This window comes from Micromonospora sp. NPDC050495 (assembly GCF_040655175.1).
GTDB lineage: Bacteria > Actinomycetota > Actinomycetes > Mycobacteriales > Micromonosporaceae > Micromonospora.
Genome location: NZ_JBFAJK010000002.1, coordinates 345,460 through 403,130, shown reverse-complemented (window position 1 = coordinate 403,130; position 57,671 = coordinate 345,460). Strand labels below are relative to the sequence as shown.

Below are 57,671 nucleotides of genomic sequence, written 5' to 3'. Positions count from 1 at the left end.
GGGCGCGGCCGGATCGGTCCGGCCCATCACCACGAAGATCGCGCAGTTCGGGTTCAACGCGCCGGTGACGAACCACTTGCGGCCGTTGACCACGTACTCGTCGCCGGCCCGCTCGATCCGGGTGGCGATGTTGGTGGCGTCCGACGAGGCGACCGCCGGCTCGGTCATCGCGAACGCCGAGCGGATCCGGCCCTCCAGCAGCGGGACCAGCCAGCGCTCCCGCTGCTCCGGGCTGCCGAACTGGGCCAGCAGCTCCATGTTGCCGGTGTCCGGCGCGGCGCAGTTGAGCGCGACCGGGGCGAGCCCGGGCGACCGGCCGGTGATCTCGGCCAGCGGCGCGTACTGCAGGTTGGTCAGTCCGGCGCCGTGGGCGCCGGGGAGGAAGAGGTTCCACAGGCCGCGGCGGCGCGCCTCGGCCTGCAACTCGGCCACCACCGGCGGGGTGGACCACGGGTCGACCCGCTCGCGCGCCTGCTCCTCGAACACGGGCTCGGCCGGGTGGATCCGCTCGGCCATGAAGGCGAGCAACCGCTCCCGCAGCCGCTCGGTGGTCTCGTCGTGGCGGAAGTCCATCAGCTGCTCCGTCTCCACTGCGGCGGCACCGGCGCGACGCCGGCGCCCGCGGTCCACTCCGGCCTGGGCCGGTCCGGCCCGCCCGGTGCTGGCCGCGCCAGGCGGCCGGCGAGTCGGTCGAGGTCGAGCCCGGGCAGCTCAGCCATGCCGGTGCCGCTCGGCGTCGCGCTGGGTCCGGTTCATCGCGGCCAGCCAGCGGTCCGGGTCGGCGGCGCGGTGGGCGTACCAGGTGGCGACCTCCGGGTGCGGCAGCACCAGGAACCGGTCGTCGGCCAGCGCCGCGCTGACGCACTCGGCGACCGCGTCGGCGCTGACCGCGGTGGCCTCGAGCAGGGTGGCGCTCAGCTCGTCGGCGGCGGCCAGCATGGGGGTCCGGACGCCCTGCGGGCAGAGCGCCTGCACGGTGATCCCCCGGTGCGCGTAGCTGGCCCGCAGCCACTCGGCGAAGCCCAGCGCGGCGTGCTTGGTGACCGTGTAGGGCGCCTTGCCGAGCAGGGTGAGCAGGCCCGCCGCCGAGACGGTCACCAGCAGCCGGCCCCGCCCCACGGCGAGCCAGTGCGGCAGCAGCTCGCGCGCGGCGATCACATGTGCCAGCACGTTCACCCGCCAGGACCGCGCCCAGGCCTCGTCGGGGGCGTCCAGGCCGCCGGCCAGGGCCACGCCGGCGTTGGCGCAGAACAGGTCGATCGCGCCGAGCCGGTCCCGGGCGAAGCCGACCAGCTCGGCCACCGCGACCGGGTCGGCGGCGTCGCCGGGGCAGGCGTACCCGCCGATCCGGGCCGCCACCGCCCGCGCGGCCGCCGGGTCGAGGTCGTTGACCACCACCCGGGCGCCGTCGGCGGCGAGCCGGGCGGCCAGCGCGGCGCCGATGCCGGAGCCGGCCCCGGTCACCACCACGCCCGCACCGGCCACGGTCAGCCCGCGGGGCGTGCCCGGGGCGGTCATCCGGTGGCCCGGCCGGCGCGGGTGATCCCGCCGTCGATCACGAGCGTCCGCCCGGTGATCCAGGCCGCGTCGGCGGAGGCGAGGAAGGCGACCGCGCCGGCCACGTCGTCGGGTACGCCGAGGCGGCCCAGCGGGTACGCCCGGGCGACCTCCTCCTCCCGGCCCTCGTGCAGCGCGGCGGCGAACCGGGTCTTCACCACGCCGGGGGCGACCGCGTTCACCCGGATCGCCGGGGCGAGTTCCACCGCGAGGCAGGCGGTGAGGTGGTCGAGGGCCGCCTTGCTCACGCCGTAGAAGGAGATCCCCGGCGACGGGGTCAGGCCGGCGATCGAGGTGACGTTGACGACGCAGCCGCCCCGGTCGGTCATGCCGGCCGCGCAGACCTCCTGCACCCAGCCGAGCGCGCCGACCAGGTTGACGTCGAGGATCTTGCGGGCCGCGGCCGGGTCGAGGTCGAGCAGCGGCCCGTACACCGGGTTGGTGCCGGCGTTGTTGACCAGGATGTCCACCGGGCCGAACGCCTCGGTGACCCGGTGCACCGCCGCGTGGCGGTGCGCGGCGTCGTCGGCCCGGCCGGGCACCGCGACGGCGTGGTCGGGACCGCCCAGCTCGGCGACCGCCGCGGCGAGCGCCTCCGGCCGGCGGGCGGTCAACCCGACCCGCGCCCCGTCGGCGACCAGCCGGCGGGCCACCGCCAGCCCGATCCCGCGGCTGGCGCCGGTGACCAGGGCGACCCGGCCGGCCAGCCGGCCTGAATCTGCATTCACGATGCAAACACTAGGGGCGGCACCGACGGACGTCAACGAGGGAAGACGCTCGATATCTCACATTCCGTTGACACGGCCCGTCTGGTAATCGCACCGTCGGTGCACATTTCATCCGTTGCCCCGGGAAGGACACCCGACATGCCCGAAGCCGTCATCGTCGCCGCCGCCCGCTCACCGATCGGCCGCGCCAACAAGGGCTCCCTGCGCGAGCTGCGCGCCGACGACCTCGCCGCCACCATCGTGCGGGCCGCCCTCGACCAGGTGCCGCAGCTCGACCCCGGCGAGCTCGACGACCTGATGCTCGGCTGCGGCCAGCCCGCCGGCGAGCAGGGCCACAACCTCGCCCGGGTGGTCGCCGTCCTGCTCGGACTGGACCAGCTGCCCGGGACCACCGTGAACCGCTACTGCTCGTCGTCGCTGCAGACCACCCGGATGGCGCTGCACGCCATCCGGGCCGGCGAGGGCCACGCCTTCGTCTCGGCCGGGGTCGAGTGCGTGTCCCGGTACGACCGGGGCCGCAGCGACGGCCACCCGGGCAGCGCCAACCCGCGGTTCGCCGACGCGGTGACCCGGACCGCGGACCGGGCCGCCGGCGGCGCGCCCCGCTGGCACGACCCGCGCGAGGACGGCGAGCTGCCCGACGTCTACGTCGCCATGGGACAGACCGCGGAGAACGTGGCCCAGCTGCGCGGGATCTCCCGCGGCAGCCAGGACGAGTTCGCCGTACGGTCACAGAACCTCGCCGAGCAGGCGATCGCCGACGGCTTCTGGGCCCGGGAGATCACCCCGGTCACCCTGCCCGACGGCACGGTGGTCGCCGCCGACGACGGGCCGCGCCCCGGGGTGACCCTGGCCGCGGTGAGCGCCCTCGCGCCGGTGTTCCGGCCGGACGGCACGGTGACCGCCGGCAACTGCTGCCCGCTCAACGACGGCGCCGCCGCGCTGGTCGTGCTCTCCGACGTGCGGGCCCGGGAGCTGGGGGTGACCCCGCTGGCCCGGATCGTCGCCACCGGGCTGAGCGCGCTCTCCCCCGAGATGATGGGGCTGGGGCCGGTCGAGGCGTCCCGGCGGGCGCTGCGGCACGCCGGCATGTCGATCGCCGACGTCGACCTCGTCGAGATCAACGAGGCGTTCGCCGCGCAGGTCCTCCCGAGCGCGCACGAGCTGGGCGTCGACGCGGACCGGCTGAACGTCAACGGCGGCGCGATCGCGATCGGGCACCCGTTCGGGATGACCGGCGCCCGGATCACCACCACCCTGCTCAACTCGCTGCGCTGGCACGACCGGCAGGTCGGGCTGGCGACCATGTGCGTGGGCGGCGGCCAGGGCATGGCGATGATCGTCGAACGGCTCAGCTGACCGGGTGACGCCGGCCGGGCGGGTCCGCTGACCACGCCCGGCCGGCGCGCCGGTCAGGACGCGGTCGGGATCCCGTTGGCCGGCGGGGTCACCGCCGGGGCGCTGTACTCGCGTACCGGGCCGTCGGCCTCGTCCGTCTCGTAGGCCGGCCCGAAGTAGGCCTGCGTGCCCCCGCTGACCCGGGTCAGCCGCTCCCCGCCGTAGCCGGAGTGGTCGGAGTCGGAGAAGCGCAGCGGCGTCAGCCCCGGACCCTGGAAGCCGCCCTTGGCGACCGCCTTGAGCAGGGACTCCCGGGTGAGGTCCTGGCCGGCGGCCTGCAACGCCTGCACGAACAGGTACCCGACCGCCATGCCGTAGACGATGTTGCCGTCGAAGGGCGCGTCGCCGTTGTGCTCCTTGTTCACCTTGGTGAAGAGCTGGATCCACGGGTTCGCGGCGTCGTTCTGCATCGGCAGGTAGTTGCCGCCGACCATGCCCTCCAGCAGCCCGGCGGCCGCGCCGAGCTGCTTGGCCAGCGTCGGGTGGTCGGCGCCCACGTTGGACACCAGCCACTGCGGCTTGAAGCCCAGCCGGGCGGCGGTGCCGATGGACAGCGCGGTGAAGCCGGGCACGGTGGCCAGGATGACCACCTGGCAGCTGGCCGACTTGAACGCGCCGATCTGCGGGGCCACGTTGGTGTTGCTGGTGACGTACGTCTGCTTGACCGCCACGGTGCCGGCGCCGAGCACCTGCTCCACCCCGGCCAGGCTGTCCCGGCCGAAGTCGTCGTCCTGGCCGAGGAAGCAGACCTTCTTGCCGGGCAGCGCGGTCTTCACGTGGTTGGCGAGGATCTTGCCCTCCACGGTGTAGTCCGGGTTGAAGCCGAACGTGCCGGGATACTTGTCCGGCTGGTCCCAGCTGCGGCTGCCGGAGGCGACGAAGAGGTCGGGGACGCGGTTGCTCTTGAGGAAGTCGAGCACCCCGGTGTGGGTGGGCGTGCCCAGCCCGTTGAGCACGGCGAAGACCTTGTCCTGCAGGACCAGTTGGCGGACCACCTGCTGGGTGTTGGCCGGGTTGTAGCCGTCGTCCATGATCTTGTAGGTGATCTTGCGGCCGTGCACGCCGCCGTTGGCGTTGACATAGTCGAAGTACGCCTTGGTGGCCGGCGCGATCTTCGAGTAGCCGGCCGAGGCCGGGCCGGTCAGCGGCATGTGGGTGCCGACCACGATCTCGGTGTCGGTGACGCCGGGCACCGCCCCGCGTCCGGCGCCCCCCGAGCCGTCGTCGTCGCTGCACGCGACGACGCTGGCGAGCAGGGCGATGGTGCTGGCGATCGCGAGACCGCCTCGTACCGTACGGTTCATCTGGAACACCGACCTTTCCTCGGTCCGGTTCTCCTCGAATCGGGTGGTGGTGGGTGGGATGGTGGTGGGTGGGGTTGCCGGCGGCGAGCCGCCGGGACTTGCTAGGACCGCCGCCCCGGCCACCGGGCCAGCAGCTCCCGGCCGAGCCGGGACAGCAGTCCCTGCACGCCGCCGGGCGCGGCGATCATGACGACGACCAGGGTGATCCCGAAGATCGCCAACGGCAGGTTGCCCTCCAGCCGCTGCGCCACCGCCGGCGAGACGGTGACCAGCTCGGTCACGGAGTGCGTCAGGTCGGGCAGCACGACCAGCAGGACGGCCCCCCACAGCGCCCCGGCGAGGCGGCCGAGGCCGCCGATCACCACGGCCATGAGCAGGAACAGCGACAGGGTCAGCGAGAACGCCCCGGGTGAGACGCTCTGCGCCAGCACCGCGAGCAGCGCGCCGCCGAGCCCGGCGCCGGCCGCGCTGACCACGAAGGCCAGCACCTGGGTACGGGCCACGTGGATGCCGGCGAGGCGGGCCGCCACCTCGTCGTCCCGGACCGCCCGGAAGGTGCGGCCGTACCGGCTGCGGACCAGGTTGGCCAGCAGCACCAGGGCGAGCAGGGTGGCCGCCGCGGCGATCCAGAGCTGCCACCGCTCGTACGGGAAGTAGGCGCCGAGCGCCAGCGGCGGCGGCTCGACCGGGACCGAGAGCCCCTGGTCGCCGTTGAAGACGCCGTCGAAGGTCACCGTCAGGGCCGGCACCACGACCGCGACCGCCAGCGTCACGCCGGCCAGGTACGGCCCGCGCAGCCGGGCCGCGGCCGCCCCGACCACCGCGCCGACGGCGACCGTGGCCAGGATCGCCGCGACCAGCGACACCGCCAGCAGCCAGCCGCCGGTGAGGCCGTGGTCGGCGAACGTACCCTGGCACAGCGCCACGGTGTAGGCGCCGGTCGCCATCAGCGCGCCGTGCCCGAGCGAGAGCTGACCGTTGAGGCCGGTGAGGACGGTCAGCCCGGCGGTCGCGCAGAGGTAGGCCGCCACCGTGGCGAGCTGGAAGTTGCGGAACGGCGCCAGGCCGTAGCTGGCCGCCAGCACCAGCAGCGCCACGGCGGCCGCGACGGCCAGGTGCCGCAGCAGGGTGCAGCCGCGCCGCCCGTCGGGACGGGTGCCGGCGCCGGTCGCCGCCCGCTCCGGCGGCGCCGCCGCCCGGGTGGCGCTCACACCCGCCTCGCGGTGACCGGGGCGAACAGCCCGCCGGGGCGGACCAGCAGCACCGCCAGCAGCAGGACCAGCACCGCGAGCGGGGTGAGGTCGCTGCCGGCGTACCCGCTGACGTAGGAGAGCACCAGGCCCACCACCAGCCCGCCGACCACCGCGCCCGGTGGGCTGTCCAGCCCGCCGACCACCGCCGCGGTGAACGCCGAGACGAAGACCAGGTCCATGGCGTTCGGGTGCAGGCCCAGCTCGGTGGGGATCACCAGCATGGCGGCCAGCGCGCCCACCCCGGAGGCGAGGGCCCAGCCCAGGGCGAGCATGCCGCCCACGTTGACCCCGAGCAGGCGGGACATCTCCGGGGCGAAGGCCGCGGCGCGCATCCGCAGGCCCACCGGGGTCCGGGCGAAGATCCAGGCGAGCGCGACCATCATCAGCCCCACCGTGGCGAAGACGAACAGGTCGTACGGGGACAGCACGGCGAACCCGCCGACGGTGAGCGCGGCGCGGTCGAACGGCGTGCCGGCGGGACGGAACTCGTTGCCGTAGATCATGCCGAGGACGGCCTGGATGAGCAGCACCAGCCCGAGCGCGACGATCACCGGATTGAGCGGCGAGGTGTGGTCGACGAAGCGCATCACGGCCCGGTCCACCACCGCGCCGAGCAGCAGCCCGGCGGCGAGCGCGGCCAGGAAGCCCAGCCAGTAGGAGCCGGTCGCGGCGGTCACGCTGTAGGCGACGTAGGCGGCCGCGACGGCCATCGCGCCCTGGGCGAAGTTGACGATTCTGGCGGCCCGCCAGATGAGCACCAGCGCCAGCGCGAACGCGGCGTAGACGGCACCCCGGGAGAGGCCGTCGAAGGTGAGGAAGACGAAGCGCTCCACAGTCCTCCTTCGGAGCAGACGAGGGTCAGAAACCGAGGTACGCGTGGCGCAGGTCGACGTCGTCGCGCAGCCGCTCCGCCGGGGCGGCGCGGACCACCCGACCGAGCGCCATCACGACCCCCTGGTCGGCGACCGAGAGCGCGCTGCGGACGTTCTGCTCGACCAGCAGCACGGTCAGCCCGGTGCTGTCGCGTAGCTGGCGGAGCAGGGCCATGATCTGGGCGACCACCCGGGGGGCCAGGCCGAGCGACGGTTCGTCGAGCAGCAGCAGTCGGGGCCGGCCGACCAGGGCCCGGCCGAGGGCGAGCATCTGCCGTTCGCCGCCGGAGAGCTGGTGGCCGAGGTGCTGGCGGCGCCGGGCCAGCGGCTCGAAGAGCTGGTAGACCTCGTCGCGGGCGCGGGCGGCGTCGGCCCGGTCGCGGCGCCACAGCCCGCCCAGCCGCAGGTTCTCGTCGACGGTCAGCTCGCCGATCACCCCCCGCCCCTCCGGGACGTGCGCCATGCCGCGGCGCACCAGTTGCTCCACCGGTACGCCGCGCAGGTCCTCCCCGGCGAGGAGAATCTGGCCGGCCAGCGGGCGCAGCATCCCGGACAGCGCCCGCAGCAGGGTGCTCTTGCCGGCGCCGTTGGCCCCGACCACGGCCGCGATGCTGCCGGCGGGCACCGCGAGGTCGACCTCGTGCAGCACCGGCGCGGCGCCGTAGCCGGCGACCAGCCCGCGCACGGTGAGCAGTTCCGCGCCGTCCGACCGCCCGCCCCCCTCGTTCATGCCGCCGCCTCGTCGACGGCGGCGCCCAGGTAGGCGTCGGCGACCGCGGGGTCGTCGCGCACCTGGTCCGGCGTGCCGGCGGCGATCACCCGGCCGAAGTCGAGCACCACGATGTCGTCGCAGACCGACATCACCAGGTCCATGTGGTGCTCGACCAGCAGCACCGCGCAGGGATCCGGGTCGCGGCGGGGCAGTTCGCGGATCAGCTCCGCGAGCTCGGCGATGTCCTCGGCCCCGAGGCCGCCGGCGGGCTCGTCGAGCAGGAGCAGCCGGGGCCGGGCCACCAGCGCGCGGGCCAGCGCGACCCGCTGGCGTACCGCGAAGGGCAGCGTGCCGGGCGCGGCGGCGGCGTGCCCGGCGATGCCCAGCCGGTCGAGCACGGCCAGCGCCTCACCGCGCAGCCGGCGCTCGTCGCGGTCGCTCTTCGGCAGGCCGAGCAGCGCCGGCAGAAAGCCGGCGCGGGCGGTGTGCGTGGCGCCGGCCATCACGTTCTCCAGCACGGTGAGCCCGGCGAAGAGCCCGGTGCCCTGCAGCGTGCGGGCGATGCCCAGCCGGGTCAGCCGGTGCGGGCGGGGCCGCAGCGGCCGGCCGTCCAGCGTGATCGTGCCGGTGTCCGGGGCGACGAAGCCGCAGACGACGTTGAACAGGGTGGTCTTGCCGGCGCCGTTGGGGCCGATCACGCCGACCACGCGGCCGGCGGGCACCCGCAGCGAGACGTCGTCGAGGGCGGTGAGGCCACCGAAGCGCACCCCGATGTGGTGCAGCGCGAGCCCTTGCTCCATTGACCCATCCCCCGCTCCGGCGCGGCGCGATATTTACACTGGGAGTGTACGTTTCTCGGGTCCGGCGTCAATAGCTCCGACCGCGTCCGCGCCCACCACCGCACGCGGCGACGGCGGGCGCGGACGCGACCGGCCCGCCGCCGCACGGGGCGACGGCGGGCCGGGCCCGGGGCGGTCACGGCCGCCCGACGGGCGTCAGGCGCTCGGGCAGGTGTTGCGGTACTCCTCGATCGCCAGGCCGCTCGGCCCCGGGCAGAGGAACTGCTCGTAGCGGGTGTCGTCGTCGACGAACCGCTTCAGCCAGGCCACCATCTGCCGGGCGGTGGGCGTGTTCACGGTCTGCGGGAAGAAGTGGCTGGCCCCGTTCAACTCCAGGTACGCCTTCTCCGACGAGGCCGGGATGCTGGCGTAGAACGGCTCCGAGTGGGTGGCCACCGGGGCGACGCTGTCGGCCTCACCACCGACGATCAGGGTCGGCACCCGGATCTCGGACCAGGTCTTGTCCAGGTTCCACGGCGCCAGCGGCACGGCGGCCTGCAGCGACGGGCGGGACGCGGCGGCCTCCAGGCTGCCGCCGCCACCCATCGAGTGGCCCGCGACCGCGAGCCGGCTGGCGTCGATCCGGCCGCGCACCGTGCTGCGCTGGGTGAGGTAGTCGAGCGCGGCCAGCAGTTGCCGGCCCCGGCTGTCCGGCTGGTCCAGGCGGGTGATCGTCTCGATGCCGATCACCACGAAGCCGTGCGAGGCGAGGCGCGGCCCGAGCCAGCTGATGCTGGACCAGGCGGCGGTGTAGCCGGGCGAGATCGCGATGGCGCCGAAGGTGCCCTCGCTCGTCGTGGTCGGGTAGTAGATGACTCCCCCACCGAAGCCGGTGACGCTCAGCGAGGAGACGTTCTGGGTGGAGACGCTGAACGGGCCGCGGCTGGCCTCCAGGATCGCCACGGAGGGGTCGGGGCCGCGCTCGTACGGGTTCTCCGCGGCCTGCGCGGCACCGGACGACGCGCCGAGCACGCCGCCGGCGACCAGGACGGCGGCCAGCGCCGCCCGGAGGGTACGGACAGCGACGGAACGGGGACGGGTGGTGGTTGGTGATGACACGTCGGGCACTCCCTACGGGTGGGGTCACATCGACATGTGTCATCCTTCGACGGCACGGCCGTCGTCCGCATCGGCAAAATCACCGGTACCGGCGCGGCGCGCCCACACTACGGACCCCTGATCGACAGGGCCGACGGCACAAGGGATGATCCATCGTCATGACCACCGGGTCCACCGACACCCCCACCAGCACCGGGCTCGCCGACGACGACGACCAGGCCCCCGTCGCCCCGACCCGGGACGGCCGGGGCCGGTGGCGGTGGCTACGCCACGAATGGACCTGGGCGGTGCTCGGCGGCCTGCTGCTCGCGGTCGTCCTGACCTGGCCGACGCTGCGGCACCCGGCGAGCACGATCCCCGGCGACCTCGGTGACCCCACCCTGCAGGCGTGGCAGCTGGCCTGGGCCGGGCACGGCCTGCTGACCGACCCGTCCAACCTGTGGGACTCGAACACGTTCTATCCGGAGAAGTACACCTACGCCTACAGCGACACCCTGCTCGGGTACGCCCCGATCGGGATGCTCGGCTCCGGGTTCGCGGCCGCCCTGGTCCGCTACAACGTGACGTACGTGCTGGTCTTCGCGTTGGCGTTCGTCGGGGCGTACGCGCTGGCCCGGCAGCTCGGCTCGGGCCGCTGGGGGGCGGCGGTGGCCGGGGTCGCCTGGGCGTACGCGCCGTGGCGGCTGGCCCACGCCGGGCACCTGAACATCCTGTCCACCGGCGGGATCGCGCTGTCCCTGGCGATGCTGGCCCGCGGCCACGGCTGGTCGCTGCGGCACGGCTACCGGCCGGAGCGGCGGCGGCCCGGGTGGGCGCTGGCCGGCTGGCTCGTCGCCGCCTGGCAGATCACCCTCGGCTTCGGCATCGGCCTGCCGCTGGTCTACTTCCTGCTGGCCGCGGTGCTGGTCGCCGCCGGCTGCTACGGCTGGTCCTGGTGGCGGCACCGGGAACGGCCCCCGTTCGGCCGGCGGCTGCTGGCCGCCGACCTGGCCGGCGGGGCGATCTTCGGCGCGGTCACCCTGCTACTCGGCCTGGTCTACCTGCACGTCGTCGACCTCAACCCGCAGGCCCAGCGCACGCTGGACTGGACGAAGCTGTTCTCGCCGCCGCTGCGGGGCTTCGTCACCGCACCGGCCGACTCGTGGCTGTGGGGTGAGCCGCACGCGGCGGCCCGGGAACAGCTCACCTGGCCGCCGGAGATGGCGCTGCTGCCCGGCATGACGCTGATCGGCCTGGCCGCCGCGGGGCTGCTCATCTCGGTCTACCCGGTCCGGCACCGGATCGCGCTGGGGCTCGGCGTGCTCGGCACGGTGCTGCTCGGCCTGGGCACCAACCTCGGCGGCGACGGGGACCCGGGATACCTGACCCTCTCCAAGCACCTGCCCGGCTGGGACGCGTTGCGGACGCCCGGCCGGATGATGATCTGGACCAGCCTGCTGCTGGCGCTGCTGGCGGCGGGGCTGGTCACCGTGCTGGCCGAGCCGGCGCGCAAGGCGTCACCCGGGCGCTGGGCCCGGATCCTGCTGCCGGCGGTCCTGCTGGTGCCGCTGGCCCTGGTCACCGTCGAAGGGCTGAACCGGACCCCGCACCCCGAGGTGCCTCGGCCGCCGGCCGCGCTGGGCCGGACGCAGGAGCCGCTGCTGGTGCTGCCCGCCGGCGGCATCAACGACCTCAACTACATGCTGTGGACGACCGACGGCTTCCCCCGGGTGACGAACGGGCTGGCCGGTTTCGAGCCGGTCAGCCAGGCGCAGACCCGGATGGCCATCGCCTCGTTCCCCGACGCGACCAGCGTCGCCTACCTGCGCGGGCTCGGGGTGCGGTCGGTGCTGGCGGTGCCGAGCCGGGCCGGCGGGACGCCGTGGGAGGGCATCGCGGACCGGCCGGTCGACGGACTGGGCATCACCCGGGAGGATGTCGATGGTGTGCTGGTCTACCACCTCTGACCAGCCCGCCGCCCGGCCTCCCGCGGCCGGCGGCGGTTCCCGGACGGGCTGGACGGAGTGACCACGGTGCGACTGTCGGTGGTGGTGCCCTGCTTCAACGAGGAAGCGTCGGTCGAACGGCTGCACACGGCGGTGACCGCCGCGCTGGCGGAGCTGACCGACGTCGAGATCGAGGTGGTGTACGTCGACGACGGCAGCGAGGACGGCACGCTCGTGGCGCTGCGCCGGCTCGCCGCCAGCGACCCGACGGTGCGGTACACGTCACTGAGCCGGAACTTCGGCAAGGAGGCGGCGATGCTGGCCGGCCTGGAGCGGGCCACCGGCGACGCGGTCGTGATCATGGACGCCGACCTGCAGCACCCACCGCGGTTGCTGCCCGAGATGGTGGCGCTGTACCGGCAGGGCTTCGACCAGGTGATCGCCCGGCGGGACCGGCGCGGCGACCGGTTCCTGCGGATGCTGGCCTCGCGCTCCTTCTACCGGATGGTCAACTGGTGGATCGACGTGCGGCTGCTGGACGGGGCCGGTGACTTCCGGCTGCTGTCCCGGCTCGCGGTGGACGCGGTGCTGGCGATGCCGGAATACAACCGCTTCTCCAAGGGGCTCTTCTCCTGGATCGGCTTCCGGACCGTGGTGGTGGCGCACCGCAACGAGACCCGGCAGGCGGGGCGGAGCCGGTGGAGCTTCGGCAAGCTCTTCAACTACGCGTTCGACGGCCTGCTGTCGTTCAACAACCGACCGCTACGGCTGGCCATCTACGGCGGCCTCTTCCTCACCCTGATCGCGGTAGCGTACATGGCCTGGGTGGTCGCGGACGCCGTCGAGAAGGGGATCGACGTCCCCGGCTACACCACCATCATCGTCAGCGTGATCGGCCTCGGCGGCATCCAGATGATGATCCTGGGGGTGATCGGGGAGTACATCGGCCGGATCTACTACGAGACCAAGCGCCGGCCGCACTACCTGGTCCAGGAGACCGAGGACCTGGTCACCGACATCGAGCAGGCGCCCCGGGTGCCGGCCCAGCCGGCGGTACGGCCGGCCGAGCGGACCCGGCCGGGCGCCCCGCCCCGGGAGGACCTGGCCCGGCACCGCTCCCTGCGCCGCGCCGCCCAGCAATCCGTGACCGGCGACCCGGACTGACGAAGCCCCCCGTATCCCGCATGAGCAGAGAGAGGCCCCGCTGATGCCACGCTCCCGTACCGGCCGGGCGGCCGTCGCGGCCGGTCTCGTCGCCGCCCTGCCCGCTCTCGGCACCGCCGTCCTGACGCGCGCGCCCGCCGCGCACGCCGCCGCGCCCGACCTCGCCGCCACCTTCGTGCAGACCTCCGTCTGGACCAGCGGCTACGGCGCGGACTTCCTCATCACCAACCGGGGCGACGCCGCCAGCACCAGCTGGGTCGTCGAGTTCGACCTGCCCAGCGGCACCACGATCGGCAACTCCTGGAGCTCGGTACGCACCCAGACCGGGCAGCACTACCGGTTCACCAACGCCGGCTTCAACGGCGACATCGCCCCCGGCGCGACCGAGGACTTCGGCTTCACCGCCTCCGGTGCCGGTACCCCGGTCAACTGCACCGTCAACGGCAGGCCCTGTGCCGGCTCGACCCCGGCGCCGCCCTCCCCGACCACCCCGCCGCCGACGACCACCCCGCCACCGACCACGCCGGCACCGACGAGCACGCCGCCGCCGGCCACGACGGTGGACGTCGCCACCGTGGCCCAGCTGCAGACCGCGCTGGCCACCGCCCAGCCCGGCCAGACCATCCGGCTCGCGGCCGGCACCTACCGCGGGGCGTTCCTCACCCAGCGGGCCGGCACCGCCGCGGCGCCGATCACCCTGACCGGCCCGAGGAACGCGGTCCTGGTCAACGACGGCCCCGCCGGTGCCGCGCCGGCCTGCCCGGTGCCGACCGCCGGCTGGGATTCCGGTTACGGCCTCTGGCTGTTCAACGCGCCGTACTGGACCCTGACCGGCTTCACCGTGGCCGAGTCGAAGAAGGGCATCGTGCTGGACAACTCCCCGCACGTCACGATCGACGGCGTGTCCGTGCACCACACGGACGAGGAGGCGGTGCACTTCCGGCGCTCCTCCGCGGACGGGGTGATCCGCGGCTCCACGATCACCGACACCGGTCTCGGGCAACCCGGCTACGGCGAGGCGATCTACATCGGCTCCGCCAACTCGAACTTCGACTGCCACGGCAACTCCGGCGGCGTGGACCGCTCCGATCGGGTGCAGGTGCTGGAGAACGAGATCGGCCCGAACGTCACCGCCGAGCACGTGGACGTCAAGGAGGGCACCACGGGCGGCGTCCTGCGCGGCAACCGGTTCACCGGCCAGGGCATCTCCGGCGTCAACTCCGCCGACTCATGGGTCGACGTCAAGGGCAACGGCTACCTCATCGAGGGCAACACCGGCACCTTCCGCACGCCCGGCACGTTCGCCAACGGCTACGAGACGCACAACCCCATCTCCGGGTACGGCTGCGGCAACACGTGGCGCGGCAACATGTCGGATCTCGGCGGCGTCGGCCGCTACGCGGTCTACGTCAGCTCGACGTCGAAGTGCGCGGGGAACCTGAACGTGGTGGATTCCTCCAACACCGTCACCAACGCGGTGACCGGCCTGACGAACGTCACCGTCACCCCCTGACCGTCGGGGCGGCCGTCGTACGACGGCGATCGGCCGGCTAACGGAGCGACCGGAACGCGGTGCGGAGTTCGTCGCAGAGCAGCTTCGGCTGCTCCCAGGCGGCGAAGTGCCCGCCCCGGTCGAGCTTGTTGTAGTGGATCAGGTTGGGATAGGCCCGCTCCGCCCAGCTCCGCGGAGCCTCGTACAGCTCGTCGGGGAAGACGCTCACCGCGGCCGGAACCGAGATGTCCTTCGCGCCGAAGAAGGAGAGCTTGTTCTCCCAGTAGAGGCGGGCCGCCGAGACGCCCGTGTTGGTCACCCAGAAGAGCGTGATGTTGTCGAGCAGGTCGTCGCGGGTGATGCCGACGGATTGACCGTCGACGGCCTTGCAGAACAGCTCCAGGCTGGCCGCGTCGTGGTCGAGCAGGAAGCTCGCCAGCGCCACGGGCGAATCCGCCAGGCCGGTCAGCGTCTCGGTCCGCGTCGCCATCATGAGCGCGTACGCGGAGTGCTTCCAGAAGAAGTCCAGCTGCTCGCAGGCCCGCTTCTCCTCGGCGGAGAGGCCGGCCGGCAGCGAGCCGAGCGCGTTGTTCGCCCCGGTGATGTCGGACTGGAACAGCGCGTCGAGGTCGGGCGGGACCGCGCTGGGCATGTTGGTGTGGATGCCGGCCAGTTGCGGCGGCTTCTGCACCCCCATGATGTTGGTGATCAGCGCCCCCCAGTCGCCGCCCTGCGCGACGAACCGGTCGTAGCCGAGGCGGGTCATCAGCTCCGTCCAGGCCCGGGCGATGCGTTCCGGGCCCCAGCCGGGCGCGCTCGGCTTGCCGGAGAAGCCGTAGCCGGGCATCGACGGGATCACCAGGTGGAAGGCGTCGGAGGCGGACCCGCCGTGCGCCGTCGGGTCGGTCAGCGGCCCGACGATCTTCAGCTGTTCGATCACCGAGCCGGGCCAGCCGTGCGTGACGACGAGCGGCAGCGCGTTGTCGTGCTGGGAGCGGACGTGGATGAAGTGGATGTCGAGCCCGTCGATCTCGGTGATGTAGTTCGGCAGGGCGTTCAACCGGGCCTCGACCTTGCGCCAGTCGTACTCCTTCTCCCAGTACCGGGCGAGCGCCTGGCTGGTCTCCAGCGGCACGCCCTGGGACTGGTCGCCGACGGTCTGCTTCTCCGGCCAGCGGGTCGCCGCGATCCGGGCCCGCAGCGCCTTGAGGTCCGCCTCGGGCACCTCGATCCGGAACGGGCGGAGGTCGGTGGTCGGGCGGGTCAGCGTCTTGACGGCCACGTGCGGTCTCCTTGTCGGTCGGGTTGCGGTCGGACGACGGCCGGGCCGGCCACTACGCGGCGTTCTCGCCGCGCCGCGGGAGCTTCCAGTCGGGTCGGACGAAGTGGCAGGTGTAGCCGCCGGGGTTGCGCTCCAGGTAGTCCTGGTGTTCCGGCTCGGCCTCCCAGAACGGGCCGGCGGGGCTGACCTCGGTGACCACCTTGCCGGGCCAGAGGCCGGAGGCGTCGACGTCGGCGATGGTGTCCTCGGCGACCCGCCGCTGCTGCTCGTCGGTGTAGAAGATGGCCGACCGGTAGCTGAGGCCCACGTCGCCGCCCTGGCGGTTCTTGGTGGTCGGGTCGTGGACCTGGAAGAAGAACTCCAGGAGATCCCGGTAGGAGAGCTGGTCCGGGTCGTAGTTGATCTCGATCGCCTCGGCGTGGGTGCCGTGGTTGCGGTAGGTGGCGTTCGGCACGTCGCCGCCGGTGTAGCCCACCCGGGTGGAGACCACCCCGGGGCGCTTGCGGATCAGGTCCTGCATGCCCCAGAAGCAGCCGCCCGCCAGAATCGCCTTCTCGGTCTTGTCGCTCATCGCTGCGTCCCCCGTCGGATGCTCAGCTGTCAGGACTCGCCCTCACGGGCCGAAGGTGAAGACGTACGCGCGGAAGCCGGGCCGGTCGACCGCGAGGGTCAGCCTGTGGTCGGTCCGGCTCGCTCCGGCGACGAGCCGGAACATGGCCGCCCGGTCGATCCGCGCCACCGCGTCCGGGCCGACGTCGGCCCCCCGCTCCACGCCGATCGGGTCGCCGTCGAGCAGCACCCGGAGCGCGGCCGGGCCGGCGGGTCCCGGATCGACGACGAGGTTCACCTCGCCGGCGTGGAAGGGCAGGGTGAGTTCACCGCTGCCGCCCGTCAGTTCGACGTACTCCCCGGCGCTGCGCCAGTCGCCGGCGACCGCGAACGTGCCCGGCACCCCCCGGTCGGCGCCGAGGTACGTCTCCGGCGTGATGCCCAGGTAGGAGGGCTCCCCGGTGGTGGCGTACCCGGTCACCTCGGCGCTGACCGGCGGCAGCCGGATGCCCGGCGTCCGGATCGCCAGCAGGCGGCGCAGCTCCGACTCCACCCGCTCGTAGCTGCCCTCGCCGACCCAGCGGTCGACCAGCCACCCGTCGCCGTCGAAGAGGTACTTCGCCGGCCAGGCGTCGTTGCCGAGGGCGCGCCAGAAGGTGAACCCGTTGTCCAGCGCGACGGGGTAGGTCAGGCCGTGGTCCCGGATCGCCCGGTCGATGTGCGCGGCGTCGCGGCCGAACCCGAACTCGGGCGCGTGCACGCCGATGACGGTCAGCCCCAGGTCCGCGTAGTCGCGGTGCCACGCCTTGACGTAGGGCGCCGTGCGGATCCAGTTGACGCAGGTGTACTCCCAGATGTCGATCAGGACCACCCGGCCGCGCAGGTCGTCGGGGGTCAGCGGCGGCGAGTTCACCCACCGCTCGACCGTCACGGGAGGCAACTGCCGCCCCGTCATGGTCATCTCGGTCGGCCCACCGGCTGCGTCATGACGCCTCCTCCCCGGGTCCGTTCGTCAGCGGCCCTGACCTTCCCGTTCCGCCGGCGACCATGCCCGGGCCGCGCCGACTTCGCGGCACCCGGGTGGGCGCCGGGCCGCGCGGCCCGGCGCCCGCCGTGCGTGACCGCTCAGAACCCGGTCCGACCGGCGCCGTACGGGTAGAGCGGGTTGCCGTAGCCGGTCGCCGGCGGCTGGCCGGCGTCGATGCTGGCCCGGATCTGGGCCCGCTCGGTGGCGCTGGCCCCCAGGTCGTACGGCAGGTCCCAGGCCTCAACCGCGTCGGCCGGCACGTCGGTGCCGCCGGGCCGCAGCACGTCGGCGAGGCTGCGCGGGAGTTGCCACGGCAGCCGGCCGCTCGGCGCGTAGTCGCCGAAGAGCAGGCCGGCCAGGGCCGGACCCATCTCCTCGCCGCCCCGGTAGGTCACCACGATGGCGCTGGCCAGGTCGCGCCACTCGGTGATGACGTACGGCCGGGGCAGGACCAGCGCGACCACCACGGGGATGCCCCGGGCGCGGAAGTCCTGGATCACCTTGAGCTGGTCGGGGGGCAGGTACGGCTGTTCCTTCGGCCAGTTGGTGGCGTGCGTGTAGGACGTCTCCCCCACCGCCACGACGGCCAGTTTCGGGTTCGGTCCGTCGTCGGCGTAGACGTTGACGCCGGCTCGGGCGGCCCGGGTCCGGATCGCCTCCAGCATGGTCTGCGAGCCGTACTCGGCGTGGAAGAAGCTGGTCCAGACGCAGCAGGCGGTGGGGTCGGCGGCCCGCGGCCCGGCCACCACGATGTTGTCCCCGGTGCCCAGCCGGATGGGCAGCACCGCGCCGTCGTTCTTCAGCAGCGTCATCGCCTCCCGGGAGGCCTGGTTGGCCAGCGCCGTGTACGCCGGCTGGTGGAACCGGTACGGGCCGTTGACCGGGTCGCCGTACGGGTTCTCGAAGATGCCGAGCTGGAACTTGAGCCGCAGCACCCGGCGGACCGCGTCGTCGATCCGGGCGGCCGGCACGTTCGCCAGGAAGGTGGCGATCGAGAAGCCGGCCGCGCCGGGGTCCGCGCCGCCCATCACGTCGGAGCCGGCCTTCGCCGCGCCGACCCAGGAGCCGGAGGGCAGCCAGTCGGTGGTGATCAGGCCCTGGTAGCCGAGGTTCTGCCGCAGGTACGCGAGGATCGGCGCGCTGTCGCCGGCGCCCGGCCCGCCGGGATCGAGGTACGAGCTGCCGGCGTACCCGGGCATGATGTTGACCGCGCCCGCCTCCATCGCGGCCCGGAACGGGATCAGGTGGTACTTGATCGTCACGCCGTCGTAGACGATCAGCGCCTCCCCGCCGGCGCCCTCACCGGGCCAGTGCTTCACGGTGGCCAGCACCGAGGCGGGGTTGAGTTCCGGGCCGCCCTGCAGGCCGGCCACCAGGGCCCGCACCTGGGCGGCGGCCACCTGCGCGTTCTCCCCGTTGCCCTCCTGGATGCGCGGGTAGATCACCTTGGTGCCCACCTCGGCCAGCGGCCCGAGGACGCCCCGGGTGCCGACCTCGAGCTGTTCCCGCCGCTGCATGTCGCCGAGCCGGTAGTCGAGCGCGTAGTTCCGGGCGGCGGCGAGAGCGCTCTGCATGGGGTAGGTGGTCTGGTAGCCGTGGATGGTGTCGCCCGCCGAGACGAACGGGATGCCCAGCCGGGTGCCGGACGCCGCGAGGAGCTGGTTGTGCAGGTCCTGCGCCTGCGCGGGGCCGAAGTGCCAGCCCGACCGGGGGTACGCCTGGGCGTTGTAGAACATCTGGTACGCCTTCTCCTCGGCCGTCATCCGGCCCAGCAGGTCGTCGACGCGCGCGTCGACCGGGAGGCGCCAGTTCTCGTACGGCTCGATGGCGCCGTCGCGGTTGAGGTCCCGACTGCCGGCGACGACGCCGACCCCGTCGGCGACGGTCTCCAGGGTGGGCAGGTAGACGCTGAAGCGCCGGATGGTCGAGGTGGTCGTGGTGGCGCCGGTGGCGGTGACGTACCACTTGTAGGTCCAGCGGTCCGGCAGGTCCCAGGTCGGGGTGTAGGAGGTGCCGGTCGGCTCGGCGACCTTGGTGTAGAGGTCGATGAGGTTGCCGGGGGCGGTGAAGTCGTAGTCGGTGCGGCTGATGTTGATCCAGACCTGGTAGCGGGTGGCGCCGGCGACCGCCGCCCAGCTGAGGGCGGGCCGGCGGGTGGTGGTGACCATGGCGCCGTCGGCCGGGGCGGTCAGCGCGAACTGGTTGAGCGTGCCGGGCGGGCGGGTCGGGCCGGAGAGCATCGACGCCGTGCTGGCCGCCTCGTCGACCGTGCCGTACGCCTGGAACTCCCAGAGCGAGTAGCCGTAGCCGGTGGCCCGGGCGGTGCCGGAGAAACGCAGGTAGCGGCCGGTGCCGGTGACGGCGAGCTGTTCGACGCCACCGCGGCCGGAGGTGGTGGAGTAGATCGTGGTCCAGCTGTTGCCGTCGGAGGAGGTCTCCAGCCGGTAGCCGGTGGCGTAGGCGGCCTCCCAGTCGAGCACGACCCGGTTGATGGTGGCGACACCGCCGAAGTCGACGCGCAGCCACTGGGGGTCGCTGAACTGGCTCGACCACCGGGTGCTGGTCCGGCCGTCGAGCGCCGCGGCGGGCGCGTTGCCACCCTCCCACGACGACGCGTCGACCTTCTTGAACTCGGAGATCGGCCGGCCGCCGGGCTGGCTGGGGCCGGTGCTGCCGTAGACCTGGAATTCCCAGAGCGAGTAGCCGTAGCCGGTGGCGCGGGCGGTGCCGTACATCCGTACGTAGCGGCCGGTGCCGGCCACGGTGAGGGTCTGGGTGCCGCCGGTGGCGGTGGTGGTGCTGTAGATGGTGGTCCAGGGGCCGCCGGGGTCGGTGGCGACCTGGAGTTGGAAGGCCCGCGCGTAGGCGGCTTCCCAGACGAGTTGGACCTGGTCGATGGTGGCGGTACCGCCGAGGTCGACCTGGAGCCACTGGGGATCGGCGAAGCCGCTGGACCAGCGGGTGCCGGGGTCGCCGTCGGTGGCGGCGGCGGCCGGGGTGCCGGCCTGTTCGACGGAGGAGGCGGTGGTCGGCCGGCCCTGGGAGAGCAGCGGCCCGGCGGCGGTGGCGGGCCGCCCGGGGACGGTCAGGTAGGCGGCGAGCAGGACGAGCAGCGCCGCGATGGTGGTGGCGCGGCGGCGGGACGGGGGTGGTGGCGTAGGCATGACGGCTCCCGTCGACGGACTGATGGTCGGGAGAGTGAGAGCGCCCGTCACCAGACTTCATCGAGTCGCTTCTATCCGTCAATGGCCTGGGCGAAGTCCGGAATTGATCTTGACCGCCGGGCGCGGGCGGCTTGACAGGACCCGGGGCCGGGGGCGACCCTCGGGCCGAGAGCGCTCTCCCGCCGGACCACCAACCGCAGGAGATGCCATGCACCCCACCCCCGCCCGCCCACCCCGAACCCGGCCGGCCCGCGTCGGCCGCCGCCTCCGCGCCGCCGCCGTGGCCGTGCTGGCCCTGCTCGCCGGCGGCGCCGTCGCGACCGCCCCGCCCGCCGCCGGCGCCGCCTCCACCCTGATCTCCCAGGGGCGGCCGACGAGCGCGTCGTCCACCGAGAACGCCGGCACACCGGGCTCCGCGGCCACCGACGGCGACCCGAACACCCGCTGGGCCAGCCAGTTCAGCGACCCGCAGTGGCTCCAGGTCGACCTCGGCGGTACCGCCACCATCGACCAGGTCCAACTCGTCTGGGAAGCCGCCTACGCGCGGGCCTTCCAACTCCAGGTCGCCACCGACCCCGGCGGCCCCTGGACCACCATCTACAGCACCACCACCGCCACCGGCGGCACCCAGACCCTCACCGTGGCCGGCACCGGCCGCTACGTACGGATGTACGGCACCGCCCGCGCCACCAGCTACGGCTACTCGCTGTGGGAGTTGCGGATCTACGGCAGCACCGCCTCCGCCGGCTGCGCCGGCAACGCCGCGCTCAACCGCCCCGCGGCCGCCTCCTCGGCGGAGACCACCGCCACCCCGGCCGCCGCCGCGGTCGACGGCGACGCCGGCACCCGCTGGTCCAGCGGTTTTGCCGACCCCCAGTGGCTGCGGGTGGACCTCGGCAGCACGCAGACCCTCTGCCAGGTCACCCTCCAGTGGGAGGCGGCCTACGCCCGGGCCTTCCAGGTGCAGGTCGCCGCCGCGCCGGACGGCCCGTGGACCACCCTGTACGCCACCACCACCGGCACCGGCGGCACCCAGACGCTCGACGTGACCGGGTCCGGCCGCTACGTGCGGCTGTACGGCACCGCCCGCGCCACCACGTACGGCTACTCGCTCTGGGAGTTCGCGGTCCGCACCACCTCCGGTGGCACCCCGCCGCCGACCACCCCGCCACCCACCGGTGGTTTCTGGGGCGACACCGCCTCGATCCCGCCGGCCGCGAACGTGCTCATGGTGAAGGTGCTCAATCGCACCAACGGCCGCTACCCCGACAGCCAGGTCTACTGGAGCTACAACGGGCAGACCCACTCGATCGCCGAGCAGCCCTACTTCGACATGCCGGTGAACACCGCGGGCCGGATGTACTTCCGCCTCGGCTCGCCGACCAGCCAGTACAGCGACTTCATCGAGTTCACCGTCGGACCGGACCAGTTCAACGGCAACACCACCCGGGTCGACGCGTTCGGGCTGAAGCTGGCGATGCGGCTGCGCGCCCACGACGGCCGCGACGTGGCGGTCGGCGAGACCGAGGCCACGTTCGCCGAGGACCGGTCGGTCACCTTCCAGCGGTTCGCCGACGCCATGCCGGCCGAGTTCAAGCACCTGGCCACCAGCGAGGCGCCGTACCGCATCCCCTCGCCCGGCAACACGCCGCAGTTCCGGCCCGGCGGCCAGTACGCCGGCTACCTCAGCGGCTACGCGTCGTCGGTGGGGCTGCCGGCCAGCACCTCGGACATCTTCGGTTGCGCCGGCTCACTGGCCGGCAACCCGGCCGGCTGCGCCGCGCTCAACCGGCACGTCGCGCACCTGCCGCCGGCACAGTGGTCGGACCCGAGCCTGTTCTACCAGCAGGCGCCGGCCAACTACTACGCCAAGTTCTGGCACGACCGGGCGATCGGCGGCCGCGCCTACGGCTTCCCGTACGACGACTACGCCGACCAGTCCTCGTTCGTGTCGGCCGCCGACCCGCAGTGGCTGCTGGTGGCCGTGGGCTGGTGACGGGCGGGTCCGGAACCGGCCGGCCGGCGGTGGCCGTGCCGGTTCCGGGCCGTCGCCCGTCACCGGCGGGCGAGTTCGGCCTCCAGCCGCCGCACGAGCGTCTTGCGCGCCTTGCCCCCGCGCTCGCGGCGCAACGCGGCCCGCAACTGGCGGGTGTCCAGGCCCCGGACGAGCTTGGCCGCCTCGGCGACCGGCAGCTCCGACATCCGCTCGGCCGACGTGACGTCCCGGCGGGCCCGGCTGGCCGGCCCCGTGTTGGCCACGTACTGCTGCCCGGACCGGGACGCCCGCCGCTTCCGGGTGTCGGTCGCCCGCCGCTGCTCGCCGGAGAGCTGCTCCCAGGCCCGTTTCGGGAGGTAACGGCTCGTCTCGCCGTTGTGGCGGGCCCGGGTGGAACCCTCCCTGGTCTGCCAGTCCTCGTTGCCCCACCGCTGCAGGGAGCGCTGCCGCTCGTCCTTCGGCCCCGTATAGCCCCCGCCGCGCCGCTGGTACTCCTTGGTGAGCAGCTGGGACTTGCGCGCCGACCACTGTCCGGGCCGACCGCCCCGGTCCGACGCCCTGATCTCCGCCTTGATCTGCTCCCGCAGCTCGGGCTTGGTGTACCGCGCCATGCCGGAGCGTTACCCCCGGCGGCACCCGGCATGCGCCGGGCGCGCGAATCAGCGGCGCCGGCGGGCCAGCAGGGCGCGCAGGGCCGCGACGACCTCGCCCGGCGCCGCCTCGGCCAGGAAGTGGCCCGCCGAGGTGGTCCGGTGGTCGAGGTCGGGGGCCCAGGCCCGCCAGAGCCCCTCGGCGTCGTAGCCGAGCGCCGCACCCCAGTCCTGCTGGACCACGGTCACCGGCATCGCCAGGCGGTTCCCGGCGGCCCGGTCGGCCCGGTCGTGCTCGACGTCGATCCCGGCGGAGGCGCGGTAGTCCGCCACGATCGACGGGATCGCCGCCCGCGACGCCGCGAGGTACTCCGCCCGGATCTCGGCCGGGATGGCCCGCGGGTCGCCGCCCCAGAGATCGAGGAAGTACCCGAAGAAGGCGTCGGCGCTGGCCCCGATGAGCTGCTCCGGCAGCCCGGGTGGCTGCGCCATCAGGTAGAGGTGGAAGGCGACCGCGGCGCCCTCACCCCGCAGCACCTCCCACATGTCCAGGGTGGGCAGGACGTCCAGCGCCGCGAGGTGGGTGATCGTCTGCGGATGGTCGAGCCCGGCGCGGACCGCGACGAGCGCGCCCCGGTCGTGGCCGGCGAGGGCGAAACGCTCGTGGCCGAGCTGCCGGGCCAGGGCCACGACGTCGGCCGCCATGGTGCGCTTCGCGTACGTGCCGGCGTCGTCCGCCGGCGGCTTGTCGCTCGCCCCGTAGCCGCGCAGGTCGGGGCAGATCACGGTGTGGTCGGTGGCCAGGTCGGCGGCGACGTGCCGCCACATGAGGTGCGTCTGCGGGAAGCCGTGCAGCAGCACGATCGGGCTGCCGGCGCCGCCGACCGCCACGTTCAGCGTCACGGTCCCGTCGACCGTGACGCGCTGGTAGTCGAACCCGGAGATGGCCGTTGTCATCGTCGTCCCTTCTCGTAGCGTGAACCCGTCCAGCCTCGCGCCGGCCGATGAGCAACCGATGAGCGCGCTAGGTTGGCCAGGGCGAGGAAGGGTGGGTCGGTGCAGGTCACGGTCGGTGTGCTCGGGCCCGTCGTCGGCTGGGACGCCACCGGGGCGCGGCTGGACCTGAAGGGGCCGCGGCACCGCGCGGTGCTGGCCCGGCTCGTCGTCGCCCGCGGCCAGGTCGTCCCCGTCGACCGGCTCGTCGACGACCTGTGGCCGGTGCCACCGCCGGGCGCGGTGGGCGCCGTCCGGACCTTCGTGGCGGCGCTGCGGCGGGCGCTGGAACCCGACCGGCCGCCGCGTGAGCCGGCCCGGCTGCTGGTCACCGAGGGACCGGGGTACGCGCTGCGCGCGCCGCGCGACGCGGTGGACGCCTGGCGGTTCGAGGACGAGACGACGGCCGCGACCGACGGCCCGCCCTACGAGACGCTCGACCGGCTCGACCGGGCCCTCGGCTGGTGGCGCGGTCCCGCCTACGCCGACTTCGACGAGCCGTGGGCCCGGACCGAACGGTTCCGGCTGGCGCAGGTACGCCTCGACGCGGTCGAGCGCCTCGCCGGGGCGCGGCTGGCCGTCGGGCGGCCGGCGGACGTGGTCGCGGATCTCGACGCCCACGTGGCCGAGCATCCCTGGCGGGAGGAGGCCTGGCGGCTGCTCGCCCTCGCGCTGTACCGGGCCGGCCGGCAGGCGGACGCGCTCGGCGTGCTGCGCCGGGCCCGCGGCCTGCTCCGGGAGCAGCTCGGCATCGACCCGAGTCCGCGCCTGCGCCAGCTGGAGACCGACCTGCTGCGGCAGAGCGACCAGGCCGACGGCGGGCTGCCGGGTCCGGACCGGATCTGGGCGGACGCGGCCGCCGCGTACCACCGGACCGTGGCCGCGGACTCGCGGGTCCGGCTGGAGTCGACGGTCGGCCTGCTGCGGTCGCTGGCCATGGCCGGGCCCGGCGGGCTGGAGGCCGCGCGCGGGCAGCGGGTCGCCGCGATCGCCGCGGCCGAACGGCTCGGCGACGCCGACCTCACCGCCCGGGTGATCGGCGGCTACGACGTACCGGCGATCTGGACCCGCTCGGACGACCCGGAGCAGGCGGCCCGGATCGTGGCGGCGGCCGAGCGGGCCCTCGACGCGCTGCGCCCCGGCTCCGCCGACGCCACCCGGGCCCGGCTGCTGGCCACGGTCGCGGTGGAGTCGCGGGGCACCCCGGGGCCGCGTGGCCGGACGGCGGCCCGGGAGGCGGAACGCATCGCCCGCCGGCTGGGCGATCCCGCCCTGCTGGCGTTCGCCCTCAACGGCACCTTCATGCAGTCCTTCCAGTGGGCCGGGCTCGCGCCGGAACGCGACGCGATCGGCGCCGAACTGGTCGCGCTCTCGGCCCGGCACGGCCTGCCGGCGTTCGAGATCCTGGGGCACCTGGTCCGACTCCAGGCCCGCAGCGCGCTCGCCGACTTCGACGGCGCGGACGAGCACGCCGCCGCCGCCGACGGGCTCGCCCTGCGGCACGAACGTCCCCTGGTCGGGGTGTTCACCCAGTGGTACCGGGCGCTGCGGCTCTCGGCGGCCGGGGAGCCGCCCGAGGTCGAGGAGGCCGCCTACCGGGAGGCGGCGGCCCGGCTGCCGGGCGCCGGCATGCCCGGCGTCGAGCGCGGCCTGCTCCCGCTGGCACTGCTCTGCCTGCGGCTGCGGCACCACCGGACGGCCGACGCCGACGACGACACCGACTGGGGCCCCTACGCGCCCTGGACGCGACCGCTCGTCCTGCTGGCCCGGGAACGCCCGGCCGACGCCGCCGCCGCGCTACGGCGGGCCCCGGACCCGCCGCACGACCTGCTGTTCGAGGCGCTGTGGTGCCTGATCGGCCGCGCCGCGGTCGCGCTCGCCGACCGGCCGACGATGCGGCGGGCGCGCGACACGCTCGCCCCGGCCGCCGGCGAGCTGGCCGGCGCCGGCAGCGGCCTGCTCACCCTCGGGCCGGTCGCCGACGAGCTGGACCGGCTCGACGCGGCGCTCCGCCGGGCCTGAGCAGGTCACCGCCGGGCGCTCGACCGGCTCGACGCGGCGCTCGGCCGGGCCTGAGCGGGTCACCGCCGGCGGCCGCCGCTGGGCCGGTGGCCCTTCCGCGTGTTGCCGCGGTTCGTCCCGCCGGGCCGGGCAGAATCAGGGGCCCTGGCATGAGCGTGCGGTACTGCCACCGGAGGTGCCCGTTGTCGCGGAGTCCCGGCCGACTGGCTCGCTGGACGCTGCGCGGCATGCTCCTGGCCGGCGGCGTCGTCGGCGCGTGGGGCCTGTCCGACGCCGTCGCGGGCGACGCGGCCCAGGCGGTCGCGCCGACGCCCCCGGCCGTGGCCCGCGACCACGACGCCACCGCCGGCGACCCGGACCGGGCGGCCGAGCCGGAGCCCCCGTCCCTGGTCCGCGACCTGCTCCACGGCGCTGCCCGGGTCGTCGGCGACCTGGTGCCCCGAACCGCTGACCGGCCGGCGGGCACGGCCGGCGGGAACAGCCCACCCGGGGACGCGCCCGACGCCGGGATGGCCGGCCCGGACCGCCCGCCCGCGGGCCGGACCAGCGCGCCCGACCCCCGGACGACCGATCCGGACCGCCCACCCGCGGGCCGGACCAGCGCGCCCCAGCCCGGGGTGGCCGACCCGGACCGCCCACCCGCGGGCCGGACCAGCGCGCCCGACCCCGAGGTGACCGACCCGCGCCGCGCGGCGGGGGCCGACACGCCGGCCCCCGGCCGGTCGCGCGTCGCCGAGGTGATCGACCCGCTGACCCGGTCCGTCGTGGCGCTGGCCTCCCCCGTCGTGCGGCCGATCACCGGGTCGCGGCTGCTGGCGCCGGTCGCCGAGCTGATCGGGCCGGTGACCGGGCCGATCGTCCAGGTGCTGCCGCCCGTGCTGGATCCGGTGCTCGAACTGACCCAGCCGATCCTCGGCCCACCCGCCGCTGCCCCGGCCCCCGTCCCCGTCCCTGGTCCCCTCCCCGACGCTCCCGCGCCCGCCGGGGACGCGGCGGCGAGCGATCCACCGGCCGCCGCCGCCCGCCCGGGCACACCGACCGGCGCGGCCGGCGCTCCCGATGCCGCCGCGCCGTCCCGCCTCGCGCCGCGCCCGGTGGCGGGCCGCGCCGCCGGCGACGCGTCGACCACCGCGGCGGCCCGCGCGCGGGTACCCCGGTCCGACGAACCGGGCCCCGTCCCCGGGGTGGCCCCGGACGCTCCGGCCAGCACGGCCGGCGCCGGCTCGGCCACCGGCGGGGCCGGCGTCCCGGCCGAGGCCTGCCCCCGTTCCTGGTCCCCCGGGCTGCGGCTGATCGGCTGCCGTCCGGCCCCCGACCACCTGCTCGCCGGTCGTTCCGGCAGACCGGACCCCAGACCCGCCTGACCGCCCGCGCGGGGCAACGGCCGACGGCTGGGACCCGCCCGGCGAACCGGCCGGTCAGACCGGCTCGCGCCGGGTCCGGCCGCCGTCACCTCGACCGCCGTCACCTCGACCGCCGTCACCTCGACCGCCGTCACCTCGGCCGCCGTCACCTCGGCCGCCGTCACCTCGACCGACCGCACCGGTAGTCGGCCGAGCCGACGGTCGAGCCGACGCGCCCCACCGCACCCGAGGGCCCATCGGGCCCGCCCACCTGCCCACGCCGGCCCGGGCCGGCGTACCGCACCACCTCCGGTCGCCGCCGCACGGCGCGACCGGCAGGCGCCGTGCCGCTGACGCGATGACGCCCACGCCGGTGCACCGCGTCGCGCACCCCGTACGCGAACCGACCGCACCGCAAGGAGAAACCCGTGCCTCACCTCCCGGCTGTCCGCCGCGCCCAGTGGCGCGACGTCGCCGACATCGTCCCGCTCGTCACCGACCCGTTCGCCGCCAGCGCCCTCGGCGCGTGGCTCGTACCCGACGAGCGCCGCCGCCGCAGCGTGCTCACCGCCGTCATCCGGGTCTGGATCGAACACGCCCTGCTCTCGGGCGAGGCGTACCTGCTGCACGACCGCTCCGCCGTCGCCGTCTGGCTGCACCGGTTCGGGGTCGTGCCCGCGCCCGAGGGGTACGGCCGCCGGCTCGCCGTCGCCTGCGCCGGCCACCTCGACCGCTTCCTGCACCTCGACGACGTGCTGCACGCGCACCGCCCGGCCGGCCCGCACCACCACCTGGCCTTCTTCGCGGTCGCGCCGAGCCCGCACCGGATCAGACGCGCCGCCACCCTGCTCGCCGCCAGCAACGCCCGGATGGGACAGGCGCTGCTCCCCACCTACGCCGAGGCGACCACCACCGCCGAGCGGGACCTGTACGCCCGGCACGGCTACCTGGCCCAGGACCCGTTCGCGCTGCCCGGCGGCGGCACCGCCCACCCGATGTGGCGGAACCCGGGCCGGCGGCAGCCCGGTCGCACGCTGACCAGACCGGCGATCTGCCCGTACGCGGCGACACCCGCGTAGCGGGTCACCGGGCGGGATCACGATCGCCCGGTGACCCGCCCGTCGGGACGAGGCGCCCGCGCGACCGCGGGCGGCGGGCCGGCCCGGGCCGGGGCCGGCCCGCCGCCGAACCGGACAGCAGCACTGGCCGGCCCGCCGCCGAACCCGTCAGCGGCTCCGACCGGCTCGCTGTCGGCCGGCAGCGGCCCTGGCCGGCCGGCACCGAGTCGAGAATGGACCGACCGCTGGCGGCTGCCGGGGTGGCGGGATCGGGGACGGCGGGCACGGCTGACGGTAACGATCATGATCACCGGATGTGGTGGGGTGGCCGTAAACTGAGCGTCCGCCATCAGGGCCCTGATGGCGGACGGCAGGAGGTGGCTGCTGTGCCGGATCGCAGGTGGCGGTGGGCCGGCCGCGCCCTGTTCGCGGTGATCGTTGTCGCCCTGGTGGCGTATCTGGCCCGGGTGGGCTGGGACGAGGCGGACAAGCGGGCCAGCAGCATCGGGGCGGTGCTGGCGTTGCTGGCGTTGGGGGCGCCGTATCTGCTGCCCTCGACAGGAGGTGGCGCGGTGGTGCCGGAACCGGAGCGGGCCGAGGACACCGGCACGGCAGAGGCCACCGGTGGTGGGCAGGCCAACACCGGTGTGGACAGCGTCGACGGCGCCGAGCGGCCCGCGCAGGTCATCCGCTCCGGGGATGCGCGCGCGGACGGGCCGGGATCGGTGGCCAACACCGGCATCGTGCGCCGACCCCGATCGTGACGGCCGACGACACCTCGGCGCAGCAGGCACCGGACGCGGTCAGCGTCACCGGCTCCGGTGCCGCGTCGGCCGACCGCGGTGGTGTCGCCAACCCCGGCGTCATCATCGGCGATGTCACCACGAACTATCACGACCACCGGCCGCGCCCGGCGCCGGTGTGGCCGGTGCTGGTGGGGCAGCCTCCCGCGCTGGCCTCGGCGTTCCAACCCCGAGCGTCGCTGCGGGACAGCGTCGTTGCCGCCCGCCGCCACGGCGACGATGTCGTGCTGGCGCACCGCGACAGCCGCGGTGGGCACCCGGGCACGCAGGTGCTGACCGGTGGCGGCGGCGTGGGTAAGTCACAGCTGGCGGCGTGGTTCGCCCGGCAGACGATCGACGCGCGCGGCACGGACCTGGTGGTGTGGGTCGACGCTGCCAGCCCCGACCAGATCATCACCGGGTACGCGCGGGCCGCGGTGAGGGCCGGTGTGCCCGGCGCGGACGGCACCGACCCGGACGCCGACGCGGCGGCGTTGCTGGAGTGGCTGCACACCACCGAGCGCAGCTGGCTGGTGGTGCTCGACGACGTCGGCGACCCCGGCGAGGTGGCCCGGTGGTGGCCGCCGCAGCGGCCGAGCGGATGGACCCTGGCCACGACCCGGCTGCACGATTCCGCCCTGACCAGCTCCGGCCGCCAACAGATCAACGTCGACGTGTACACCCCGGCCGAGTCGGTGGCGTACCTGAGCCAGCGGCTCACCGAGGCCCGCTGCGCTCATCTGCTCGACGATCAGGTGGCCAGCCTGACCGCCGCGGTAGGGCACCTGCCGCTGGCGTTGTCGCACGCCGCCGCCTACATGATCAACCAGGAGCAGGGTTGTGCCGCCTACCTCGCCGACTACCGCAGCGGTGCCCAGCGGCTGGCCGACCTCATGCCGGCCAGTGCCGACCCCGATGCCTACGGCCGGCCGGTGGCCGTCACCCTGCTGCTCGCCCTGGACGCCGCCGACCGGGCCGAACCGGCCGGGCTGGCCCGCCCGGCCCTGGCGCTGGCCGCCCTGTGCGACCCGGCGGGGCACCCCGACGCCCTGTGGGCCACCCCCGCCGTCACGACCTACCTGTCCGCCCACCGCGACGGCCCGCCGGTCACCGGCGAGCAGGCCCGCCGGGCGCTGCGGCTGCTGCACCGCTACGGGCTGCTCACCCACACCCCGGGCGACGCGGCCCGCGCCGTACGCGTCCACGCCCTGACCGCCCGCGCCATGCGCGAGACCACCGACCTCGATGCTGCCGTGGTGGCCCGCGCGGCCGCCGACGCGCTGCTGCAGTTGTGGCGGGACGGCGACCACGCCAGCATCCCGCTCGCCACCGCGCTGCGCGCCAACACCACCGTCCTGGCCGATCACGCCGGGGACCTGCTCTGGCACCCCGACGCGCATCCGCTGCTCTACCGGGCCGGTCGGAGCCTGCTCGATGCCGGGCTGCACACCACCGCCGGGACCTATTGGGAGGACATGACCAGGCAGGCCGGGCGGTTGCTCGGCGCGGAGCACCCGGACACGGTGAGCGCCCGTGCCAACCTGGCCGCGTCCCACCGGCAGGCGGGCCGCACCGCCGACGCCATCGCCCTCGAGGAGAAGGTGCTCGCCGACCGGCTGCGGCTGCACGGTGAGAATCACCCGAAGACCGTGATCGCCCGCGCCAACCTGGCCGCCTCCTACCAGCAGGCGGGCCGCACCGCCGACGCGATCACCATCGGCGAGGAGGCGCGGGCCGGCTGCGTGCGACTGCTCGGTGAGAATCACCCGGACACGGTCAGCGCCCGCGCCAACCTGGCCGCCTCCTACCGCGAAGCGGGCCGCACCGCCGAGGCGATCGCCCTTGAAGAGGCCGTGCTGGCCGACCGGCTGCGGCTGCTCGGCGCGGAGCACCCGCACACCGTGAGCGCCCGCGCCAACCTGGCCGCCTCCTACCGCCAGGCGGGACGCACCGCCGAGGCGATCACCCTCGAGGAGGCCGTGCTGGCCGACCGGCTGCGGCTGCTCGGCGCGGAGCACCCGCACACCGTGAGCGCCCGCGCCAACCTGGCCGCCTCCTACCAGCAGGCGGGACGCACCGCCGACGCGATCACCCTCGCCGAAGAGGTCCTCGCCGAACGGCTGCGACTGCTCGGCGAGAGTCACCCGGACACGGTGGGCGCCCGGGCCAGCCTGGCCGTCTCCTACCGCCAGGCGGGCCGCACCGCCGACGCGATCGCCCTTGAGGAGGCGGTGCTCGCCGACCGGCTGCGGCTGCTCGGCGAGAGTCACCCGGACACGGTCGGCGCCCGCGCCAACCTGGCCGCCTCCTACCAGCAGGCGGGACGCACCGCCGACGCGATCGGCCTGCTGGAAGACGTGCTCGCCGACCGGGTGCGGCTGCTCGGCGCGGAGCACCCGCACACCTTGATCGTCCGCGCCAACCTGGCCACCTCGTACCAGCGGGCGGGGCGCACCGCCGAGGCGATCGGCCTGCTGGAACAGGTGCTCGCCGACTGTGTGCGGCTGCTCGGCGTGGAGCACCCGGACACCGTGAACGCCCGCGGCAACCTGGCCGTCTCCTATCAGCAGGCGGGTCGTGTCGCCGACGCGATCGGCCTGCTGGAAGAGGTGCTCGCCGACTCCGTACGGCTGCTCGGGGAGAACCACCCGGACACGCTCCTGGTGGCGGACGCACTGCGCGATTGGACCGGCAACCGGCGGTGATCCCCGGGCGGGCAGCACGGCACGCCGCCGGCCGCCAGCGCGCAATTCACCCTCTTCCGGCCGGAATCGGAACACTCTTGCGGGGTTTCGTGTCCACCGCCCGGAGCCGCCGTTGTACGGGGTGTGACGGCGAAACGGGCAACCATGCTGACCACGGTCACGACCGACCCGTCCCGGTGGCAGGCCGGCTGGGCGCGCCGCGAGAACGAGCGCCGGCAACGGGCGTACGAGATCGCGGCCGAGGCGTGGCAGCGCCGCGCCGACCAGCTGGACCGGCTGCGGATCGAGGCCGCCGCGTTCCTCGGCTGCACCCAGCCGCGCGCCGGGCTGCCCGTACGCCTCGACGACGACGAGGTCGTCTACCGCGTCCTGCCCAGCGCGGACCTCGTCGAGGCCCAGGCCCGTCACCTCACCGGGCTGCCGTCGCCGGCTCTCGCGGTGGCGACGGCACCGGTCGACGGGACCGGCCGGCCGCTACCGGCCGGGCTCCGGGTGGTGGACACCGGCATGGCGGTGGTGACCAACCGCCGGGTCGCCTTCGCCGGCTCGACCGCCCGACGCGAATGGTGGCACGCCGACCTGCGGGGGCCGGGCCACCATCCCACCGCGCCGATCACGCTCCTGCACACCACCGACGGCCGGGCGCCGGCGGGGTTGCGGGTGCCGGCCGGCGCCGCGGTGAACTTCCGCTTCTACCTGACCCTCGCCGTGGCCACCGCGACCGGCCGCCGCGCCGTGCTCGCGCCGCAGCTCGACGCCCTGGTGGCGGCCCACGACGACGCCCGGCCGGTCGCACCGGCCCGGGTCACGCCCGAGGACGCGCCGGGCCCGTTGGTCCGGCCGGAGCGCCTCGCCGCCGCGGCCGCGGTCGCCGTCGCCGTCGCGATCGGCAGCCTTACCGCCGGCACCCTCGGCGCGCCGGCCGCCGTCCCCTACCGCGCCGGGTCGGCGACGAGCGGATCCCCCGACCACTCGGCCGGCGGCGGCCCCGCGCCACTGGCCGTTCCGGGCGCGGCCGGCAGCAGCCGCACGGGTGCCGGCACGGTACCGCCGCGGCCGGCCGGGACCACCCGGCCGGCCGGCGGGGGTGCCGCCGCCGGGGCGACCGGGACCACCGCGCGGCCGGCCCGGCGGGGCGACGCCGCCCGGGTGATCAGGACCGGCCGGACCGTGGCGGTGAGCCGGGAACCGGCCGCCCAGCCGGCGGCCGCCTCGCCCCGGCCCGCGCGGACCGCACCGACCGCCCCGGCACCGGCCACGACTCCCCCGCCGGCCACCGCGCCCGCGCCGAGCGACCCCGCGCCGTCCCCGGATCCCGGTACGGCGGCCTGCCTGCTGCCACTGCGGCTGCCGGTGGTGGGCCCCCTCCTCTGCCCGGCCGCCTGACCCGCCGGACCGGCCCGCCCTGACCCCGCCGCGCCAGCCGGCCCTGACCCGGCCGGGCGGGACTGCCCTGAGCCGCTGGCGGTACCTCCGCGCCGCTGGGCGCCATCACCTTGGGCCGCCGGCCGGCCGGCGCACCCGCTCCCCCGGAACCGCAGCGCCGGTCCCGGGCAGCCGCCGTGACAGCCAAAAAGTTTTGTTTGGTTCCTACAACTGGCACCGCACAGGCTTCGGTGGTTACGACATGGCGCCGCCCGCCGGCAGGCGGAAGGGTGATCACTGCCGGGGGCCGCCGTCCCGCGGCGCGTCGCATCATGGTTCTACCGGAGGGGTCGGTCAGGTGTTCAGCCGTGTCGCCATCGTCAACCGGGGTGAGGCCGCGATGCGGCTCATCCACGCGGTCCGTGAGCTGGCTGCGGAGACCGGGTCCCGGATCGAGACCGTCGCCCTCTACACCGACGTCGACCGCACCGCGACGTTCGTGCGCGAGGCCGACATCGCCTATGACCTCGGTCCGGCGTCCGCCCGGCCGTACCTCGACCTGACGGTGCTGGAACGCGCCCTGGTGCAGACCGGCGCCGACGCCGCGTGGGTGGGCTGGGGCTTCGTCGCCGAGGATCCGGCGTTCGCGGAGCTGTGCGAGAAGATCGGGGTCACCTTCGTCGGGCCGAGCCCGGACGCCATGCGCAAGCTCGGTGACAAGATCGGCGCGAAGCTGATCGCCGAGGAGGTCGGCGTACCGGTCGCACCGTGGAGCCGCGGCGCGGTCGAGACCCTGGACGCCGCCCTGGCGGCGGCCACCGAGATCGGCTACCCGCTGATGCTGAAGGCGACCGCGGGCGGCGGCGGGCGCGGCATCCGGGTGGTCACCAACTCCGCCGACCTGGCCGACGCGTACGAGCGCACCAGCCAGGAGGCGGCGCGGGCCTTCGGCAGCGGCGTGGTGTTCCTGGAGCGCCTGGTCACCGGCGCCCGGCACGTCGAGGTCCAGGTGATCGCCGACGGCCAGGGCACCGCGTGGGCGCTCGGCGTACGCGACTGCTCGGTGCAGCGGCGCAACCAGAAGGTCATCGAGGAGTCGTCGTCGCCGGTGCTCAGCCCGGCGCAGGCCGCCGAGCTCAAGGCGTCGGCCGAGCGGCTGGCCGTCGCGGTCGGCTACCGGGGCGCGGCGACCGTCGAGTTCCTCTACCACCCCGGCGACCGGCTCTTCGCGTTCCTGGAGGTCAACACCCGGCTCCAGGTCGAGCACCCGATCACCGAGCTGACCACCGGGTTCGACCTGGTCAAGGCGCAGCTGCAGGTGGCCGGGGGCGGGCGGCTCGACGGCATGCCGCCGGTGGAGCGCGGCCACGCCATCGAGGCCCGGCTCAACGCCGAGGACCCCGACCGCGACTTCGCGCCCTCCCCGGGGCGGATCGCCCGGCTGGACCTGCCCGCGGGGCCGGGCATCCGGGTGGACACCGGGGTCAGCGAGGGCGACACCATCCCCGCCGACTTCGACTCGATGATCGCCAAGATCATCGCCTACGGGCGGGACCGGGACGAGGCGCTGGGCCGGCTGCGCCGGGCGATGGCGAACACCACGGTGATCATCGAGGGTGGCGCCACCAACAAGAGCTTCGTGCTCGACCTGCTCGACCAGCCCGAGGTGATCGACGCCAGCGCGGACACCGGCTGGATCGACCGGGTCCGGGGCCAGGGCCGGCTGGTCGCGCACCGGCACTCGGCCGTCGCGCTGGCCGCCGCGGCCATCGAGGCGTACGAGGAGGAGGAGCGCGCCGAGCGGCAGCGGCTGCTGTCGACGGCGGCCGGCGGCCGGCCCCAGGTGCAGCACAAGAGCGGCCGGCCACTGGACCTCAAGCTGCGCGGCGTGACCTACCGGATACGCGTGGCACGGATCGGCGCGCACCGGTTCCGGGTCGGCATCGAGGCCGGCGGCGCGGTCCACACCGCCGACGTCGAACTCGACCGGTTCGACCGGCACACCGGGCAGATCGCCGTCAACGGCCGCCGGCACCGGCTGCTCACCGGCACCCACGGCCCCGTCCACCTGGTCGAGGTGGACGGCGTGACGCACCGGGTCAGCCGCGACGAGGGCGGCGTCCTCCGGTCCCCCATGCCCGCCCTGGTGGTCGCCACGCCGCTGGCGATCGGCGCCGAGGTCGAGGCGGGCGCGCCGGTGCTGGTGCTGGAGGCCATGAAGATGGAGACGGTGCTGCGGGCGCCGTTCAAGGCGCGGCTGAAGGAGTGCGCCGTCTCGGTGGGCAGCCAGGTGGAGGCCGGCGCCCCGCTGCTGCGGCTGGAGCCGGTCGCCGAGGAGGGCGCTGAGGTCGCGGACGGCCCGTCCGCCGCCACGGTCGAGCTGGACCTGCCCGCCGCGCCCGGCGACGTACCGGCGGCCGAGCGCACCCGGCGCGGCCAGGAGGACCTGCGCGGCCTGCTGCTCGGCTTCGACGTCGACCCGCACGACGACCGCCGGGTGCTCGACGACTACCTGGCCGCCCGGCGGGCCGCCACCGAGGACGGTCACCGGCCGCTCGCCGAGGAGATCGACCTGGTCGAGGTCTTCGCCGACCTCGCCGAGCTGAGCCGCAACCGGCCCACCGGCGAGGACGGCGGCGGCGACGCCCACGTGCACAGCGCCCGCGAGTACTTCCACACCTACCTGCAGAGCCTCGACGTGGAGCGGGCCGGGCTGCCGGCCGCGTTCCAGGCCCGGCTCGGCAAGGCGCTCGGCCACTACGGGGTGGCCGAGCTGGAGCGCTCCCCCGCGCTCGAGGCCGCCGTGTTCCGGATCTTCCTGGCCCAGCAGCGCGCGTCCGCCGACGCCACGGTCGTGGTGGCGCTGCTGCGCGCCTGGCTGCGCGAGCCGCCGCCGGACGAGACGCTGCGCGAGCCCGCCGGCCTCGCGCTGGAGCGGCTGGTGGCCGCCACGCAGGTCCGCTTCCCGGTGGTCGCCGACCTCGCCCGGGGCATCGTCTTCGCCTGGTTCGCCCAGCCGCTGCTGCGCCGCAACCGCGCCCAGGTCTACGCCGAGGTCCGCAAGCACCTGCGCCACCTCGACACCCACCCGGACGCGCCCGACCGCGCCGAGCGGATGGCCGCGATGGTACGCAGCACCGAGCCGCTGGTGCGGCTGCTCGGCCAGCGGCTCGTCCGCGACCACCTGGACAACGCGGTCATGCTCGAGGTGCTGACCCGGCGCTACTACGGCAACAAGGCGCTCACCAGCGTCCGCACCCACGACGTCGCCGGCTGCACCTTCGTGGTCGCCGGGCGCGCCGAATCGAGCGTGGTCTCCGCGGCGGTGCGCTTCGACGCGCTGGGCGGCGCGCTGCGCGGGCTCGCCGAGCTGGCCGGCGGCGACGGCACCATCGACGCCGACATCTACCTGGCCTGGGAGAACCAGCCGGAGGACTTCGACGCGATGGTGGCGGCGCTGCTCGAGGTGCTCAACGCGCACCCGCTGCCGGCCCAGGTCCGCCGGGTCACCACCACCGTCGCCGGCCGGGCCGGCGCGGTGATGCACCACCACTTCACGTTCCGCCCGACCGGGGCCGGCATGGCCGAGGAGCGGCTGATCCGCGGCCTGCACCCGTACATCGCCGAGCGCATGCAGCTGGAGCGGCTGCACAAGTTCGACCTGACCCGGCTGCCGTCGGCCGACGAGGAGGTCTATCTCTTCCAGTGCGTGGCCCGGGAAAACCCGTCCGACCAGCGCCTCGTCGCGTTCGCGCAGGTGCGCGACCTGACCGAGCTGCGCGATCAGGACGGCCGGCTGGTCGCGCTGCCGACCACCGAGAACACCATCGCCGCCTGCCTGGACTCGATCCGCCGCGCCCAGTCGCAACGCCCGTCGAAGGGGCGCTTCACCACCAACCGGATCGTCGTCTACGTGTGGCCGCCGAGCGAGCTCACCCGCGAGGAGATGGAGATGATCGCCGGGCGGGTACGCCCGACGACCGCCGGGGCCGGACTGGAGGAGATCCTGTTCATCGCCCGGCAGCGCGACCGGGACACCGGCGCGCTGACCAAGATCGCCGTACGGATCTCCTTCGACGTGACCGGCGCCGCCCGGTTGACCGTCGGGGAACCGCCGGTGGAGCCGGTCGAGCCGCTCGACGACTACCGGCTGAAGGTGCTCCGGGCGAGCAGCCGCAACACGGTGTACCCGTACGAGCTGACCGGGCTGCTCGGCGACTTCGTCGAGCACGACCTCGACGAGCACCACGCGCTGGTGCCGGTCGACCGGCCCAAGGGGCGCAACAGCGCGGCCATCGTCGCCGGCGTGGTCACCACGCCGACCCCGCGGCACCCGCAGGGCGTCACCCGGGTGGTGCTGCTCGGTGACCCCACCAAGTCGCTGGGCGCGCTCTCCGAGCCGGAGTGCCGCCGGGTGATCGCGGCGCTGGACCTGGCCGAGCGGCTGCGGGTGCCGCTGGAGTGGTACGCCCTCTCCGCCGGTGCCCGGATCTCGATGACGTCGGGCACCGAGAACATGGACTGGGTGGCCGCGGCGCTCAAGCGGATCGTCGAGTTCACCCAGGCCGGCGGTGAGATCAACATCGTGGTCGCGGGGATCAACGTCGGCGCCCAGCCGTACTGGAACGCCGAGGCCACGATGCTCATGCACACCAAGGGCATCCTGGTGATGACGCCGGACTCGGCGATGGTGCTCACCGGCAAGCAGTCGCTCGACTTCTCCGGTGGGGTGTCCGCCGAGGACAACTTCGGCATCGGCGGCTACGACCGGGTGATGGGCCCGAACGGCCAGGCCCAGTACTGGGCGCCGGACCTGCCCGCCGCCCGCGACGTGCTGATGGCGCACTACGCGCACACCTACGTCGCACCCGGGGAGGACGCGCCGCGCCGGGCGGGCACCACCGACCCGGTCGACCGGGACATCTCCGGCTTCCCGCACGCCGTGGCCGGCAGCGACTTCGCCACGGTCGGCGAGATCTTCTCGGCCACCGCGAACCCGGACCGGAAGAAGCCGTTCGACATCCGGACCGTGATGCGCGCGCTGGCCGATCAGGACCACCCGGTGCTGGAGCGGTGGGCGGGCATGGCCGACGCGGAGACCGCGGTGGTGCAGGACGTGCACCTGGGCGGCATCCCGGTCTGCCTGCTCGGCATCGAGTCCCGGTCGGTGCCCCGGCGGGGCTTCCCGCCCACCGACGGTCCGGACACCTACACCGCCGGCACGCTCTTCCCGCGCTCGTCCAAGAAGGCCGCGCGGGCGATCAACGCGGCCAGCGGGAACCGGCCGCTGGTGGTGCTGGCGAACCTGTCGGGCTTCGACGGCTCGCCCGAGTCGATGCGCAAGCTGCAACTGGAGTACGGCGCGGAGATCGGCCGGGCCATCGTGAACTTCCGCGGGCCGATCGTGTTCTGCGTGATCTCGCGCTACCACGGCGGCGCGTTCGTGGTGTTCTCCAAGGCGCTGAACCCGGAGATGACCGTGCTGGCGCTGGAGGGGTCGTTCGCCTCGGTGCTGGGCGGCGCGCCCGCCGCCGCGGTGGTGTTCTCCGGCGACGTCGACGCGCGTACCGCCGCCGACCCCCGGGTGCGGGACCTGGAGGCCCGCGCCGCGGCCGCCGCCGGCACCGAGCGCGCCGCGCTGACCGCGGAACTCGACGAACTCCGCTCGTCGGTGCGCGCGGAGAAGCTCGGCGAGGTGGCCACGGAGTTCGACCGGGTGCACAACATCCGACGCGCCGTCGAGGTCGGCTCGGTCGACGCCGTCATCCGCGCCGCGGAACTGCGGCCGCGCATCATCGAGGCCATCGAGTCCCGGCTGCGCCGGGCCTGACCGCCCTCGGCTGCGAAGCCCCGACGAGCCGGCCGCTCGTCGGGGCTTCGGCGGTCCGCGGTGGAATCGTTATCCGGGTACCGGCTGGCGCAGCCCTACGCTCCGAGCGTGACTCACGTTCCTCCGGGCCGGAAGCCGTACCCGCTGCTCGCCGCCGCGCTCGTCCTGCTGCTGCTCGGCGCGGGCGTCGCCGGCGGGATCGGCGACGCGCTCGGGCTGAGTCACACCCCCGCCGCCGTGCCGCGCGAGGACCTCGCCGCCGCGCCGCGACGCGCGGCGGCACCGGCGCCGCCGCTGGCCTCCCTGGTGGTGCCGGACGAGCCGCGCACCGTCAAGGCCGCCGCCGCCGTCGCCGACGCGCTGGCCACCCGCGGCCGGCCCCGCCCGGCCGTCACCCCGGCCGCGCCGGCGCCGACCCGACCGGCCGGGCCGGTGGCCGGTACCGCCCCGGGCCCGGTGGCCGGGGAACTCGCGGCGGTGACCACGCTGCGGGCCGGTGTGCTGGCCACCCTGGCCGCGGCGCCCGAGTCCTACCGGCTCAGCGTGCACGGGCCGGACCTGGTCGTCGACGGGGTCGACGTCGCGGGCACCGCCGCCGGGCTGTACCGGCTCGCCGACCGGATCCGCTCCGGCGCCGAGGCGCTGCCCGCCGCCGACGCGGGCCGGGTGGTCACGCCCCGGCTCGGCCTGCGGCTGACCGACGCCGGTTCGGTGGGTCGCGAGCCGGCGCCGGCCGCCTTCGCCGCCGGCGACGACTACCAGCTCAACACCGATGTGGTCGGGGCGGCGCTGCTGCCGCGCGCGCCGTGGGTGGACGCCGCCGCGGTGGCCCGCATCGACGCGCAGTTCCGGCAGTTCGTCGACCACTCGGTGGCGCAGGGCTACAACGCGGTCGTCGTGCCCGGCTTCCTGGAGTACGTCACCTTCGCGAAGGTGGGCGACGGGCACGCCGTGTACCGGCCCGGCGACCCGCACGTCGACCGGGCGCGGGCCATGGTCGCGGCGTTCGGCCCGGTCTTCCGGTACGCCGAGGAGATGGGCGTCAAGGTCTTCCTGCTCACCGACATGCTCGCGGTGTCCCCGCCGCTGGAGGCGTACCTGACCCGTACCGTCGGCGGCCTCGACGTGGCCGACCCCCGGCTCTGGGCGGTCTACCAGGCCGGGCTGGCCGAGCTGTTCGAGCGCCTGCCGTTCGTCGACGGCCTGATGGTGCGCGTCGGCGAGGGCGGCGCGGTGTACGCCGCGGCCGGGTGGGACTACTCGTCGCGGCTCGCGGTCACCACGGCCGCGTCGGTGCGCGCGATGCTACGGGCGCTGCTGGACACCGCGGGGCGGGCCGGCCGGGACGTCATCTTCCGGAGCTGGACCGTCGGGGTGGGCGCCGTCGGCGACCTGCACACCAACCCGGAGTCGTACGCGCGGGTGCTGGGCGGGTTCGACGACCCGCACCTGATCGTGTCGACCAAGTACACCCTCGGCGACTTCTACAGCCACCTGCCGCTGAACACCACCCTGCTGACCGGCGCGCACCGCCGCATCGTGGAGTTCCAGGCCCGGCGCGAGTTCGAGGGCTTCGGCGCGCTCCCCAACGACCTCGGCCCCCTGCACCGCCAGGCGTTGCGGACGTTCCTCGCCGCCAACCCGAGGGTCGAGGGGGTGTGGAACTGGACCCAGGACGGCGGCCCGCTGCGCGCCGGGCCGATGTCGCTCTACCTGCGCACCGGCTTCTGGCAGCTCTACGACCTCAACACGTACGCCGTCGCCCGGCTGGCCTGGGACCCGGACGCCGACCCGGCGCAGGTGACGGCCGACTGGGCGTACCGCACGTTCTCCGCCGACCCGGCGACCGTGGCCGCGATCGGGCAGGCCATGGCGCTGTCCCGGCGGGCGGTCGGCACGGGCCTCTACATCGGGCCGTACGCCGACCGGTCGGTGCGGGCGCTCGGGCTGGAACCACCGCCGATGATGTGGATCTTCGAGTGGGACATCCCGACCGGCGACTCCGCCGCGCTGGACAGCATCTACGCGGTGACCGGCGAGCGCCTCGACGCGGCCGTCGACGAGGGCGCGGAGGTGGTCGCGCTGGCCCGCCGGATGCGTGACCTGGTCGCCGCCACCGACCCGGCGACGTGGCGGGACGCCGGGCTGCGCGCGCGGTTCACCAGCACCCTCGACTACCAGGTCAACCTCTTCGAGACGCTGGGCGCCTACCGGAGCATGGTGCTGCGCCACGCGCAGTGGCTGGACACCGGCTCGTCGGCCGCCTACCAGGGCTGGCGGTCGGCCGAGACGGCGTACCGGGCGGCGCGGGACGCGCACCGACAGCGCTACGGCGCCGACCTGGACCTGCCCGCGTACAACTTCACCGCGGCCGACCTGGGCGCGGAGCGCGCGGACCGGGACCCGGCGATGGCGTGGGCGGCCCGGGCGCTGCTCGGGCTGCTGCTGCTGGTGGCGCTGCTCGGCCTGCGCGGGCGCGGGCCCGGCGGCGCCGCGGCGCGGGCGCTGTTGCGCGGCGCGCTCCGGCCGTGGCGGGTCGCCGCGCTGCCCGCGCCCGCGTCCCGGGCCGACCGGGTGCTGGTCTGGCTGGTTCCGGCGGCGGTGCTGGTGGCCAGCCGGCTCGTCTTCACCTGGTGCGCCGCCCCCGCGCACCTGCTGGTCACCCTCGGCGGGTGGGCGCTGTTCGCCGTGGTGGTGCGCCTGGTCGTCGGGCGGCGCGACCCGTTCCACCTGTGGGCGGTGGTCGGCGGCGTCGCGCTGCTGCGCAGCGTGCTGCTGCTGGCGGCGCTGGCCCCACGCGGGCCGGGCGGCTACTGGTTCGCCTTCTGGACCGCGCCGACCCTGCGCGCCGGCTACGTCACCGTCGCGTTCGCGGCGTTCTGCTGGCTCTTCGTGGCCACCGCCGTGGTGCTGCGCGACCGGTACGGGCTGCTCCGTCGCCGGGCCGTCGGGCTGACCGTGACCGCGGCGGGTGTCCCGCTCGGCGTGCTCGCCGGCCTGGTCGCGCTGGTCGGCCTGGAGCGGGCGCTGACGGTCTGGAACGACCAGTTGGCGCTGCTGCCCTGGGGGCTGTCCCGCATCCTCGGCATCACCGTCTACCTGGGCATCCCGGCCGGCCTGCCGGCGTACGCCGCGGCTGCCGGCGTCGCGCTCACCGCCGCCGGTCTCGCCGCCGCCGGTTGGCCGGCGCGGCCCCGGCGTGCCGCTTCCGGTGACGCACGGCTCGCGGCGTGACACCGGTGCGGACCGGGCCGGCGGTGCGGCCTAGGGTGGGCGGCATGGCAGGTCCCGCTCACGCCGTGGCCCGGAATCCGCTCACCCTGCTCACGCTGGCCGACCTGCGGCAGCGCTCCAGCGTGAAGTGGCGCCTGCACCCGCCCGACGTGCTGCCGCTCTGGGTGGCCGAGCAGGACGCGCCGCTGGCTCCCGCGGTGGCCGACGCGCTGCGCCGCGCGATCGACCTCGGCGACACCGGTTACCCGCACGGCACCGGCTACGCCGAGGCGCTCGCCGAGTTCGCCGCCCGGCGCTGGGACTGGCCCGATCTCCGGGTCGCGCACACCACCGTGGTGCCCGACGTCATGATCGGCATCGTCGAGGTGTTGCGGCTGGTGACCGACCCGGGCGACGCCGTGGTGGTCTGCTCCCCCGTGTACCCGCCGTTCTACGCCTTCGTCAGCCACGCCGGCCGGCGGGTGATCGAAGCCCCGCTCGGGCCGGACCTGCGGATCGAGCCGGCCGCCCTGGACGAGGCCTTCCGCCGGGCCCGCGCCGCCGGCCGCCGGCCGGTGTTCCTGCTCTGCAACCCGCACAACCCGACCGGCGTCGTGCACCGCCGGGACGAACTCGAGGCCGTCGCCGAGTTGGCCGCCCGGCACGGCGTACGGGTGATCTCCGACGAGATCCACGCCCCCGTGGTGCTTGCCGGGGCGCGGTTCACCCCGTACCTGACGGTGGCCGGCGCCGAGGACGCGTTCGCCCTGACCTCCGCCTCGAAGGCGTGGAACCTCGCCGGCCTCAAGGCGGCGCTGGCGATCGCCGGCCCGCGGGCCGCCGCCGACCTCGCCCGGATGCCCGAGGAGGTCGGTCACGGGCCCAGCCACCTGGGAGTGATCGCGCACACGGCCGCGTTCCGCGACGGTGGGGAGTGGCTCGACGGGCTGCTCGCCGGCCTCGACGGCAATCGCGCGCTGCTGGCGTCGTTGCTGGCCGAGCACCTGCCGGCGGTCCGGTACCACCGCCCCGAGGGCACCTACCTGGCCTGGCTGGACTGCACGGCGCTCGGCGTCGCCACCGAGGCGCCGGACGGCGAGCCCGGCATCGCCAGCGACCTCGCCGGGCCGGCGAAGATGTTCCTCGACCGGGCCCGGGTGGCGCTCAGCTCCGGGCACGTCTTCGGCACCGGCGGGGCGGGCTGCGTACGCCTCAACTTCGCCACCTCACCGGAGATCCTCACCGAGGCGGTCACCCGGATGGGCCGGGCGGTCGACACCGCCCGGCCGCCGGCCGGCTGAGCCCGCCGGTCGTGCCGCGCCGGCCGGGACCGGCCGGCGCGGGGAACGGCCGCCGTCAGTGGCAGCCCAGCCCTTGGGCGTACCCGGCCGGCACCTCACCGGCGGCGACCTTGTCGGCGATCTCCCAGAACACCTCCGGCCAGTCGCCCTCGTCCTTCATCTCGTGCAGCACCCGCCAGTTGTGGCTGCTGCGCAGCGCCTCACCGGCCCGCCGGCGGGCGGCGTCGTCACCGGCCCGGTCGGCGCGCAGCCACTCCGCGATCCAGCCGCAGCCCACCTTCGAGGTCACCCCGGCGCCGAACTGGTAGGCGTCGTTGGTGCCCAGGCTGGCCAGCGCGGCCTGGTCGAAGTTCGGCGGGAGCGGCACGTCGGCGAGGACCGCGGCCGCCCGGGCGTCGACCCGGTCCGGCGTGACGATCTCCGGCGGCAGCGCGGCCAGCCAGGTGCGGACGTCGACGCGGACGACGCGGGCCAGCACCCGGTCGAAATCGGCCCGCCGGCCCACCCCGGCGCGCAGTTCGACGAAGACGCCGTCGCGGGGGCGGAGCATGACCGCGAAGTCGTCGGCCTGGTAGGTGAACAGGTCGCCCGGCCAACCGTCGACCGTCACCGGCTCCGGATCGCTGACGTCGAGCCGGTCGGCGCGGAAGGTGTCGTAATGCTCGGCCGGGTACCAGTTCATCTCCAGTTCCCGGTCGCCGTTGCGGAACGCGATGGTGCCCTGCTGCTCGGCGAACCCGTAGACGGTGGTCGCCCGCCACCCGGGCTGGTCGATCAGCAGCCGCGGGTTCTCCTCGGCGGCCTTCAGGGCCACCGGCGAGTAGCGGACCGGGGCGCCGGCCGCGGGCGCGGACGGGTCGCCGTCCGGATCCTGAGCCCCCGCGGCGGGCGCCCCGGTCCGGTCGCCGTCCGGGTCGGCGCGCAGCAGGCCGGGCAGGACGAGGGCGCCGGTGAGCACCGCCGCCGCGGCGAACACGCCGGCCAGGCGGCGAACCGTGGCACGGCGGGGCCGGGGGCGCGGTTGCGGCGGTTCGGCGACCGCAGCGGGCGTCGGCTCGGACATGATCTCCTCCAGGAGGGTCTGCTCGGCCCCGTCGAGGTGCCCGAGGAGATCGGGTCGGTAGGGGTCGGCGTCTCGCACCATCCGGTCGAGGTGCTCCTCGGTCATCTGCCCTCCTTCGGGGCGGGTGCGGCCAGGACATCGGGTACATGTCCGGGTGGGCCGAGGTCGTCACCGACGAGTTCGCGCAGCCGGGCCCGCGCGCGCGAGAGCCGGGTGCGGACCACGGCCGGGCTGACCCGCAGCACGCCGGCCGCCTCGCGCGGCTCCAGACCCTCCCAGACGGTGAGCATCAGCACCTCCCGGTCCAGCTCGCCGAGGCGGGCCAGCGCGGCCCGAACGGCGAGCCGCTCGGGCACCTCGCTGCCCGGGTCGGTGGCCATCACCGCGGTGATCCGGTGCCGCAGCCGCTCCCCCAACCGCTGCCGGCGTACCCCGCCGCGATGGTGGTTGGCGAGCACGCGTCGGGCCACCCCGTACAGCCAGAGCCGGGCCTCGCCGTCGGGCGGCAGGTCCTCCCGGCGACGCCAGGCGACCAGGAAGGTCTCCGCGACGACGTCGGCCGCGTCCTCGGGGTGCGCGACGCGCCGCAGGGCGTACGCCAGCAGGGGCTGGAAGTCGGCCGCGTAGACGCGTCGGAAGCGGTCCTCGTGGTCAGTCCCGGAGCTCACGTTCACCCCATGTCCGGCCGAGGGCCGATCGTGACGGGCTCGGACCGGAAAGTTCGGGCCAGCACCGGCGAACGGTGACGGCGTGCCCGGCGGGCCGCAGCACAGGGCGGTGGGCAGTACAGGGCGGTGGGCAGCACAGCCCGGGCAGAAAAAAGGAGGGGGTGAACCCCTCCACTGTAAAGGTATACCCCACCCGGGGGCTTGCGGCAAGACCCCGGTCGTGCCGCAGAATCGCTGGCCGAGGCCCGGACGGGCGGAACCGGTGGTCGCGCGCCCCGCCGCCGGTCCTGGCCAGCGCCTCCGGCAACCCACCCGGCGCCGCGCGCCGGTTGCCCGCGACCACAGATCGGAACAGACGATTTGACTTCCCTGAGCGGCAGTGTCTTCCACCTTCCCGACCGGCTCCGCGCCAAGGCCGATCCGGCGTTGATCGACGGCGACGAGCAGCACTTCGCGGCCATCGCGGCGCGGCTCGACCAGTTGCTCGGCGACCTGTCGGACCGGCTCGACGCCGCCCGCCGGGCGCCCGGCGGCAAGGGCCGCCAGGCGTCGGACCGGGACATGGAGGTCCGCCGGCTGGAGGCCGAGCTGCGTCGCCTCCGCCGCTTCGGCCTGGACCTGTGCATCGGCCGGATCGTCGGCGCGGAGCACGCCGAGCCGGTGTACATCGGCCGCCGCGGCCTCACCGACAGCGCGGGTCGCCGGCTGCTGCTGGACTGGCGCTCGCCCGCGGCCGAGCCGTACTTCGGGGCGACCCACGCCAATCCGATGGGGCTGGCCAGCCGCCGCCGGTACCGCTGGACCGACGGCCGGATCAGCGACTACTGGGACGAGGTGTTCACCCCGGACGGGCTCGACGGGCACGCCGCGCTCGACGACCAGTCCGCCTTCATCGCCAGCCTGGGCGGCAGCCGGTCGGCCCGGATGCGGGATGTGCTCGCCACCATCCAGGCCGACCAGGACGCGATCATCCGGGCCGGCTCGCGGGGCGCCCTCGTGGTCGACGGCGGCCCGGGCACCGGCAAGACGGTCGTCGCCCTGCACCGCACCGCCTACCTGCGCTACGCCGACCCGCGCCTCGGCCACCGCACGGGCGGGGTGCTGTTCGTCGGTCCGCACGAGCCCTATCTCGCCTACGTGGCCGACGTCCTGCCCAGCCTCGGCGAGGAGGACGTGCAGACCTGCACGCTGCGGGACCTGGTTCCCGAGGGCGCCGTGGCGAGCGCCGAGACCGACCCGGAGGTCGCCCGCCTGAAGGCGTCCGCGGACCTGGTGGTCCGGGCGGTCGAGGCGGCCGTCCGGTTCTACGAGGAGCCGCCGGCCACGGGGATGACGGTCAGCGCCGGCGAGGCCGACGTCTGGCTGAGCGCCGACGACTGGGCCGAGGCGTTCGCGGCGCCGGGGCCGGGCACCCCGCACAACGAGGCGCGGGACGAGATCTGGGCCGAGCTGCTCACCATCCTGCTGGCCCGGTACGACGGCGACGAGCCGGAGGATCAGGTCCGCGGATCGCTGCTGCGCAATCGGGAGCTGCGGGCGGCCGTCAACCGCGCCTGGCCGCTGCTCGACCCGGCCGAACTCGTCGGTGACCTCTGGTCGGTGCCGGCGTACCTACGCCGCTGCGCGCCCTGGCTCAGCCCGGACGAGGTCCGGCGGTTGCAGCGCACGAACCCCCGGGCCTGGACCGGGTCCGACCTGCCGCTGCTGGACGCGGCACGGCAGCGGCTCGGTGATCCGGAGGCGGCGCGGCGCAACCACCGGCACGAGACCGCGCTGGCCACCGAGCGCGAGCGGATGGCCGCGGTCGTCGACGAGCTGATCGAGGCACACACCTACGACGACGGTGAGGGGGTGCTGTCCAGCCTGCGCCAGCTGGACCTCCAGGACGCCCTGGTGGACGAGGCGGGGCTGGCCACCGCCGAGCCGGACCAGCTCGCCGGCCCGTTCGCGCACATCGTCGTGGACGAGGCGCAGGAACTGACCGACGCGGAGTGGCAGATGCTGCTGCTGCGCTGCCCGTCCCGGAGCTTCACCATCGTCGGGGACCGCGCCCAGGCCCGGCACGGCTTCGCCGAGTCCTGGCCGGAGCGGCTCGGCCGGATCGGGCTCGACCGGATCACCGTGGCCCCGCTGCGCATCAACTACCGGACGCCGGAAGAGGTCATGACGGAAGCCGAGCCGGTCATCCGGGCCGTGCTCCCGGACGCCAACGTGCCGACCTCCATCCGCAGCGGCGGCCTGCCCGTGGTGCACGGCTCGGTCGGGCAGCTCACCGCGATCCTCGACAGCTGGCTCGGCGCGCACGACGAGGGCATCGCCTGCGTCATCGGCGATCCCGCGTTCCGGCCGACGGCCCGGGTCCGGTCGCTGACCCCGGAGCTGGCGAAGGGACTGGAGTTCGACCTGGTGATCCTCGTCGACCCGGCGGCGTTCGGCGACGGCATCGAGGGGGCCGTCGACCGTTACGTGGCGATGACCCGGGCGACCCGCCAGCTCGTCATCCTCACCAGCCCCTGACCGCGCTGCCGGCTGAGCCGAGGAGCACCGCGCGCCCGCCGGGGGCGGGCACCGCCGGCCGGGGCGGTCATCGGTGGCCGGGGCGGTCATCGGTGGCCGGGGGCGGGCCGGTCAGCCGGGGCGCAGGTGGGTGCGCCGGGTCTTGCGCCCCGCCTCGTACCCGGCCCGGGCAGCCCGTCCCTCGGCCGTGGTCGACACCTCGGCCACCGGCACGTCCCACCAGGCGCCGGCATCCGGACCCGCCTCGAACCGGTCGGTCCGTACGTGCACCACCGTGGTCCGGGTGGCCGCCGTCGCCGTCGCCAGCGCCGCCCGCAGCTGCGCCATGGTGGCCACCCGGATCAGGTCGGCGCCGAGGCTGGCCGCGTTGGCGCCGAGGTCGATCGGCAGCGGGGCGCCGGCCGGGTCGGCGTAGGCGGTGCCGAGCCGCTGCGCGCCGACGCTCTCCGAGAGCCGGCCGATCGAGGCGAAGCCGGAGTTGTCGACCAGCACCACGACCAGCTTCACGCCGTCGGCGACCGCGGTGGCCAGCTCGCTGGGCAGCATCAGGTACGACCCGTCGCCGACCAGCACGAACACCTCGCGGTCCGGCGCGGCGAGCTTCACCCCGATCCCGCCGGCGATCTCGTAGCCCATGCAGGAGTAGCCGTACTCGACGTGGTAGCTCTTCGGGTCGGCGCTGCGCCACAGCCGGTGCAGGTCGCCGGGCATCGACCCGGCCGCGCACACCACCACGCCGCGCGGGCCGGCGGCGTCGTTCACCGCGCCGATCACCGCGGTCTGGGTGGGCCGCGCGTCCGGGTCGGCGCGCCGGGCGGCGTCCGCCACGGCCGTCCAGCGCTCCCGCGACCGGGTCACCGACTCCCGGTACGCCGGCTCGGTGGCCCAGCCGGCGCAGGCCGCGTCGAGGGCGGCCAGGCTCTCCCGGGCGTCGCCGACGACCTGCGTGCCGGCGAGCTTCGCCGCGTCGAAGCCGGTGACGTTGAGGTTGACGAAGCGCGTCCCGTCGCCGAAGAGCGTGCCGGAGGCGGTGGTGAAGTCGCTGTAGCGGGTGCCCACCCCGAGCACCACGTCCGCGCCGGCCGCGATCTCGTTGGCCGCGCTGGTGCCGGTGACGCCGAGCGCGCCGAGGGCCAGCGGATGGCCGTACGGCAGCGCGCCGGTGCCCGCCTGGGTCTCCGCCACCGGCACCCCGTGCTCCTCGGCGAAGCGGCGCAGCGCTCCGGTGGCCCCGCTGTAGATCACCCCGCCGCCGGCCACCACCAGCGGCCGGCGGGCCGCCCGCACGATCCCGGCCGCCCGGTCCAGCGCCGCGGCGTCGGCCCGGGGGCGCGGCACGTGCCAGACCCGTTCGGCGAACAGCTCGTCGGGCCAGTCGTACGCCTCGGCCTGCACGTCCTGCGGCAGGGCCAGGGTGACCGCGCCGGTCTCCACCGGGTCGGTGAGCACCCGCATGGCGGCCAGCAGCGCCGCCGGCAACTGCTCGGGCCGGTTGATCCGGTCCCAGTAGCGGGAGACCGGCCGCAGCGCGTCGGTCACGCTGATGTCGTAGGAGCGCGGGTCCTCCAGCTCCTGCAGCACCGGGTTGGCGACCCGGGTGGCGAAGATGTCGCCGGGCAGCAGCAGCACCGGCAGCCGGTTGATGGTGGCGCCCGCGGCGCCGGTGACCAGGTTGGTCGCGCCGGGGCCGATCGAGGTGGTGCAGGCCAGGGTGCTGAGCCGGTCGGTCATCCGGGCGTACGCCGCGGCCGTGTGCACCATGCCCTGCTCGGTGCGGCAGAGGTGGTACGGCAGGTCGGCCCCGGCGCTGGCCAGGGCCTCGCCGAGCCCGGCGACGTTGCCGTGCCCGAAGATGCCGAAGCAGGCCGGGACGAGCCGGCGCCGCCGCCCGTCCCGCTCGGAGAACTGCCGGGCCAGGAACGCCACCACCGCCTGCGCCACCGTCAACCTGGGCATCACGCCTCTTTCGTTCCGGGCCGGACCAGCGGCAGCCGCGGGTCGACCGGCTGGCCGGCCCAGCTGCCCCGGATCCAGCCGTGCCGGGGATCGTCCACACACGCCATGGTTCGGTTCGCGCCGGGCCCGGCCAGCACGTTGAGGTAGTAGAGGTCGTAGCCGGGGGCGGCCATCGACGGCCCGTGGTAGCCGTACGGGACCAGCACCACGTCGCCGGTGCACACCTCGGCCAGCACGTCGATCGGGCGGTCCGCGGTGCCGTACACCCGCTGGTAGCCGACCGGGCCCGCGCCGGGTTCGCCGCCGGCCACCTCGAAGTAGTAGACCTCCTCCAGGGCGGCCTCCACCCGCCCGTCGCCGTACGTCCGGTCCTGCTCGTGCTTGTGCGGCGGGTACGACGACCAGTTGCCGCCGGGGGTGAGCACCTCCACGGCGACCAGCCGGTCGCAGTCGAAGGCCTCCGGCGCGCAGAAGTTGTTGACCTGCCGGCTGGCCGCGCCGGCGCCGCGCAGCTCCACCGGTACGTCCCGGGCCGCGCCGTAGCGGGGCGACAGCCGGCGGGTGGCCTGGGCCGACGGCAGCGCGAACCGCCCGGTGCCGCGGATCGTCACGTCGGCGTCGCGGGGCAGGTAGGCGAAGTCGGTGACCGAGGCGAACACCGAGTCCCGCCCGGTCAGCGCGAGCCGCAGCCCGTCGCAGTGCACGGTGGCGGCGCCGGCCAGCGGCAGGAGCAGCATCTCCTCGTCGCCGGTGGCGAAGCTGACCTCGCCGCCGGCGGGCAGGGTGAGCACCCGCAGCCCGGCGTAGGTCCAGCCGGCCCGTTCGGGGGTGAGTTCCAGCGCCCACGGCGCGCGGACGGCGTCGCCCCAGCGCAGGTGGGCGTCCGCGGTCCTCACGCGTCCTGCCCGGTGGGCAGCAGCGAGCCGGCCAGGTCCACCGCGGCGGCGACGTCGTCGTCGGGCGGGTAGAGCAGCGCCCGGCCGACCACCAGGCCGCGTACGCCGGGCAGCCGCAGCGCCCGCGCCCAGCGCGCGTACACCACCTCCGGCGCCTCCACCGGGTCGCCGCCGAGCAGCAGCACCGGCAGCGTGGTCGCCGCCATCACCCGTTCCATCTCGTCGACGGCCGGCAGCTTCAGCCAGGTGTACGCGCTGGTGGCGCCGAGCGCCTGCCCGACGCTGACGCCCCGGATCACCGCCTCCGGGCGCAGGTCGGCGCTGACCCGGCCGTCCTGGCGGGTCACCCAGAGCGGCTCGACCAGGGCCACGGTGCGGTGCGCGGCCAGGGCGGTGACCGCCTGGGCGCAGGCCTGCAGGGTGGCGGCGGTGGCCGGGTCGTCGGGATCGATCCGGCAGAGCATCTTGCCGCCGTCGTAGCGCATCGCGGCGATGCTGTCGGCGTCGTACGCGGTGAACCGGTCGTCGAGTTCGAAGGTGGCGCCGGAGAGGCCGCCCCGGTTCATCGAGCCGATCGCCAGCCGGTTCTCCAGCGCCCCGAGCAACAGCAGGTCCTCCAGGATGTCCGGGGTGCCGAGCACCCCGTCGACGCCCGGCCGGGACAGCGCCACCCGCAGCCGGTCGAGCAGGTCCACCCGGCCGGCCATGGCCATCGGCCGGTCCCGCACCCCGAGGGCGCCGCGGGCCGGGTGGTCGGCGGCGATGACGAACAGCGGCCGGCCCGGCTCGGGCCAGGGTCGGCGGGTACGGCGGGCGGCGGCTTCGGCGATCGCCTGCGGCCGGTGTGCCCGGGTGCGGGTCAGCGCGTCGTACTCGGTGCTCACCGGTCTTCTCCTGTCAGGACGGCGGTCGACGGCGCCGGTCCCGGCGCGGCGTCCCCGGCCAGCGCGGCGGTCTCGGCGTAGTCGGGCATGGCGGCGGAGCAGGCCAGGCGGGAGGCGACGATCGCGCCGGCGGCGTTGGCGAAGCGCAGCGTCCGCGCCAGCGGCCAGCCGCGCAGCAGCCCGAGGCAGAGCGCCCCGCCGAACGCGTCGCCGGCGCCGAGCCCGTTGACCACGTCCACCGGCACCGGCGGCACCCGGACGCTCTGCTCGGCGGTGCGGGCGAGCACCCCGGCCGGGCCGAGCTTGACCACGGCGAGCCGGGGCCCGCGGTCGAGCAGCAGCTCGGCGGCCCGGTCCGGGTCGCGGGTGCCGACCGCGACCTCCACCTCGTCGAGGTTGCCGACGGCGACGGTGACGTACGGCAGCGCCTCCGCGACGGCGGCGCGCGCGGTGGCCGGGTCGGGCCAGAACATCGGCCGGTAGTCCAGGTCCAGCACGGTGTGCGGGCGGCCGCGGCGGGCGGCGAGCGCGGCGGCGTGCGCGGCCCGGCTGGGCTGCTGGCACAGGCCGGTGCCGGTGAGCCAGAAGACGCCGGCGCCGGTGATCGCGTCGAGGTCCAGCTCGTCGGGGCGGATCTGCAGGTCCGGGGCGGTGGGGGTGCGGTAGAACCAGAGCGGGAAGTGGTCCGGCGGGAAGATCTCGCAGAAGGTCACCGGGGTGGGCAGCCCGTCGACCGGGCGGACCTGGCTGTCGTCCACCCCGAACTCGCGCAGCGCCCGGTGCACGTAGTCGGCGAACGCGTCCGCGCCGGTGCGGGTGATCACCCCGGCCCGCAGCCCCTGCCGGCTGGCCGCGACCGCCACGTTGGTGGCGCTGCCGCCGAGGAACCGGCCGAACGTCTCGACCTCGGCCAGTGGCGTGGCGATCTGCAACGGGTAGATGTCCACCCCGACCCGGCCGATGGTGAGCACATCGAGCATGCGGCGCCCTCCGTCCCGGCCGGCGTCGGCCTGCCCGCCGGCTCGATCCCGTCCCTGATTGGTAACAGTGCCCTGCGAGTTGTGTCAATGTGTTGTCATGACATCCTCCCTCTGCTCAGGGTGATCGCTTCGGTACAGTGGCGCCCATCAACGCGCCCGATCCCCGCACAGCCGAAGCGAGGAGGCACCCGTGACCGGCCCCGAGATCGCGGTCGACCGCAGCAGCCCGATCCCGCTCTACTTCCAGGTCGCCGAGCAGTTCGCCGCGGCGATCCAGCGCGGTGAGCTGGCCCCCGGCGACCGGCTGGACAGCGAACTGCAGCTGGCCGACCGGCTGGGGCTGTCCCGACCCACCGTGCGCCAGGCCATCCAGCACCTGGTCGACAAGGGACTGATCGTACGCCGGCGCGGGGTCGGCACCCAGGTGGTGCGGGGCGAGGTCCGCCGGGCCGTCGAGCTGACCAGCCTCCACGACGACCTGGTCCGGGCCGGCCAGCAACCGTCCACCTCGGTGCTGGAACTGGCCACCGTGGCCTGCCCGCCGGCCGTCGCGGCGGCGCTCGGCCTGCCGCCGGGCGGCGAGGTGCAGCACCTGCGCCGGCTGCGCTTCTCGGACGGGGAGCCGCTCGCGGTGATGGAGAACTGGCTCCCGCTGGACCGGCCGCGGCTCACCATGGAGGCGTTGCAGGCCGACGGCCTCTACGCGATCCTGCGTGCCGGCGGCCGCCGGATCCGGGGCGCCCACCAGCGGATCGGCGCGCGGGCGGCGACCGCCGCGGAGGCGCAGATGCTGGCCGAGCGGCGCGGCGCGCCGCTGCTCACCATGACCCGCACCGCGTACGACGACCAGGGCCGCTACGTCGAGCACGGCGCGCACATCTACCGGGCCAGCCGCTACTCCCTGGAGATCACCGTCGCCGAGCGGTGACCGGTGGATGTTTCGCGCTCATTTCAGTGACAGGTATTTACGTCGTCAGGCTGTCATGACATTGTGGCCGCAAGCACCGCCGGCAGCGGACGTGCGGCCGGCGGGGCGACCTCGCGAGTCTCTTCGGAGTCACTCCTTGCGAAGGGAAACAGCCCATGTCAGCCAAGCCGAGACGTGCCGCGGGCGTGCTCGCCGCGCTCACCGCAGTCGCCCTCACCGGCACCGCCTGCGGCGGGTCCGACGAGCCCGCCGGCAAGGACGCCAAGAACATCACCCTGACCATCGCGGCCAACTCCATCGCGGGCGGAAAGAACTCCGCCGGCGCCGAGTGGATCGAGAAGTGGGTCATCCCCAAGTTCGTCGAGGCGCAGAAGGCCAAGGGCGTCACCGCCAAGGTGACCTTCGTGCCCAGCGGCGTCGACGACGAGCAGTACAAGACCAAGCTGGCCCTGGACCTGCGGTCCAAGGGCGGCGCCGACGTCATCGCCGTGGACGGCATCTGGATCGGCGAGTTCGCCCAGGCCGGCTACCTCAAGCCGCTGGCCGAGGTGGCCGGCGACCAGGTCGACTCCTGGGAGGGCTGGTCGCAGATCCCGGACAGCGTCCAGGGGCTCGGCTCGTTCGAGGACAAGCGCTACGCCATCCCGCTCGGCACCGACGGCCGGGTCCTCTACTACAACAAGAAACTCTTCGCCCAGGCCGGCCTGCCCGCCGACTGGCAGCCGAAGAGCTGGCAGGAGATCCTCGACGCCGGCGCCAAGCTCAAGACGCTGCCCGGGGTGACCCCGATCCAGATCAACGCCGGCACCGCGATGGGCGAGGCCACCGCGATGCAGGGCGCGCTGCCGCTGCTGGCCGGCGCCGGCGGCGAGATCTACAAGGACGGCAAGTGGGCCGGCGCCACCCAGCCGGTCAAGGACGTGCTCGACTTCTACACCAAGGTGTACGGCGGCGGGCTGGGCGACCCGAAGCTGCAACAGGAGGCGAAGGGGCGGGACAAGTCCTTCGCCGAGTTCGCCGCCGGCAAGATCGGCATCCTCGCCGAGGGCGACTACTTCTGGCGCAGCGTCATCAACCCGAAGGACGGCATCGCCAAGATGGCCGACCGGGACACCACCGTCGGGTACGCGATGATCCCGGCGAAGCAGCCCGGCGCCGGGCTCCGCGGGCAGGACTTCGTCAGCATGTCCGGCGGCGGCGTCCGCACGCTCAACCCGAACTCCAAGTTCCCGTCCCAGGCCTGGGAACTGCTGTCGTTCATGCACTCGGCCGAGGCGGTCAAGGCCGAACTGGCCGGCGAGGCGCGGATCACCGCGCGGCAGGACGTCAACAAGGAGGTCCTCGCCGGCGACCCGATGCTCAGCTACATCACCGAGAAGGTGCTGCCGCTGACCGCGTACCGGCCGCCGCTGGCGGTGTACCCGCAGGTGTCGGTCGCGCTCCAGGAGGCCACCGCGGCCGCCGCGTCGGGCAAGAGCGCCGAGGAGGCCGCCACGGCGTACCAGAAGAAGGTCGAAGGGCTCGTCGGTGGTCCAGGTAACGTCACCTCCTGACGAGGTGGTCGAGGGAGCGCGCCCGGTCCCGGGCGCCTCCCCCGCCCCCGACGCCGCCGGGCTCGGCCGGGCCCGGGCCACCGGGTTCCTCGTCCCCGCCATGGTGCTCATCCTGGTCTTCCTGGTGGTGCCGGCGGCCTGGACGATCTACCTGGGCGTGACCAACTACCGGCTGACCGGGCTGGCCGCCGCCCACCCCGAGGTCGTCGGCCTGGACAACTACACCCGGGCCCTCGGCGACGAACGGTTCCGCACCTCGCTGCTGCTGACCCTGCAGTTCGTCCTCGGCTCGGCGGTCATCGGTCAGGCCGGCCTCGGCTTCGCCATCGCGTTCGCGCTGCGCGACCGGCGCGGCCCGCTGCGCCGGCTGGTCGAGGGGTTCGTCCTGCTCTCCTGGATCCTGCCCAGCTCGGTGGTCGCGTTCCTCTGGATCGCCCTGCTCGACCGGGACGCCGGCACGCTCAACGCGCTGCTCGGCATCCCCGGGACGGCCTGGCTGCTCGACCACCCGATGCTGTCGATCATCGTGTTCAACACCTGGCGCGGCACCGCGTTCTCGATGATGCTCTACGCCGCCGCGCTGGAGAACGTCCCCCGCACGCACCTGGAGACCGCGCGGCTGGCCGGCGCCTCGACCTGGCAGCAACTGCGCGACGTGGTCTTCCCGCACATCCGCGGGCACGTGCTGACCAACCTGCTGCTGATCAGCCTCTGGACGTTCAACGACTTCGCGCCGTTCCTGATCACCGCGGGCGGGCCCGAGCAGCGCTCGGAGATCCTGCCCGTCTACGTCTACAAGGTGGCGCTCTCCGGCGGCGAACTCGGCTTCGGCGCCGCCATCTCGTTCGTCATGCTGCTGATCAACCTGGTCATCGCGCTGGTCTACCTGCGCATGCTGGGCCGGCGGAAGGAGGCGGCGTGACCAGCACGGCCACCCCCGCACCCACCACCGAACCGACCGGCGACCGGCCCATTGTCGCGGTCCGCCACCTGCTCGCCCAGGTCGGCCGCTACACCTTCCTCTGCCTCGTGCTGGGCTTCTTCGCGCTGCCGCTGCTGTGGCTGGCCACCGCCCCGTTCGACGACACCCCGACGGTCACCGCCTCGCTGCCCACGTTCACCCTGGACAACTTCCGCGCCCTGCTGGACAACCCGTACGCGCTGAGTTCGCTGCTCAACTCGGTCTACCTGGCCGCCGGCACCGCCGTCCTGGTGGTGACCCTCGCCGCGCTCGCCGCGTACGCGCTGAGCCGGGTCCGGGTGCCCGGCCGCGACGCGCTGCTCTACGGGCTGCTGCTGCTCTCGTCGATCGTCACCGGCACGGCCACCATGGTGCCGCTGTTCGAGCTGGCCTTCCGGCTCAACCTGATCGACTCGCGGCTCGGCGTCATCCTGATCCTCAGTGGCGGGCTGCTGCCGGCGGCCATCTTCATCCTCAAGGACTTCATGGACTCCACCCCGACGTCCTACGAGGAGTCGGCCCGGGTCTTCGGTGCCAGCCCGTTGCAGATCATGCGGCACATCGTGGTGCCGCTGGTCCGTCCCGGCCTGGCCACCGTCGGGGTGTGGGCGGTGGCCAACGTGTGGGGCAACTTCCTGGTGCCGTTCCTGCTGCTGCGCGGGCCGGACAAGGCCCCCGCCGCGGTGATCATGTACACCCTCTACACCGAGGGCGGGCAGGCCGACCTGCGGCTGCTCTCCACCTTCTCGCTGCTCTACTCGCTGCCGGTGGCGCTCATGTTCGTCTTCGTCAGCAGCCGGTACGGGTTCCGCTTCCACGGAGGGATCAAGCGCTGATGTCCGCCATCACCATGCGCGAGCTGACCAAGGTCTACCCCGGCGGGGTACGCGCCCTGGACGCCCTCGACCTGGAGATCGCCGACGGCGAGTTCTTCGCCCTGCTCGGCCCGTCCGGTTGCGGCAAGACCACCCTGCTGCGCACCATCGCCGGCCTCGAGGTCGCCTCCGGCGGCAGCGTGCGGATCGGCGAGCGGGACGTCACCAACCTGCCGCCCGGCCGGCGCGACGTGGCCATGGTCTTCCAGGACTACGCCCTGTTCCCGCACATGACGGTGCGGGACAACATCGCCTACCCGCTGCGGATCAAGAAGGTCGACCGGCGCAGCCGTGCCGGCAAGGCCGCCGAGACCGCCGACGAGCTGGGCCTGGCCGGCCTGCTGGAGCGCCGCCCCGGGCAGCTCTCCGGCGGCCAGCAGCAGCGCGTCGCCCTGGCCCGGGCGATGGCCTGCCACCCGCAGGTGTTCCTGCTCGACGAGCCGCTGTCCAACCTGGACGCCCGGCTGCGGCTGGAGGCCCGTACCTTCCTCAAGCGCCTGCAACGGGAACTCGGCGTCACCACCGTCTTCGTCACCCACGACCAGGCCGAGGCGCTCGCCCTGGCCGACCGGATCGCGGTGATGGAGGGCGGCCGGATCCGGCAGGTCGGCACCCCCACCGAGGTGTTCCGCCGCCCCGCCAACACCTTCGTCGCCGGCTTCATCGGCTCCACCCCGATGAACCTGGTCGCCGCTCGGGTGCACGGCGACGAACTGGCCGTGGCCCGGGCCCGGCTACCGCTGCCCGAGGACGCCCGGGACCGGGTCACCGACGGCGAGCGGCTGGTCTACGGGGTGCGCCCGGAATACCTCGACTACTCCGCGAGCCCGGTCGACGGCGCGCTGACCGGCGAGGTCGTGGTGGTGG

At 74.8% G+C, this 57,671-nt stretch carries 41 protein-coding genes (2 of these 41 only partly in view); 20 read left to right on the top strand and 21 right to left on the bottom strand.

Features of this window, described 5'->3' with window-relative positions:
• The 3 genes from AB0I11_RS04915 to AB0I11_RS04905 form a co-directional block, all read right to left on the bottom strand.
• Nucleotides 1-573: the 5' portion of an acyl-CoA dehydrogenase family protein gene (locus tag AB0I11_RS04915; protein WP_357313214.1), read on the bottom strand. The gene continues 660 nt to the left of window position 1, outside the view; only the first 573 of its 1,233 coding nucleotides appear in the window; its start codon is at nucleotides 571-573; the stop codon falls past the left edge of the window.
• Between the two features lie 138 nt (nucleotides 574-711).
• On the bottom strand, nucleotides 712-1,518 hold the full coding sequence (locus tag AB0I11_RS04910) for an SDR family NAD(P)-dependent oxidoreductase (protein ID WP_357313209.1): 807 nt from the start codon (nucleotides 1,516-1,518) through the stop codon (nucleotides 712-714).
• Nucleotides 1,515-2,285: an SDR family oxidoreductase gene (locus AB0I11_RS04905; RefSeq protein WP_357313204.1), complete on the bottom strand. Its 771-nt coding sequence runs from the start codon at nucleotides 2,283-2,285 to the stop codon at nucleotides 1,515-1,517. The genes AB0I11_RS04910 and AB0I11_RS04905 overlap by 4 nt, the downstream gene beginning before the upstream one ends.
• Before the next feature lie 138 nt (nucleotides 2,286-2,423).
• On the opposite strand from AB0I11_RS04905, the gene AB0I11_RS04900 reads away from it, so the two are divergent.
• Entirely contained in the window at nucleotides 2,424-3,644 is a 1,221-nt protein-coding gene (locus tag AB0I11_RS04900; RefSeq protein ID WP_357313199.1) for an acetyl-CoA C-acetyltransferase, read from the top strand.
• 53 nt (nucleotides 3,645-3,697) lie between these two features.
• On the opposite strand, the gene AB0I11_RS04895 is transcribed toward AB0I11_RS04900, so the two are convergent.
• The 6 genes from AB0I11_RS04895 to AB0I11_RS04870 all read right to left on the bottom strand — a co-directional run bounded on the left by AB0I11_RS04895 (nucleotide 3,698) and on the right by AB0I11_RS04870 (nucleotide 9,722).
• Complete coding sequence (locus AB0I11_RS04895) at nucleotides 3,698-4,987, bottom strand: ABC transporter substrate-binding protein (RefSeq protein ID WP_357313503.1); 1,290 nt, start codon at nucleotides 4,985-4,987, stop codon at nucleotides 3,698-3,700.
• A 101-nt stretch (nucleotides 4,988-5,088) separates the two neighbouring features.
• Nucleotides 5,089-6,198 carry a branched-chain amino acid ABC transporter permease gene (locus tag AB0I11_RS04890; RefSeq protein ID WP_357313196.1) on the bottom strand — a complete coding sequence of 370 codons (1,110 nt, stop codon included), beginning with the start codon at nucleotides 6,196-6,198 and terminating at the stop codon, nucleotides 5,089-5,091.
• The gene (locus tag AB0I11_RS04885; protein ID WP_357313189.1) at nucleotides 6,195-7,073 is read right to left on the bottom strand and encodes a branched-chain amino acid ABC transporter permease; all 879 of its coding nucleotides are present in this window, start codon (nucleotides 7,071-7,073) and stop codon (nucleotides 6,195-6,197) included. Before AB0I11_RS04885 ends, AB0I11_RS04890 begins: the two co-directional genes overlap by 4 nt.
• A 25-nt stretch (nucleotides 7,074-7,098) precedes the next feature.
• Nucleotides 7,099-7,842 carry an ABC transporter ATP-binding protein gene (locus AB0I11_RS04880; protein ID WP_357313185.1) on the bottom strand — a complete coding sequence of 248 codons (744 nt, stop codon included), beginning with the start codon at nucleotides 7,840-7,842 and terminating at the stop codon, nucleotides 7,099-7,101.
• Nucleotides 7,839-8,624 carry an ABC transporter ATP-binding protein gene (locus AB0I11_RS04875; RefSeq protein ID WP_357313181.1) on the bottom strand — a complete coding sequence of 262 codons (786 nt, stop codon included), beginning with the start codon at nucleotides 8,622-8,624 and terminating at the stop codon, nucleotides 7,839-7,841. The genes AB0I11_RS04880 and AB0I11_RS04875 overlap by 4 nt, the downstream gene beginning before the upstream one ends.
• Nucleotides 8,625-8,819: 195 nt before the next feature.
• Nucleotides 8,820-9,722 (bottom strand): alpha/beta hydrolase, encoded by a 903-nt coding sequence (locus tag AB0I11_RS04870; protein ID WP_357313176.1) that lies wholly within the window; start codon nucleotides 9,720-9,722, stop codon nucleotides 8,820-8,822.
• Between the two features lie 158 nt (nucleotides 9,723-9,880).
• Between AB0I11_RS04870 and AB0I11_RS04865 the strand changes: the two genes are divergently transcribed.
• From AB0I11_RS04865 to AB0I11_RS04855, 3 genes are read left to right on the top strand one after another with little or no spacing between them, the layout of a single operon-like run.
• Complete coding sequence (locus tag AB0I11_RS04865) at nucleotides 9,881-11,668, top strand: hypothetical protein (RefSeq protein ID WP_357313173.1); 1,788 nt, start codon at nucleotides 9,881-9,883, stop codon at nucleotides 11,666-11,668.
• A gap of 57 nt (nucleotides 11,669-11,725) precedes the next feature.
• Nucleotides 11,726-12,811, top strand: coding sequence for a glycosyltransferase family 2 protein (locus AB0I11_RS04860; protein ID WP_357313170.1), 1,086 nt, complete (start codon nucleotides 11,726-11,728; stop codon nucleotides 12,809-12,811).
• A gap of 43 nt (nucleotides 12,812-12,854) precedes the next feature.
• Nucleotides 12,855-14,324: a cellulose binding domain-containing protein gene (locus AB0I11_RS04855; protein WP_357313167.1), complete on the top strand. Its 1,470-nt coding sequence runs from the start codon at nucleotides 12,855-12,857 to the stop codon at nucleotides 14,322-14,324.
• A gap of 37 nt (nucleotides 14,325-14,361) precedes the next feature.
• On the opposite strand, the gene AB0I11_RS04850 is transcribed toward AB0I11_RS04855, so the two are convergent.
• The 4 genes from AB0I11_RS04850 to AB0I11_RS04835 all read right to left on the bottom strand — a co-directional run bounded on the left by AB0I11_RS04850 (nucleotide 14,362) and on the right by AB0I11_RS04835 (nucleotide 20,325).
• The gene (locus AB0I11_RS04850; RefSeq protein WP_357313162.1) at nucleotides 14,362-15,585 is read right to left on the bottom strand and encodes an epoxide hydrolase family protein; all 1,224 of its coding nucleotides are present in this window, start codon (nucleotides 15,583-15,585) and stop codon (nucleotides 14,362-14,364) included.
• A 52-nt stretch (nucleotides 15,586-15,637) separates the two neighbouring features.
• Complete coding sequence (gene msrA / locus AB0I11_RS04845; protein WP_046564299.1) at nucleotides 15,638-16,156, bottom strand: peptide-methionine (S)-S-oxide reductase MsrA; 519 nt, start codon at nucleotides 16,154-16,156, stop codon at nucleotides 15,638-15,640.
• 42 nt (nucleotides 16,157-16,198) lie between these two features.
• Nucleotides 16,199-17,065 (bottom strand): redoxin family protein, encoded by an 867-nt coding sequence (locus tag AB0I11_RS04840; protein WP_357313158.1) that lies wholly within the window; start codon nucleotides 17,063-17,065, stop codon nucleotides 16,199-16,201.
• Between the two features lie 194 nt (nucleotides 17,066-17,259).
• Nucleotides 17,260-20,325 carry a discoidin domain-containing protein gene (locus tag AB0I11_RS04835; RefSeq protein WP_357313155.1) on the bottom strand — a complete coding sequence of 1,022 codons (3,066 nt, stop codon included), beginning with the start codon at nucleotides 20,323-20,325 and terminating at the stop codon, nucleotides 17,260-17,262.
• Between the two features lie 208 nt (nucleotides 20,326-20,533).
• On the opposite strand from AB0I11_RS04835, the gene AB0I11_RS04830 reads away from it, so the two are divergent.
• Nucleotides 20,534-22,321, top strand: coding sequence for a discoidin domain-containing protein (locus AB0I11_RS04830; protein ID WP_357313151.1), 1,788 nt, complete (start codon nucleotides 20,534-20,536; stop codon nucleotides 22,319-22,321).
• Nucleotides 22,322-22,380: 59 nt separating this feature from the next.
• Here the strand turns inward: AB0I11_RS04830 and AB0I11_RS04825 are convergent, their stop codons facing one another.
• Nucleotides 22,381-22,932: a DUF5872 domain-containing protein gene (locus AB0I11_RS04825; RefSeq protein WP_357313146.1), complete on the bottom strand. Its 552-nt coding sequence runs from the start codon at nucleotides 22,930-22,932 to the stop codon at nucleotides 22,381-22,383.
• Between the two features lie 48 nt (nucleotides 22,933-22,980).
• Entirely contained in the window at nucleotides 22,981-23,868 is an 888-nt protein-coding gene (locus tag AB0I11_RS04820; protein WP_357313144.1) for an alpha/beta hydrolase, read from the bottom strand.
• A 99-nt stretch (nucleotides 23,869-23,967) separates the two neighbouring features.
• Between AB0I11_RS04820 and AB0I11_RS04815 the strand changes: the two genes are divergently transcribed.
• The 9 genes from AB0I11_RS04815 (at nucleotide 23,968) to AB0I11_RS04775 (ending at nucleotide 43,523) form a co-directional block, all read left to right on the top strand.
• Nucleotides 23,968-25,926, top strand: a complete 1,959-nt coding sequence (locus AB0I11_RS04815) for a BTAD domain-containing putative transcriptional regulator (protein WP_357313140.1) — start codon at nucleotides 23,968-23,970, stop codon at nucleotides 25,924-25,926.
• Between the two features lie 227 nt (nucleotides 25,927-26,153).
• Nucleotides 26,154-27,290, top strand: coding sequence for a hypothetical protein (locus AB0I11_RS04810; RefSeq protein ID WP_357313137.1), 1,137 nt, complete (start codon nucleotides 26,154-26,156; stop codon nucleotides 27,288-27,290).
• Between the two features lie 407 nt (nucleotides 27,291-27,697).
• The gene (locus AB0I11_RS04805; protein WP_357313134.1) at nucleotides 27,698-28,348 is read left to right on the top strand and encodes a hypothetical protein; all 651 of its coding nucleotides are present in this window, start codon (nucleotides 27,698-27,700) and stop codon (nucleotides 28,346-28,348) included.
• A gap of 365 nt (nucleotides 28,349-28,713) precedes the next feature.
• The gene (locus AB0I11_RS04800; RefSeq protein ID WP_357313131.1) at nucleotides 28,714-29,091 is read left to right on the top strand and encodes a hypothetical protein; all 378 of its coding nucleotides are present in this window, start codon (nucleotides 28,714-28,716) and stop codon (nucleotides 29,089-29,091) included.
• Nucleotides 29,088-31,814, top strand: a complete 2,727-nt coding sequence (locus AB0I11_RS04795) for a tetratricopeptide repeat protein (RefSeq protein WP_357313126.1) — start codon at nucleotides 29,088-29,090, stop codon at nucleotides 31,812-31,814. Before AB0I11_RS04800 ends, AB0I11_RS04795 begins: the two co-directional genes overlap by 4 nt.
• Before the next feature lie 144 nt (nucleotides 31,815-31,958).
• Complete coding sequence (locus tag AB0I11_RS04790; protein WP_357313123.1) at nucleotides 31,959-33,200, top strand: hypothetical protein; 1,242 nt, start codon at nucleotides 31,959-31,961, stop codon at nucleotides 33,198-33,200.
• 337 nt (nucleotides 33,201-33,537) lie between these two features.
• Nucleotides 33,538-39,009 carry a carboxyl transferase domain-containing protein gene (locus AB0I11_RS04785; protein WP_357313119.1) on the top strand — a complete coding sequence of 1,824 codons (5,472 nt, stop codon included), beginning with the start codon at nucleotides 33,538-33,540 and terminating at the stop codon, nucleotides 39,007-39,009.
• Nucleotides 39,010-39,117: 108 nt separating this feature from the next.
• Nucleotides 39,118-42,243 carry a hypothetical protein gene (locus AB0I11_RS04780; RefSeq protein ID WP_357313115.1) on the top strand — a complete coding sequence of 1,042 codons (3,126 nt, stop codon included), beginning with the start codon at nucleotides 39,118-39,120 and terminating at the stop codon, nucleotides 42,241-42,243.
• Between the two features lie 44 nt (nucleotides 42,244-42,287).
• The gene (locus AB0I11_RS04775; RefSeq protein ID WP_357313111.1) at nucleotides 42,288-43,523 is read left to right on the top strand and encodes a MalY/PatB family protein; all 1,236 of its coding nucleotides are present in this window, start codon (nucleotides 42,288-42,290) and stop codon (nucleotides 43,521-43,523) included.
• Between the two features lie 55 nt (nucleotides 43,524-43,578).
• On the opposite strand, the gene AB0I11_RS04770 is transcribed toward AB0I11_RS04775, so the two are convergent.
• Together AB0I11_RS04770 and AB0I11_RS04765 are read right to left on the bottom strand one after the other, a co-directional pair.
• Nucleotides 43,579-44,691, bottom strand: a complete 1,113-nt coding sequence (locus AB0I11_RS04770; protein ID WP_357313108.1) for a hypothetical protein — start codon at nucleotides 44,689-44,691, stop codon at nucleotides 43,579-43,581.
• On the bottom strand, nucleotides 44,688-45,254 hold the full coding sequence (locus tag AB0I11_RS04765) for an RNA polymerase sigma factor (protein ID WP_357313105.1): 567 nt from the start codon (nucleotides 45,252-45,254) through the stop codon (nucleotides 44,688-44,690). Before AB0I11_RS04765 ends, AB0I11_RS04770 begins: the two co-directional genes overlap by 4 nt.
• A 369-nt stretch (nucleotides 45,255-45,623) precedes the next feature.
• Here AB0I11_RS04765 and helR point away from each other — a divergent pair, with 369 nt between their 5' ends.
• Nucleotides 45,624-47,771 (top strand): RNA polymerase recycling motor ATPase HelR, encoded by a 2,148-nt coding sequence (helR, locus tag AB0I11_RS04760; protein WP_357313500.1) that lies wholly within the window; start codon nucleotides 45,624-45,626, stop codon nucleotides 47,769-47,771.
• Nucleotides 47,772-47,882: 111 nt separating this feature from the next.
• Here the strand turns inward: helR and iolD are convergent, their stop codons facing one another.
• The 4 genes from iolD to iolC are packed head-to-tail and all read right to left on the bottom strand — an operon-like array spanning nucleotide 47,883 to nucleotide 52,487.
• The gene (gene iolD, locus AB0I11_RS04755; RefSeq protein ID WP_357313101.1) at nucleotides 47,883-49,727 is read right to left on the bottom strand and encodes a 3D-(3,5/4)-trihydroxycyclohexane-1,2-dione acylhydrolase (decyclizing); all 1,845 of its coding nucleotides are present in this window, start codon (nucleotides 49,725-49,727) and stop codon (nucleotides 47,883-47,885) included.
• A complete protein-coding gene (gene iolB, locus AB0I11_RS04750) occupies nucleotides 49,727-50,623 on the bottom strand; it encodes a 5-deoxy-glucuronate isomerase (RefSeq protein ID WP_357313096.1) in 897 nt (298 codons plus the stop codon). Before iolB ends, iolD begins: the two co-directional genes overlap by 1 nt.
• Nucleotides 50,620-51,507, bottom strand: coding sequence for an aldolase (locus AB0I11_RS04745; RefSeq protein ID WP_357313083.1), 888 nt, complete (start codon nucleotides 51,505-51,507; stop codon nucleotides 50,620-50,622). The genes iolB and AB0I11_RS04745 overlap by 4 nt, the downstream gene beginning before the upstream one ends.
• Entirely contained in the window at nucleotides 51,504-52,487 is a 984-nt protein-coding gene (gene iolC, locus AB0I11_RS04740; RefSeq protein ID WP_357313079.1) for a 5-dehydro-2-deoxygluconokinase, read from the bottom strand. The genes AB0I11_RS04745 and iolC overlap by 4 nt, the downstream gene beginning before the upstream one ends.
• A gap of 190 nt (nucleotides 52,488-52,677) precedes the next feature.
• On the opposite strand from iolC, the gene AB0I11_RS04735 reads away from it, so the two are divergent.
• The 5 genes from AB0I11_RS04735 to AB0I11_RS04715 form a co-directional block, all read left to right on the top strand.
• On the top strand, nucleotides 52,678-53,415 hold the full coding sequence (locus AB0I11_RS04735; RefSeq protein WP_357313076.1) for a GntR family transcriptional regulator: 738 nt from the start codon (nucleotides 52,678-52,680) through the stop codon (nucleotides 53,413-53,415).
• A 155-nt stretch (nucleotides 53,416-53,570) separates the two neighbouring features.
• Complete coding sequence (locus AB0I11_RS04730; protein WP_357313071.1) at nucleotides 53,571-54,968, top strand: extracellular solute-binding protein; 1,398 nt, start codon at nucleotides 53,571-53,573, stop codon at nucleotides 54,966-54,968.
• Between the two features lie 4 nt (nucleotides 54,969-54,972).
• Nucleotides 54,973-55,890, top strand: coding sequence for a sugar ABC transporter permease (locus AB0I11_RS04725; RefSeq protein ID WP_357313066.1), 918 nt, complete (start codon nucleotides 54,973-54,975; stop codon nucleotides 55,888-55,890).
• Nucleotides 55,887-56,765: a carbohydrate ABC transporter permease gene (locus tag AB0I11_RS04720; RefSeq protein WP_357313062.1), complete on the top strand. Its 879-nt coding sequence runs from the start codon at nucleotides 55,887-55,889 to the stop codon at nucleotides 56,763-56,765. Before AB0I11_RS04725 ends, AB0I11_RS04720 begins: the two co-directional genes overlap by 4 nt.
• Nucleotides 56,765-57,671, top strand: partial view of an ABC transporter ATP-binding protein gene (locus AB0I11_RS04715; RefSeq protein WP_357313057.1) — the 5' portion only. Its footprint extends 281 nt past the window's final position; 907 of the gene's 1,188 nt are visible here — the first part of the coding sequence; it begins with the start codon at nucleotides 56,765-56,767; the stop codon falls past the right edge of the window. Before AB0I11_RS04720 ends, AB0I11_RS04715 begins: the two co-directional genes overlap by 1 nt.

Coding starts and splice junctions, on each gene's coding strand:
- AB0I11_RS04900 (WP_357313199.1), top strand. CDS start 2,424: ATGCCCGAAGCCGTCATCGTCGCCGCCGCCCGCTCACCGATCGGCCGC.
- AB0I11_RS04895 (WP_357313503.1), bottom strand. CDS start 4,987: ATGAACCGTACGGTACGAGGCGGTCTCGCGATCGCCAGCACCATCGCC.
- AB0I11_RS04880 (WP_357313185.1), bottom strand. CDS start 7,842: ATGAACGAGGGGGGCGGGCGGTCGGACGGCGCGGAACTGCTCACCGTG.
- AB0I11_RS04770 (WP_357313108.1), bottom strand. CDS start 44,691: ATGACCGAGGAGCACCTCGACCGGATGGTGCGAGACGCCGACCCCTAC.
- AB0I11_RS04790 (WP_357313123.1), top strand. CDS start 31,959: ATGCTGACCACGGTCACGACCGACCCGTCCCGGTGGCAGGCCGGCTGG.
- msrA (WP_046564299.1), bottom strand. CDS start 16,156: ATGAGCGACAAGACCGAGAAGGCGATTCTGGCGGGCGGCTGCTTCTGG.
- AB0I11_RS04810 (WP_357313137.1), top strand. CDS start 26,154: ATGCTCCTGGCCGGCGGCGTCGTCGGCGCGTGGGGCCTGTCCGACGCC.
- AB0I11_RS04830 (WP_357313151.1), top strand. CDS start 20,534: ATGCACCCCACCCCCGCCCGCCCACCCCGAACCCGGCCGGCCCGCGTC.
- AB0I11_RS04835 (WP_357313155.1), bottom strand. CDS start 20,325: ATGCCTACGCCACCACCCCCGTCCCGCCGCCGCGCCACCACCATCGCG.
- AB0I11_RS04875 (WP_357313181.1), bottom strand. CDS start 8,624: ATGGAGCAAGGGCTCGCGCTGCACCACATCGGGGTGCGCTTCGGTGGC.
- AB0I11_RS04855 (WP_357313167.1), top strand. CDS start 12,855: ATGCCACGCTCCCGTACCGGCCGGGCGGCCGTCGCGGCCGGTCTCGTC.
- AB0I11_RS04865 (WP_357313173.1), top strand. CDS start 9,881: ATGACCACCGGGTCCACCGACACCCCCACCAGCACCGGGCTCGCCGAC.
- AB0I11_RS04910 (WP_357313209.1), bottom strand. CDS start 1,518: ATGACCGCCCCGGGCACGCCCCGCGGGCTGACCGTGGCCGGTGCGGGC.
- AB0I11_RS04825 (WP_357313146.1), bottom strand. CDS start 22,932: ATGGCGCGGTACACCAAGCCCGAGCTGCGGGAGCAGATCAAGGCGGAG.
- AB0I11_RS04820 (WP_357313144.1), bottom strand. CDS start 23,868: ATGACAACGGCCATCTCCGGGTTCGACTACCAGCGCGTCACGGTCGAC.
- iolC (WP_357313079.1), bottom strand. CDS start 52,487: ATGCTCGATGTGCTCACCATCGGCCGGGTCGGGGTGGACATCTACCCG.
- AB0I11_RS04775 (WP_357313111.1), top strand. CDS start 42,288: ATGGCAGGTCCCGCTCACGCCGTGGCCCGGAATCCGCTCACCCTGCTC.
- iolD (WP_357313101.1), bottom strand. CDS start 49,727: ATGCCCAGGTTGACGGTGGCGCAGGCGGTGGTGGCGTTCCTGGCCCGG.
- AB0I11_RS04730 (WP_357313071.1), top strand. CDS start 53,571: ATGTCAGCCAAGCCGAGACGTGCCGCGGGCGTGCTCGCCGCGCTCACC.